At 59.7% G+C, this 55,321-nt stretch carries 54 protein-coding genes and 3 pseudogenes (1 of these 57 cut by a window edge); 13 read left to right on the forward strand and 44 right to left on the reverse strand.

Annotation, left to right across the window (positions count from 1 at the left end; genetic code table 11):
* Positions 1 to 153 precede the first annotated feature (153 nt).
* Complete coding sequence (locus ACPF7Z_RS10780) at positions 154 to 1,521, forward strand: hypothetical protein (protein ID WP_425193251.1); 1,368 nt, start codon at positions 154 to 156, stop codon at positions 1,519 to 1,521.
* 637 nt (positions 1,522 to 2,158) lie between these two features.
* Here ACPF7Z_RS10780 and ACPF7Z_RS10785 read toward each other — a convergent pair.
* The 6 genes and pseudogenes from ACPF7Z_RS10785 to ACPF7Z_RS10810 all read right to left on the reverse strand — a co-directional run.
* Positions 2,159 to 3,073, reverse strand: coding sequence for a nucleotidyl transferase AbiEii/AbiGii toxin family protein (locus tag ACPF7Z_RS10785; protein WP_425193252.1), 915 nt, complete (start codon positions 3,071 to 3,073; stop codon positions 2,159 to 2,161).
* Positions 3,063 to 3,884, reverse strand: coding sequence for a type IV toxin-antitoxin system AbiEi family antitoxin domain-containing protein (locus tag ACPF7Z_RS10790; RefSeq protein WP_425193253.1), 822 nt, complete (start codon positions 3,882 to 3,884; stop codon positions 3,063 to 3,065). Before ACPF7Z_RS10790 ends, ACPF7Z_RS10785 begins: the two co-directional genes overlap by 11 nt.
* 302 nt (positions 3,885 to 4,186) lie before the next feature.
* Positions 4,187 to 5,023 carry an alpha/beta hydrolase gene (locus tag ACPF7Z_RS10795; protein ID WP_425193254.1) on the reverse strand — a complete coding sequence of 279 codons (837 nt, stop codon included), beginning with the start codon at positions 5,021 to 5,023 and terminating at the stop codon, positions 4,187 to 4,189.
* A 290-nt stretch (positions 5,024 to 5,313) separates the two neighbouring features.
* A pseudogene (locus tag ACPF7Z_RS10800) lies at positions 5,314 to 5,469 on the reverse strand (nucleotidyl transferase AbiEii/AbiGii toxin family protein); the annotation flags it as partial.
* Positions 5,459 to 5,776, reverse strand: a pseudogene (locus ACPF7Z_RS10805) (type IV toxin-antitoxin system AbiEi family antitoxin domain-containing protein); the annotation flags it as partial. The pseudogenes ACPF7Z_RS10800 and ACPF7Z_RS10805, both read right to left, overlap by 11 nt.
* Before the next feature lie 238 nt (positions 5,777 to 6,014).
* Positions 6,015 to 6,116: pseudogene (locus ACPF7Z_RS10810) on the reverse strand (IS3 family transposase); the annotation flags it as partial.
* Positions 6,117 to 6,472: 356 nt separating this feature from the next.
* Between ACPF7Z_RS10810 and ACPF7Z_RS10815 the strand changes: the two are divergent.
* On the forward strand, positions 6,473 to 7,756 hold the full coding sequence (locus ACPF7Z_RS10815) for a CynX/NimT family MFS transporter (RefSeq protein WP_425193255.1): 1,284 nt from the start codon (positions 6,473 to 6,475) through the stop codon (positions 7,754 to 7,756).
* 112 nt (positions 7,757 to 7,868) lie between these two features.
* On the opposite strand, the gene ACPF7Z_RS10820 is transcribed toward ACPF7Z_RS10815, so the two are convergent.
* The 4 genes from ACPF7Z_RS10820 to ACPF7Z_RS10835 all read right to left on the reverse strand — a co-directional run bounded on the left by ACPF7Z_RS10820 (position 7,869) and on the right by ACPF7Z_RS10835 (position 12,213).
* Positions 7,869 to 9,608, reverse strand: coding sequence for an isocitrate/isopropylmalate family dehydrogenase (locus ACPF7Z_RS10820; protein ID WP_425193256.1), 1,740 nt, complete (start codon positions 9,606 to 9,608; stop codon positions 7,869 to 7,871).
* Between the two features lie 51 nt (positions 9,609 to 9,659).
* Positions 9,660 to 10,244 (reverse strand): gamma-glutamylcyclotransferase, encoded by a 585-nt coding sequence (locus tag ACPF7Z_RS10825; protein ID WP_425193257.1) that lies wholly within the window; start codon positions 10,242 to 10,244, stop codon positions 9,660 to 9,662.
* Positions 10,245 to 10,315: 71 nt separating this feature from the next.
* Entirely contained in the window at positions 10,316 to 10,717 is a 402-nt protein-coding gene (locus ACPF7Z_RS10830) for an ectoine synthase (RefSeq protein ID WP_425193258.1), read from the reverse strand.
* A gap of 80 nt (positions 10,718 to 10,797) precedes the next feature.
* A complete protein-coding gene (locus ACPF7Z_RS10835; protein WP_425193259.1) occupies positions 10,798 to 12,213 on the reverse strand; it encodes an amidase in 1,416 nt (471 codons plus the stop codon).
* Positions 12,214 to 12,403: 190 nt separating this feature from the next.
* Here ACPF7Z_RS10835 and ACPF7Z_RS10840 point away from each other — a divergent pair, with 190 nt between their 5' ends.
* Both ACPF7Z_RS10840 and ACPF7Z_RS10845 read left to right on the forward strand, forming a co-directional pair.
* Positions 12,404 to 12,658 (forward strand): type II toxin-antitoxin system prevent-host-death family antitoxin, encoded by a 255-nt coding sequence (locus ACPF7Z_RS10840; RefSeq protein WP_425193260.1) that lies wholly within the window; start codon positions 12,404 to 12,406, stop codon positions 12,656 to 12,658.
* A complete protein-coding gene (locus ACPF7Z_RS10845; RefSeq protein WP_425193261.1) occupies positions 12,658 to 13,092 on the forward strand; it encodes a type II toxin-antitoxin system VapC family toxin in 435 nt (144 codons plus the stop codon). Before ACPF7Z_RS10840 ends, ACPF7Z_RS10845 begins: the two co-directional genes overlap by 1 nt.
* Before the next feature lie 44 nt (positions 13,093 to 13,136).
* Here ACPF7Z_RS10845 and arfA read toward each other — a convergent pair whose 3' ends face one another.
* The gene (arfA, locus tag ACPF7Z_RS10850) at positions 13,137 to 13,289 is read right to left on the reverse strand and encodes an alternative ribosome rescue factor ArfA (protein WP_298377575.1); all 153 of its coding nucleotides are present in this window, start codon (positions 13,287 to 13,289) and stop codon (positions 13,137 to 13,139) included.
* Between the two features lie 86 nt (positions 13,290 to 13,375).
* Complete coding sequence (locus ACPF7Z_RS10855) at positions 13,376 to 14,599, reverse strand: TraB/GumN family protein (RefSeq protein ID WP_425193262.1); 1,224 nt, start codon at positions 14,597 to 14,599, stop codon at positions 13,376 to 13,378.
* Positions 14,600 to 14,722: 123 nt separating this feature from the next.
* On the opposite strand from ACPF7Z_RS10855, the gene ACPF7Z_RS10860 reads away from it, so the two are divergent.
* Positions 14,723 to 15,103, forward strand: a complete 381-nt coding sequence (locus tag ACPF7Z_RS10860; RefSeq protein ID WP_425193263.1) for a DUF2784 domain-containing protein — start codon at positions 14,723 to 14,725, stop codon at positions 15,101 to 15,103.
* On the opposite strand, the gene ACPF7Z_RS10865 is transcribed toward ACPF7Z_RS10860, so the two are convergent.
* The 6 genes from ACPF7Z_RS10865 to def form a co-directional block, all read right to left on the reverse strand.
* Positions 15,078 to 16,526 (reverse strand): TrkH family potassium uptake protein, encoded by a 1,449-nt coding sequence (locus tag ACPF7Z_RS10865; protein ID WP_425193264.1) that lies wholly within the window; start codon positions 16,524 to 16,526, stop codon positions 15,078 to 15,080. The genes ACPF7Z_RS10860 and ACPF7Z_RS10865 overlap by 26 nt on opposite strands.
* Before the next feature lie 48 nt (positions 16,527 to 16,574).
* Positions 16,575 to 17,948 carry a Trk system potassium transporter TrkA gene (gene trkA / locus ACPF7Z_RS10870; protein WP_425193265.1) on the reverse strand — a complete coding sequence of 458 codons (1,374 nt, stop codon included), beginning with the start codon at positions 17,946 to 17,948 and terminating at the stop codon, positions 16,575 to 16,577.
* A gap of 106 nt (positions 17,949 to 18,054) precedes the next feature.
* A complete protein-coding gene (locus ACPF7Z_RS10875; RefSeq protein ID WP_425193266.1) occupies positions 18,055 to 18,261 on the reverse strand; it encodes a dodecin in 207 nt (68 codons plus the stop codon).
* Positions 18,262 to 18,354: 93 nt separating this feature from the next.
* Positions 18,355 to 19,671, reverse strand: a complete 1,317-nt coding sequence (gene rsmB, locus ACPF7Z_RS10880; protein ID WP_425193267.1) for a 16S rRNA (cytosine(967)-C(5))-methyltransferase RsmB — start codon at positions 19,669 to 19,671, stop codon at positions 18,355 to 18,357.
* Positions 19,668 to 20,681 carry a methionyl-tRNA formyltransferase gene (gene fmt / locus ACPF7Z_RS10885; protein WP_425193268.1) on the reverse strand — a complete coding sequence of 338 codons (1,014 nt, stop codon included), beginning with the start codon at positions 20,679 to 20,681 and terminating at the stop codon, positions 19,668 to 19,670. Before fmt ends, rsmB begins: the two co-directional genes overlap by 4 nt.
* 122 nt (positions 20,682 to 20,803) lie before the next feature.
* Positions 20,804 to 21,316, reverse strand: a complete 513-nt coding sequence (def, locus tag ACPF7Z_RS10890; protein ID WP_425193269.1) for a peptide deformylase — start codon at positions 21,314 to 21,316, stop codon at positions 20,804 to 20,806.
* Between the two features lie 240 nt (positions 21,317 to 21,556).
* Here def and ACPF7Z_RS10895 point away from each other — a divergent pair, with 240 nt between their 5' ends.
* The 5 genes from ACPF7Z_RS10895 (at position 21,557) to aroE (ending at position 26,237) form a co-directional block, all read left to right on the forward strand.
* Complete coding sequence (locus tag ACPF7Z_RS10895; RefSeq protein ID WP_425193270.1) at positions 21,557 to 22,636, forward strand: LysM peptidoglycan-binding domain-containing protein; 1,080 nt, start codon at positions 21,557 to 21,559, stop codon at positions 22,634 to 22,636.
* 4 nt (positions 22,637 to 22,640) lie between these two features.
* Positions 22,641 to 23,729 (forward strand): DNA-processing protein DprA, encoded by a 1,089-nt coding sequence (gene dprA / locus ACPF7Z_RS10900; protein ID WP_425193271.1) that lies wholly within the window; start codon positions 22,641 to 22,643, stop codon positions 23,727 to 23,729.
* 130 nt (positions 23,730 to 23,859) lie between these two features.
* Positions 23,860 to 24,426 (forward strand): L-threonylcarbamoyladenylate synthase, encoded by a 567-nt coding sequence (locus ACPF7Z_RS10905; protein ID WP_425193272.1) that lies wholly within the window; start codon positions 23,860 to 23,862, stop codon positions 24,424 to 24,426.
* 33 nt (positions 24,427 to 24,459) lie between these two features.
* The gene (gene hemF / locus ACPF7Z_RS10910; protein ID WP_425193273.1) at positions 24,460 to 25,392 is read left to right on the forward strand and encodes an oxygen-dependent coproporphyrinogen oxidase; all 933 of its coding nucleotides are present in this window, start codon (positions 24,460 to 24,462) and stop codon (positions 25,390 to 25,392) included.
* Between the two features lie 29 nt (positions 25,393 to 25,421).
* The gene (gene aroE / locus ACPF7Z_RS10915; protein ID WP_425193274.1) at positions 25,422 to 26,237 is read left to right on the forward strand and encodes a shikimate dehydrogenase; all 816 of its coding nucleotides are present in this window, start codon (positions 25,422 to 25,424) and stop codon (positions 26,235 to 26,237) included.
* Here aroE and ACPF7Z_RS10920 read toward each other — a convergent pair.
* Both ACPF7Z_RS10920 and ACPF7Z_RS10925 read right to left on the reverse strand, forming a co-directional pair.
* Positions 26,234 to 26,491, reverse strand: a complete 258-nt coding sequence (locus ACPF7Z_RS10920) for a hypothetical protein (protein ID WP_425193275.1) — start codon at positions 26,489 to 26,491, stop codon at positions 26,234 to 26,236. The genes aroE and ACPF7Z_RS10920 overlap by 4 nt on opposite strands.
* Complete coding sequence (locus tag ACPF7Z_RS10925; RefSeq protein WP_425193276.1) at positions 26,491 to 27,285, reverse strand: M48 family metallopeptidase; 795 nt, start codon at positions 27,283 to 27,285, stop codon at positions 26,491 to 26,493. The genes ACPF7Z_RS10920 and ACPF7Z_RS10925 overlap by 1 nt, the downstream gene beginning before the upstream one ends.
* A 109-nt stretch (positions 27,286 to 27,394) precedes the next feature.
* On the opposite strand from ACPF7Z_RS10925, the gene ACPF7Z_RS10930 reads away from it, so the two are divergent.
* The gene (locus tag ACPF7Z_RS10930; protein ID WP_425193277.1) at positions 27,395 to 28,255 is read left to right on the forward strand and encodes an ATP-binding protein; all 861 of its coding nucleotides are present in this window, start codon (positions 27,395 to 27,397) and stop codon (positions 28,253 to 28,255) included.
* On the opposite strand, the gene der is transcribed toward ACPF7Z_RS10930, so the two are convergent.
* The 14 genes from der to ACPF7Z_RS11000 all read right to left on the reverse strand — a co-directional run bounded on the left by der (position 28,252) and on the right by ACPF7Z_RS11000 (position 41,979).
* The gene (gene der / locus ACPF7Z_RS10935; RefSeq protein WP_425193278.1) at positions 28,252 to 29,655 is read right to left on the reverse strand and encodes a ribosome biogenesis GTPase Der; all 1,404 of its coding nucleotides are present in this window, start codon (positions 29,653 to 29,655) and stop codon (positions 28,252 to 28,254) included. The genes ACPF7Z_RS10930 and der overlap by 4 nt on opposite strands.
* A gap of 11 nt (positions 29,656 to 29,666) precedes the next feature.
* A complete protein-coding gene (gene bamB, locus ACPF7Z_RS10940) occupies positions 29,667 to 30,824 on the reverse strand; it encodes an outer membrane protein assembly factor BamB (RefSeq protein ID WP_425193279.1) in 1,158 nt (385 codons plus the stop codon).
* Entirely contained in the window at positions 30,821 to 31,480 is a 660-nt protein-coding gene (locus ACPF7Z_RS10945; RefSeq protein WP_425193280.1) for a YfgM family protein, read from the reverse strand. Before ACPF7Z_RS10945 ends, bamB begins: the two co-directional genes overlap by 4 nt.
* Positions 31,481 to 31,565: 85 nt before the next feature.
* Positions 31,566 to 32,846 carry a histidine--tRNA ligase gene (gene hisS / locus ACPF7Z_RS10950; RefSeq protein ID WP_425193281.1) on the reverse strand — a complete coding sequence of 427 codons (1,281 nt, stop codon included), beginning with the start codon at positions 32,844 to 32,846 and terminating at the stop codon, positions 31,566 to 31,568.
* Between the two features lie 68 nt (positions 32,847 to 32,914).
* A complete protein-coding gene (gene ispG / locus ACPF7Z_RS10955; protein ID WP_425193282.1) occupies positions 32,915 to 34,030 on the reverse strand; it encodes a flavodoxin-dependent (E)-4-hydroxy-3-methylbut-2-enyl-diphosphate synthase in 1,116 nt (371 codons plus the stop codon).
* 9 nt (positions 34,031 to 34,039) lie between these two features.
* Positions 34,040 to 35,107, reverse strand: coding sequence for a RodZ domain-containing protein (locus ACPF7Z_RS10960; protein ID WP_425193283.1), 1,068 nt, complete (start codon positions 35,105 to 35,107; stop codon positions 34,040 to 34,042).
* A 27-nt stretch (positions 35,108 to 35,134) separates the two neighbouring features.
* Positions 35,135 to 35,884: a type IV pilus biogenesis/stability protein PilW gene (pilW, locus tag ACPF7Z_RS10965; RefSeq protein WP_425193284.1), complete on the reverse strand. Its 750-nt coding sequence runs from the start codon at positions 35,882 to 35,884 to the stop codon at positions 35,135 to 35,137.
* 123 nt (positions 35,885 to 36,007) lie between these two features.
* On the reverse strand, positions 36,008 to 37,147 hold the full coding sequence (rlmN, locus tag ACPF7Z_RS10970) for a 23S rRNA (adenine(2503)-C(2))-methyltransferase RlmN (protein WP_425193285.1): 1,140 nt from the start codon (positions 37,145 to 37,147) through the stop codon (positions 36,008 to 36,010).
* Between the two features lie 69 nt (positions 37,148 to 37,216).
* A complete protein-coding gene (ndk, locus tag ACPF7Z_RS10975) occupies positions 37,217 to 37,645 on the reverse strand; it encodes a nucleoside-diphosphate kinase (RefSeq protein ID WP_425193286.1) in 429 nt (142 codons plus the stop codon).
* 176 nt (positions 37,646 to 37,821) lie between these two features.
* Entirely contained in the window at positions 37,822 to 38,148 is a 327-nt protein-coding gene (locus tag ACPF7Z_RS10980; RefSeq protein WP_425193287.1) for a HesB/IscA family protein, read from the reverse strand.
* A 10-nt stretch (positions 38,149 to 38,158) separates the two neighbouring features.
* Entirely contained in the window at positions 38,159 to 39,310 is a 1,152-nt protein-coding gene (locus ACPF7Z_RS10985; protein WP_425193288.1) for an aminotransferase class V-fold PLP-dependent enzyme, read from the reverse strand.
* 63 nt (positions 39,311 to 39,373) lie between these two features.
* A complete protein-coding gene (gene iscR / locus ACPF7Z_RS10990) occupies positions 39,374 to 39,844 on the reverse strand; it encodes a Fe-S cluster assembly transcriptional regulator IscR (protein ID WP_425193289.1) in 471 nt (156 codons plus the stop codon).
* A 150-nt stretch (positions 39,845 to 39,994) separates the two neighbouring features.
* Positions 39,995 to 40,921 (reverse strand): serine O-acetyltransferase, encoded by a 927-nt coding sequence (gene cysE / locus ACPF7Z_RS10995; RefSeq protein WP_425193290.1) that lies wholly within the window; start codon positions 40,919 to 40,921, stop codon positions 39,995 to 39,997.
* A 260-nt stretch (positions 40,922 to 41,181) separates the two neighbouring features.
* Positions 41,182 to 41,979, reverse strand: coding sequence for an RNA methyltransferase (locus ACPF7Z_RS11000; RefSeq protein ID WP_425193291.1), 798 nt, complete (start codon positions 41,977 to 41,979; stop codon positions 41,182 to 41,184).
* A 160-nt stretch (positions 41,980 to 42,139) separates the two neighbouring features.
* On the opposite strand from ACPF7Z_RS11000, the gene ACPF7Z_RS11005 reads away from it, so the two are divergent.
* Positions 42,140 to 42,934, forward strand: a complete 795-nt coding sequence (locus tag ACPF7Z_RS11005; RefSeq protein WP_425193292.1) for an inositol monophosphatase family protein — start codon at positions 42,140 to 42,142, stop codon at positions 42,932 to 42,934.
* A 112-nt stretch (positions 42,935 to 43,046) separates the two neighbouring features.
* On the opposite strand, the gene ACPF7Z_RS11010 is transcribed toward ACPF7Z_RS11005, so the two are convergent.
* The 5 genes from ACPF7Z_RS11010 to speB all read right to left on the reverse strand — a co-directional run bounded on the left by ACPF7Z_RS11010 (position 43,047) and on the right by speB (position 48,429).
* Positions 43,047 to 43,775, reverse strand: coding sequence for an MBL fold metallo-hydrolase (locus tag ACPF7Z_RS11010; RefSeq protein ID WP_425193293.1), 729 nt, complete (start codon positions 43,773 to 43,775; stop codon positions 43,047 to 43,049).
* Positions 43,753 to 44,574 carry a carbon-nitrogen hydrolase family protein gene (locus tag ACPF7Z_RS11015; protein ID WP_425193294.1) on the reverse strand — a complete coding sequence of 274 codons (822 nt, stop codon included), beginning with the start codon at positions 44,572 to 44,574 and terminating at the stop codon, positions 43,753 to 43,755. Before ACPF7Z_RS11015 ends, ACPF7Z_RS11010 begins: the two co-directional genes overlap by 23 nt.
* Positions 44,571 to 45,905: a purine-cytosine permease family protein gene (locus ACPF7Z_RS11020; RefSeq protein WP_425193295.1), complete on the reverse strand. Its 1,335-nt coding sequence runs from the start codon at positions 45,903 to 45,905 to the stop codon at positions 44,571 to 44,573. Before ACPF7Z_RS11020 ends, ACPF7Z_RS11015 begins: the two co-directional genes overlap by 4 nt.
* 133 nt (positions 45,906 to 46,038) lie before the next feature.
* Positions 46,039 to 47,427 carry a YjiH family protein gene (locus tag ACPF7Z_RS11025; RefSeq protein ID WP_425193296.1) on the reverse strand — a complete coding sequence of 463 codons (1,389 nt, stop codon included), beginning with the start codon at positions 47,425 to 47,427 and terminating at the stop codon, positions 46,039 to 46,041.
* Positions 47,428 to 47,472: 45 nt separating this feature from the next.
* Complete coding sequence (gene speB, locus ACPF7Z_RS11030) at positions 47,473 to 48,429, reverse strand: agmatinase (protein ID WP_425193297.1); 957 nt, start codon at positions 48,427 to 48,429, stop codon at positions 47,473 to 47,475.
* A 202-nt stretch (positions 48,430 to 48,631) separates the two neighbouring features.
* Here speB and ACPF7Z_RS11035 point away from each other — a divergent pair, with 202 nt between their 5' ends.
* The gene (locus tag ACPF7Z_RS11035) at positions 48,632 to 50,059 is read left to right on the forward strand and encodes a sigma-54 interaction domain-containing protein (protein ID WP_425193298.1); all 1,428 of its coding nucleotides are present in this window, start codon (positions 48,632 to 48,634) and stop codon (positions 50,057 to 50,059) included.
* Positions 50,060 to 50,124: 65 nt separating this feature from the next.
* On the opposite strand, the gene secF is transcribed toward ACPF7Z_RS11035, so the two are convergent.
* From secF to queA, 5 genes are all read right to left on the reverse strand, one after another.
* The gene (gene secF, locus ACPF7Z_RS11040) at positions 50,125 to 51,033 is read right to left on the reverse strand and encodes a protein translocase subunit SecF (protein ID WP_425193299.1); all 909 of its coding nucleotides are present in this window, start codon (positions 51,031 to 51,033) and stop codon (positions 50,125 to 50,127) included.
* A gap of 12 nt (positions 51,034 to 51,045) precedes the next feature.
* On the reverse strand, positions 51,046 to 52,896 hold the full coding sequence (gene secD, locus ACPF7Z_RS11045) for a protein translocase subunit SecD (RefSeq protein WP_425193300.1): 1,851 nt from the start codon (positions 52,894 to 52,896) through the stop codon (positions 51,046 to 51,048).
* Between the two features lie 69 nt (positions 52,897 to 52,965).
* On the reverse strand, positions 52,966 to 53,295 hold the full coding sequence (yajC, locus tag ACPF7Z_RS11050; protein ID WP_299240626.1) for a preprotein translocase subunit YajC: 330 nt from the start codon (positions 53,293 to 53,295) through the stop codon (positions 52,966 to 52,968).
* A 144-nt stretch (positions 53,296 to 53,439) separates the two neighbouring features.
* Positions 53,440 to 54,576, reverse strand: a complete 1,137-nt coding sequence (gene tgt / locus ACPF7Z_RS11055; RefSeq protein WP_425193301.1) for a tRNA guanosine(34) transglycosylase Tgt — start codon at positions 54,574 to 54,576, stop codon at positions 53,440 to 53,442.
* 14 nt (positions 54,577 to 54,590) lie between these two features.
* Positions 54,591 to 55,321 carry the 3' portion of a tRNA preQ1(34) S-adenosylmethionine ribosyltransferase-isomerase QueA gene (gene queA / locus ACPF7Z_RS11060; protein WP_425193349.1) on the reverse strand. The gene runs 316 nt beyond the window's last position, so 731 of the gene's 1,047 nt are visible here — the last part of the coding sequence; its start codon lies off the right edge, out of view — the gene reads right to left on this strand; its stop codon occupies positions 54,591 to 54,593.

Here is a 55,321-nt window from a genome sequence, read left to right on the forward strand (position 1 = left end):
CGGCCTCGCCAGACGCTGGACTGGCGAACCCCACTGGAAGTCTACGCCGAGGTGCTAAAGAAATCCGTCGGCGGACCGAGCACCCTTCAATAGCGTTGCGCTTGGAACTTGAGACCGCCGTCTTCAGTAAGTGGTTTGTATGGCCATCTGCCGATGCCCATCATACTCTCGAATAGCGCAAAGTTTAAATTATGGCAACAAAAGCTTGAGGGGGTTGAGCCTTTTAGGGTGACAACTATGAGGCATTGTGAGTCGGCATATAGAGTATTGCATGGTGAGGTGGTCGATGGTGAGTGGGCAGTATTTAATGGGGCTTTTGGAGAGGAGACGCAATTTATAGCTGGGACACTTCCAAAAATAGAAGATGTCTGGGCTGTATGTATCCAAGGTTCGGTATTCGATTCAATAGCTTATATGTATGGCGTATGCGCTTTTAATGATTTGTGGCAAGAGATAAGGGAATGTTGGTACTTGTCTCAGCCGGAAGATGCGGATGCAATATATTGTGATCATCAGTTTTTTTCCAGAAACCCGCAGGCATTTGCTTCTTGGATTAGTGACCACGTTATACAAATGGATCGAACGATTTACGAAAGACACGATTTTAAAGTGCATGTGGCTGCGGCTTGCACAGTGCTAATTGGTGACATGCTAAATGCAGGCGTGTCACCCTCGTTTATTTTTGGCACTATAGCTAAAGCAGAAGAGTTAGAGCGATTTATTAGTCTTCTTAACAATAAAAAAGATATCCTGCTCCGAGAGTCTGTAAGGGCTGCATTTTGCTGGGATTATTCTGAAGCGAAGAGCATTAGGTCAAAGGTTGATGATTTTTTGGATTCTGAGTTATTGAGGTGTAAAAAATATATCGCAGATAGTCTTAAGCGATGTATTCCCAACATTTCTATTCATTCTGCTGATAGAGATTTTAATAGAGGGGACAGAGAGCTTGTTTACGATGCATGGAACCAAACAAACCAGAATTTTTGGACGTACTTTTCTGTGTCGCCTGGGGTTAAAGTAAGTTTCTCAAGAAGTGTTTTTCCGGATGTGGTTCAGGTAGGATTTAAAGCGCATGAATCATACTTCTTGTCCGTGAGAAGCGGGAAGAGACTGCATGGGCTTGACTTTGCTGGTATTGAAGTTGCACGTCAACTGATTAACCAAATTGCTCAGAAGCTAAAAGCTACGGCTGGGTGTCTAGTTTCTGATATAGGAAAAGATTGTACGTGGTTCATTTCTGAAGAGGATTGGAATGTGCAAGGCTGGGATCGCCTTAAAACCAGATATGGCTTCGATAACCATTCAGATTGTACCGTGAGGGTGGGTGGGAAACAGAGCTTTGTTGTAGAAAAAGATGCAGCTGAGTTGATGCTGCATGCATGGGAATTCATGCCATGGTCTGGAGGAGAGTATCCTGTAGCTGTATATGGTTTTACGGAATTTTCTGAATTTACTACTGGTGTGTCTTCAGTTTATTATAAACTTAATGTTCTCAATCCTTCTGGCATTCATCTCCTGTAGTTTGACGCTAACATAGTCTGGAGTGGTTCTGTGATCAGGGCGCTTCGAAAATAGAAACAGGCAAATATATGGATTATTCGCTAGTTACAGTAAGAAAACAGTGGAAGAAGCGAGCGTTTGATTGCAACATTATATCGATAGGTACTAAAAATCAGAGTTTGATAGTAAGCGATCAGCATGCCTTTGAGATAAGCAGCCTTGCTTCCGTCAATGGCATGCTACTCGAGAGGGTGAACGAATCCCCAAACAGTACAGCAGCGGTACACACACCAGCTTCGTGTGCTATCCTCAACCTTCGCTAAGCTACTGATTCCAAAGAACTGTACCTTTCGCTCGATTACGGTCCCTTTCCCTTGGGTATCAGTAACTTATTGTTTTAAAAGAGAACTCATAATCCCTTGGTCGCAGGTTCGAGTCCTGCTGGGACCACCAACCAGATCCATCATTTCTCCGCTTCGGTATATTTTCCTTCTAGACCTGGTGTCCGTAGTGTCAAAGTAAAAAGTCTCCCTCCATTGATCTTCGCAAGGCCATTATGAATACTGTTACTGCCAGATCACGCCTCGAGCATTCAGGGGCCTGCAACTACCAAAGCGTTAACCATTACTTATGACTTTGGCGCTGTTGCCTAGTGAGGTCAGAACAGCGCTTCCAGTTCTTTACGCTGGGCTATGTGTTTTTCCGCATTCTGCCCGATCAGCTTGTTCAGGTTGATAAGTTTCCAGCGTACCGCGGGGAGATTGGCAGCTTGCGGGCGCTCAATGGCTGAAAAATCCGGTTGGCCGTCATGCAGGGTCAGCAGGAAGCGTTTGGTGTCATCATCGAGACGGGACCGGATATCCGCAATCAACTGCGCGCGAATTTCCAGCAGCTCATCGAGGCGGACCGTGAGCTTCGTCATGCCTTCGAATTCCTGCGCATAGGGCTGGTCAATGTCGATGAAATTCGGGTTCAGCAGTTCATGCACGGGGCGCGGTGAACTGGCGATATAGATCAGGAAGGTGCGGAACAGATCGTCGGTCAGGCCTTCATGTTCATAGAGCAGCTTCACGTCATAGAGATCACGCGGATGCTGGCGGTCAACAGCCGCATGCAATTTGCCACCAAACAGGTCTTCAAACGAGACGATCTGGATTTCCGCATAGCCGAATTCATCTTCGACAGCTTCCGACACCGAACGGGTTTGAGGATCGTGTACAACGCCGCGTGTGACCGGTGAGGTTTCGATCTTGATTTCCGCACCGTTGAGTCGTGCCAGCACGCGGGTGGCGCCGCCACCGCCGCCTTTGATGCGCTGTGTCTGCGCGCCCCTGACGCCGCGCTCGATGGCAGTGGCAATTCGGTCCATCGCTTCATTGATCTCGGCAAGGCTTTCGGCACGGTCTTTGACCGGCAAATAGGTCAAGTCGATATCAACCGAAAGACGTGGGAGGTCGCGGTAGAAGAGGTTGATGGCCGTGCCGCCTTTTAGGGCGAAGATGCCTTCTTCGGCGACATAGGGGAGGACGCGTATGAGCAGGGCGACCTGTGTCTCGTAAACTTCACGCGCCATCGGTTGTCTCCGTTATCGCAAATTCTTCCGGCACCATGATGCGATAGCGCGGGTGTATCCTGCCGCCTTTGACCAGAGCCCGGTCGCCGCTGCCGAGGTTGAATTCCTGCGGATCGAGGCGCTTGCGCCACGGGTGGTTATGGCGGTCGGCAAAGACGAAGAACAGCCGCGTAACCTTGATCTTCCTGCAACTGTGCAACAACGCTGACAGGGTGCGCGGGCGCAGGGTCGTCAGGCTTTCAAACACCATATCGAGATTGTGGAAGCTCTCATGGCCGGGCAGTTCGTCCATGACTTCCAGGAGGGCCCGTTCGGGTGATGACATCCTCAGTTGCCAGTCCCAAGGCAGGGTGCTTGCGGCGTTGGAGCCGTCCTTGGCAAGGCCGAGGGCCGGATCGGAGAAGAGGGTCGTGGTACGTGTTTCCAGAGGTGCGTTCAGCGGTAGCCTGACCAGCCAGTTTGGTGTGCCTTCGCCATAGACCCAAACCGGCGCGTTCCCGCCCAGCGGCAAATAATGGCTGTAGCCTTGCAGCGCGAGCGCCGTCATGCCACCGATGTGAACATCGTAGCCCATGATGTGCTGCATAGAGAGCAAGCAGGTCTTCCAGTCGATGGTGTCGGATTTTCCTGCGCCCGGCGCCGGGCGCAGGAAAACGCCGCGGGTCACGCGCTTCAGCCAGCCGCGATCAACATATTTGCGCGCGAGGAAGCGGCTGACTTCATGGCGTTTCAGCCAGTCAGAATCAACCATGAAGCCGGGAGGGACAGCTTCGAGAGTATTCTTTAGTTTGTCTGCTTTATGTGCACTCATAGGTAACACATTATAATAATTTCAAAGAAATTGCCGCACGGCTATTTAACAAAAAAGATTTTAGTGTACTTTAGGTGCACAAAAATTAAAGATAAAAAAGGATTGAGGGCTCCGCCAGCTAGAAAAGCAGGGTGGGCGAGCGTGCTGGCACAGGATGATACAAAGGCTGGGACTGCCCTGCAGGAGTTTTGTGGGTACGGGCCCCGCATAGTTATGCATTGTGCTGCGGGGTAACGCCACGGACGTCCCGTAAGCTATTGAATACACGTTGTCTTGGTGAGCCTGGCAATCCCAAGTGGCGTTCAGCGCAGCCGTGGCAATCCCGCCCACTCACTCAAAAATGCATCGATCCCCTCCAGATAAATCGACTCGCTCTCCAGGAACCCAGTGTTGTGGCTGCCGCCGATGACCAGTATGCGCTTGGGTTCAGGGGCCGCCGCATGAACGGCTTCGCCCTCGGCGAACGAAATGATGTCGTCGTCACGGCTGTGGATCACCAGTACCTGTGTCTCGATCTCCTTGACGTAGGCAATGACGTCATATTCGAAGCACGTCAGCCAGCGAGCCGGCAGGAAAGGATAGAGCCGCTGGGCTAACCCCGGCACCGAGGTGAAAGGCGACTCCAGAATCAGTGCCGCGGGCCTGGCTTCCCGCTTCAGCTCCCGGGCCAACTCGGCGGCTACTGCCGCTCCTAGCGAGCGGCCGAAAATCACGATCTTTCCCGGCTCGATGCCACGCGTCTCGCGCAGCCAACGCCAAGCGGCGCGGGCATCAAGGGCCGTACCCGACTCGGAGGGACGTCCTTCGCTCTTGCCGTAGCCGCGATAGTCGACGATCAATACCGAAAGCCCGAGCCGGTGGAAGTGCTCGATCGACGCCAAGCGATGCGAGATGTTGCCGGCATTGCCGTGGAAAAACAGCAGGTTGCCACGTGGTGCCTCGGCTGGCACCCACCAGGCATCCAGCGTCACTTCATTGTCGGTGCGCAGCTTGACCGATTCCCAGGTCAGGCCGATGTCCGCCGGCGTGGCCACATGCTCACGCGTCTGGGGCAGATACAGCAGCCGATCCTGAAAGGCACAGGCCGCCACTACCAGCATTGCATAACCTAGTAGCAGCCACAGCAATACACGTAACATGGGTTTGCGCCGTTGACTGGCTTGGGTTTGGCCGGAGCGTTACTCCGGTCTCGTTTACTCGACGTGCAGTCGTTTTACCTTCTCAAGTTCAAGACTAGCATTAGCGACGAGCGGCCAGGCAGAACCTCCTTCGGCATGGTGGGTAAGTTCACTCTTCATCGATACCGGCTTTCGGCGTTTGGATCGTCCGGGCACGGCGATCTTCACGGCTACGCCACGCCCCTCAGGCATCTTTTGAGCAAGCTGGGTTACACCGAACGAGACGGCGTCTGGCAACACCCGGAGCGCCGATAAGTCAGGTCGATATCGACCGACAAGCGGGGCAGGTTACGGTAGAACAGGTTGATGGCCGTGCCGCCTTTCAGGGCGAAGGTGTCTTCTTCGACGACATGGGAGAGGACGCGCACCAGCAGGGCGACCTGTGCTTCGTAATCTTTACGCGCTATCGCCTGCCTCCGTTCTCGCAAATTCTTCCGGCACCATGATGCGGTAGCGCGGGTGTATCCTGCCGCCTTTGACCAGAGCCCGGTCGCTGCTGCCGAGGTTGAATTTCTGCGGGTCGAGGCGGTTGCGCCACGGGTGGTTGTGGCGGTCGGCGAAGACGAAGAACAGCCGTGTAACCTTGATTTTCCTGCAACTGTGCAACAACACTGAAAGGGTGCGCGGGCGCAGGGTCGTCAGGCTTTCAAACACCATGTCGAGATTGTGGAAGCTCTTTTGGCCGGGCAGTTCGTCCATGACTTCGAGGATCGCCCGTTCGGGTGATTACATCCTCAAATATCATTCTCTCAAGGAAATTATCAGAGGATTCTTTGATGGACAGCATCTTTGTGTACTTTTGGGGCACAAAAACTATGAAAAATAAAGGACTAAAAGCCACCGGACAGCAAGGCAGTGTGGGCGTGTGTGCCGGCGTCAGGGTGCCGCGATGGCCGATATTGCGGGCCGCTGTGAAGTGGAATGCCTCAAGAAGGTTGGACGCCGCCAAACCTCACAATGAAGCCTGCTCAAAGGCCTCCGGGCTGACGCCGCCAAGGTGGCTGTGACGACGCTGTCGATCGTAAAACACTTCGATGTAATCGAAGACATCGGCGCCTTTCGGGAAATACTGCCGAATCAGCCCATTGACGTTCTCATTGCTGCCTCGCTGACTACGGCCGGTCTCGAGGTGAGTACATGTCTGCTATCGTTATTTCTGGGCCGTCTATCGGTCTCTCATACCCTGCGCTATGTTGGTCGGTGAGCCGAGGAGGGGCCGGCGCTGGTTTCCCCGTCTTTACCTGCTGCTCCAGAGTGCTGCAGTGTTTCTATGAATCCAGCATGGGAGGAATACATGGTGATCAACGCAAATGACGATATCGAGCAGCGACGAGCGGTCATCGCGCGGCGGGGGGTGTGCCTGGAATCGGAACGGGTCGGAATCCTCGATGCGTACATGGTGGAGGCAGTATGAGGCCTATTTCGAGCACAGGGTTTGCGCTCCTGGGGGCGGGGCTGATCGCGATCAGCTACGGCATCGCGCGTTTCGCCTTCGGCCTGTTCGTGCCGCCCATTCGCGACGAGCTGGGCCTCACGCCGTCCGTGATCGGCATCATCGGTGCGCTGCCGCTGATCAGCTTCCTGTTGGCCACGCTGGTCGCGCCGCTCGCCACCCACTATCTCGGTGCCCGCAACGCGGCGGTGCTCTCCGGTGCCTTCGGCGTCGGCGGTCTGGCGCTGATCAGCCAGGCCACCGGCGCGCTATCGCTCGGTGCCGGGGTATTCGCCTGTGGCATCTGCACCGGTCTGATGATGCCGGCACTCACGGCCGCCATGCAGGCGCTGGTGAAACGCACACTGCACGGGCGAGTCAGTTCGGTCATGAACGCGGGAACCAGCATCGGCGTGGTCGTGGCCGTGCCGACGGTGCTGTTCCTGGCCGGTGCCTGGCGTCTCGCGTACGTGTCTTTCGCCGTCCTGGCGGGTATCGGCGTGATCGCCGCGTGGTTCTTCCTGCCCTCGGTATCGCGGATCACGCCGTCGAACGCCGCGCCTCCGCCGCCGGTCAGCGAGCTGCCGTGGTCACGTCTCGTCAGGCTCTCGCTGTTTGCCTTCATAATGGGCTTCGTCTCCGCCGCCTACTGGATCTTCGCGCCCGATCTGGTGGTCACCCTCGGCGGCCTGCCACCCGGCGCCACCGGGTGGTTATGGCTCGCGGTAGGCATCGCCGGCCTTGGCGGTGCCGTGGTGGCCGACCTGGCCGACCGCAACAACCCGCCCATCACGCATGCGCTGATGCTGATGATGCTGGCAGCGAGCCTGGCATTGCTCGCTGCCAGCCCCGATCAGTCGGTGCTGGCGGCCTTTTCCGCCATGGTCTTCGGTCTGGCCTACATGAGTCTGACGGGGCTCTATCTGATGACCGGTATCCGTCTGCTACCGGGCCGGCTGTCGACGGGGCCGGTGCTACCCTTCATGGCGGTCTCGCTTGGACAGGCGACCGGCTCGCCTGTCGTCGGCTTTCTGGTAAACAAGTTTGGCTACGCCGATGCGTTCGCCATGTTCTCCGCGCTTGGTATCCTGGTGGCCATCCTGTCGCCATTCTACCCGGGCCACATTGCCCAGGATGATGAGGAGGTTGAGGAAGAAACCGGCCTCCAGGCGGCGTACGATCACCAGCTCCAGAACGAGGAGGGCGAGCCACTGGAAGAGCCCGTCGAGGATGACGCTGAAAAGCCTGCGGTCAGCTCATAAGGGCCGGATATTCCATAGGAACATTTGAGCCGCATGGGCCAGGAAGAGTTCTTGTTGGCGATATAGAGTGAGTAGCCCATGGCGCTCTCCCGTGCTGTCAGGCCAGGAACAATCAGGCCGGTAAACGCTGTTCCACCGCGTCGAGGAAGCCCTGCATGTCTACTACCTGCTCCTTGGCGGGATCGGCGGTCTTGCCCTTCAAATCGCCGGTGATGATGCCGGCATCGACGGTATCGATCAGCGCTTCTTTCAGTTGCGTGGCGTAGCCGACAAGGGCATCGTTGCCCTCGCGCTCACCCAGGGTTTCCAGCGCATTGCCCACGGCGAACAGCAGCGCCGAGGAGTTGAAGTGCGCCTCTTTGCCGTCGCTCTCCAGGTATTTCAGATAGAGGTCGTGGGCGGTACCGTGGGGCGCCTCGAACAGCATGGTGCCGTTCTTGCTTTCGATGATGGAGCTTGCCGTGGCAAGGCTCCCGCCCAAGGCAGCGGAGATATCCGAGAAGATGTCGCCATCCAGGTTCTGAGCCGGATAGAGGGCGTTGCGGGGCGGGTCGGTGATCATCTTGATCAGCTGGCTGGAGGGCCGCATGATCATGAACGAGGGCGGCGGAGTGCCGGCCTTGGCCAGTTCGTAGCGCACATCGGTAATGACGGTGCTGAACACTTCGTCGTAGTTCATGTATTCGCGCTTGAGGCCGAAGTAGACTTCCTTTTTCTTGCGCGACGCATCGCGGAACACCTGCAGCACCCAGTCCTTGATGGCCTGGGCATCGTTGGACATCAGCAGAATCGGGTCGCCTTCCTTTACCCGCCGGGCATGCTTCTCTTCGCCATCGACGATCACCTTCAGGATGCCGTCTTCTGCGGCGGGCATGTTGTAGCTGCCGTATTGGTCACCGCCGCCGGCGCTCATGCGGGACAGCGACACCTGGGCCTCGCGCTTGGGGATGCCGTGGCGCTTGAGTTGCTCGACGAGCTTGTAGAGCTTGCGGCCGGTGGTGTTGTCCGGCACGCCCCACAGCGCCCGCTCGGGCGGGTTGGCGACGATGCGTGCGGCCTGGGCGTCGATCAGCTCGTAGTGGTAGGCAAGCCCCAGGGATTCGACCTGCTGCTGGTACTCCTGCTGGTAAATTTCTTCGATGACCGTGCGCATGGCGCCGTCGTAGCCAGCGATCACGGTGTCCTTGAGGCCGAGATAGATGTCGCGCTTCTCGTCGATGGCGCGCTGAAAGAAATGATGCGCCCAAGCCTTGATATCGTCGATATCGTTGGTGGCCAGCAGCCAGGGATCGCCCTTGTTGACCTCGCGGCGGTGCAGCTCGATCGGGTCGCCGCTGGCACCGACGAACATCAGCTTGACGACGCCGGTGGCGCTCGAGAGCTCGTTGTAACTCTCCTTGATGCCGCCGCTGGTCATGGTGTCGACGTCGATATCGCGACCGATCCACTCGGGCTTGTCGAACTCCAGATTGCGAAACTGGATGTCCTCACGAGTGATGTTGCCGCCAATACCCTTGCGGATAGCCCCGTTGGGCGATTTGGTGGCCAGCGGATGCAGGGCGTTCTTGTCGATATCTGGATGCTTTTCCAGAAGGTCCGACAGCTGATCCCGATTGACGGTCATGCCGGCGTTCTTGATGCCCACGCCGTGCTGCTTGAGCGCTTCGATGGCGTCCATGACGGCCTGACCATTGGTTGCCAGGCGATTTTCCGCGGACAGGTCGATGTTTACCAGTTCCATATTCAGGCGCGAGGTGACGAAAGTCTCGAGAATTCTCTCGAAGGCGACCTGGGCCATTTCGTCGCCATGTAGAATGACCAAGGGAGACGCCACGTTGATCTTACTGCTCATCATCTTTCTCGTATTGCTGTGGTAATGGAAAAGGGTTGATATTGATTCAGTCTACTCTTTTATCGATTCCGATGGGGTGAGCAGTCGTTCCAACTCGAATACGTGCGGGTCATCGACGCCCAGTTCACGCAGTGCTGTGGCCAGGTTCAGCAGGTAGTCGCGATTGGGGCCGCTTGGCCCCTGAGCACCTGCGATCTGCTGGGCGATGCGATGGTAGGGGGCGTCACCGAGGAAGGCGGCGTTGTCCTCGGTGGCGATATACACCAAGCCCTCGGCCTGCTCGCCGTCACGGTCGTTGCAAAAGTGCAGTTCGGTAATCAAGCGCAGGTAGCCGTTTTTCTCGCGAACGTCGAGCGGGCCCAGAGTCTCGGGGGTGATTCGGTACGCCATGCCGTGGCAGATGGCGCCCGGTTTGCGAATCAGGGTGGCGACGCGGCCAGGGGCATCCGGCGTGCCGCGATGATCGTGAGAGCCTTGCCAGAAACGCCGCACCCAGCCATGAATGTAGGCCGGGCGCCGCTCCAGATAGGGAAAGCCTGCCTTCCAGATCAACGAGCCGTAGCCGAACAGCCAGATCGCATCAAAGCCGTCGAAGTGGGTCATGCCTTGATTGATCGCTGTCGTGTCGATCGTCATGCCGTCGCACCACTAATTGAAGGTGAGTTAGTGACAGCGTTGATCCGTCCGCTGGAAGTCCCGGGTGTCGCTTAACGCTGCAGCACCGTGCCGTCGTCATCAAAAAGCGGATAGCTGCCCTGTTCGTCGTGGTCCTCGGGGCCGACCAGCGAGGGTGTGAACACGCAAAGCACGGTCATGCCTTTCTCGCTGCTCAGGATATGCTGCTGGTGCTTGTCCAGGGCGTAGAGCACGCCGGGTTTCAAGTCCCACTTGCCGCCTTCGGTCAGATCCTCGATCTGGCCCTCGCCCTCGGTGCAGATCACGGTTTCCTTGTGGTTCTTGTACCACATGTGCAGTTCCTGGCCGGGCTTGATATAGGTCTCGTGTACCGAATGGCCCATGCCATCCGCCCGCAGCGTGTAGCGGCGGCTGATGAACTTCTCTTCATCGACGGCGTTGTTTTCCGCGTCCTTGTGGGTACGAACGATCATTGAGTTTCCTCCCGGGTTCGCTATGAATGGTTCAATATTGAATAGTTCAATGTAATGATTCGCTGTGCTGTCTTGGTGAGTCAGCCATATTGTGCCGGGTCGGGCACCGTGGGAAAGCGCGGCGGATGGGCTTCCATGAAGGCATGACAAGCCCGCAATACGCGGATGTCATCGAACTTGCCGCCGGCAAGCTGGAAGCCGACCGGCAGGCCCTTGTCGGTGAAGCCGCAGGGCACCGAGGCCGCCGGCTGCTGGCTCAGGTTGAACGGGTAAGAGAACGGCGCCCACTCCTCCCAGTCGCGCATGCCGCTGCCCGGTGGCACCTCGTGGTTGACCTCGAAGGGCTCGAGGGGCACCGAGGGCGTCATCAGCAGGTGGTACTCCTGGTTGAAGTGCTCCAGTTGCTGAGTCAGGCGGGCTCTGTCGGCGAGCGCCCGGAACAGATCGACGGCGCGCCAGTTTTCCGCATGGCGCGCATTGGCCACCAGGCCGGGGTCGAGCCTCTGGCGCTGTTCTTCGCTGCACTGCGACCACAGCTCAAGCGAGGCGGTGAACCACAGGGTCTGGAAAATCTTGATGGGCGACTCGAATCCCGGGTCGATCTCGACGATCTCGGCACCTAGCGCTTCCAGCTTTTGCGCGGCTTCCCGCACGCGTTCGGCGATCTGAGGGTCGACCTTCGCATAGCCCAGGTCGGGGGAGTAGGCGATGCGCAGGCCGCGCAGGTCGTTGTCGAGATCCACGCCCCAATCCTCGGGCTGGCCGCGGGTGGCGTAGGGGTCGCGGTAGTCGTAGCGCCCGATCACGTTGAGCATCCGGGCGGCATCGCGCACGTTGCGGGTCAGCGGGCCGATATGCGAGAGGGTTGGCTCCTTGGCCGGGGGCCATTGGGGCGTCCAGCCGAAGGTCGGCTTGAAGCCGAAGACGCCGGTGAAGGCGGCGGGGATGCGAATCGAGCCGCCGGAGTCGCCGCCCTGGTGCAGCACGCCCATATTGAGTGCCGCCGCGGCGGCGGCACCCCCGGAAGAGCCGCCCGGGGTCAGGCGCGTATCCCAGGGATTGCAGGTCGCGCCAAAGACCCGGTTGTCGGTCACCGCCTTCCAGCCGAATTCCGGGGTATTGGTCTTGCCCAGCAGCACGGCGCCGGCCTCGCGTAACATGCGCGCGGGCGGCGCATCCTCCTCGCAGCGCGCGTTCGAGGTCAGCAGCGACCCTTCCCGGGCTGGCATGCCGGCGACATTGGTCAAGTCCTTGAGCGAGACCGGCACGCCATCGATCGAGCTCAGCGGCTTGCCCTGACCCCAGCGCCGTGCAGAAGCCTTGGCGGCGGCTTCAGCACCTTCACGATCCACGTAGGTGTATGCGTTGACCTTGTCATTGAAGCGTTCGATGCGTTCCAGGGCAGCACGGGTGGCCTCCAGGGGGGACGCATCCCCGGACTCGAAGAGTTCCGCCAGCCGGCCCGCATCCATCAATCCCAGATCGGAATCACTCACATCAGCCTCCTTGCGTCGTCTAGTTGGACCTTCCTGATCACCGTGTAACAGGTTAGGACAAATAATGGGGCGGATGCAAAATGGTGCCGGTTGGTGCATGCGAGTGGCGTCGATAGCGGAGTCGATAGACTAGACCCTTGATCATCTCTGAATATAATGTACCTACATACCTACTTTTAAGAGGTGCATCATGAGCATCACCACGTTGACCAGTCGAGAATTCAATCACGATGCCAGCAAAGCCAAGCGAGCGGCCCGAGGCGGCCCGGTAATCATCACCGAACGAGGCAAGCCATCCCATGTGCTGATCACTATCGAGGAGTACGAGAAACTCTCACAAAGGGGCAAGAGTATCGTGGAGCAGCTGGCTTGCGACGAGGCGACTGATATCGAGTTTGATCTTCCTCGGCTGGGTTCGCTGGCTCGCGAGGCGGATCTGAACTGATGTATCTGTGCGATACCAACGTCGTTTCGGAGCTGCGCAAATCTCGCAGCGATCGAGCCAATGCCAATGTGGTGGCTTGGGCTTGGGAGGTGCCCGCCGATCAGTTGTATCTGTCGGTCATTTCGGTACTCGAGCTGGAGATGGGGGTGTTTCGCGTCGAGCGGCGGGATCTCGAGCAGGGCAAGGTTCTCAGACGCTGGCTCTCTAGCCAAGTCATGGTGGCGTTCGCGAGCAGAATCCTGCCGGTGACGGTGGATATCGCTCGTCGATGCGCGGCCTTGCATGTGCCTGATCCCCGTGCAGATCGGGATGCTCTGATTGCGGCAACTGCGCTTTCTCATGGCCTGATTGTAGTGACACGCAATACTCGAGACTTCGAAGCTGCGGGCGTCGAGCTACTCAACCCTTGGCAGGACAGGTTCAAAAAGCCATGAGAATGTAAAACGAAAAAGCGCAGCCCTATTGCGAAACAGCCTGATCAGGCCGCTTGGCAATAGGGCTGGTGGCAGGGCCGCCGACCCTTGCGAGAGTAGCTGCCCTTGCCCTTCTTGGGTGTTTGCTGCTGCATGCGAAACATTGGCGTGCGTAACGACGCCTTTAGCGCGTTATCGCGAATTCTGGATTTCTTCACTTTCTTTCTCCATTCGTTTTAAAAGGCGAAAACCGAATCGGGTGGGCTCGGTTCCGCCCTTTAGGACAGCCCGCTTGGGCAATGATTCAACCGAACAACTGACCAGCGATTCTCAGCCCTGCGATCCAGGTGCCAGCGGCGGAGCCGATAGTGGCAAGCAGAAACACCAGGAGGGTGCGGGAGACGCGATTACGCCACCAGCCTCTGGGCGAGGCCACGTCGTGACGTAACTGGGCGAAGTCCCGCACCTTGGGCTTGCGCAGTGCCAGTTCGACCCCCGCGGCCACGAAACCGGCGCCGATGGTGGGGTTGAGCGAGGTCAGCGGGGCGGCGAAGAAGGTCGCCACCACGGTGAGCGGGTGAGCCAAGGCGATCGCGGCACCGAGGCCGGAAAGCACGCCATTGATCAAGAACCACTCGCCGATCAGCTGCCAGCCAAGCTCGCTGTCCCGCGAGAAGCCGATGGCGAACCCCGCCAGCACGAGTGCCGTGATCAACCAGGGAATGGCCTTCCACCAGCGTGCGCGCTGCGGGGTCGCTTCAAGCTGTTCGCGCTCGATGGCGGGCGTTTGCGGCAATGCGTGTCCGAGATGTCCGGCTAGCCCCTTGAGATGCCCGGCGCCAATCACGACCAGCACATTGCGATAGCGATCTTTCGGGTTCTCCTCCGCCAGGCGCAGTGCCATATAGTGATCCCGTTCGGCGATCAGGGGCGTGAAGAGCGCTTCGGATTGCTCGGCGAACTCGCTGAAGGTGGATTCCAGCACATCCCCTTGTTTGAGCCGTTCGATGTCTTCGCTGGAGACTTGTTGACGCGACAGCAGGCTGCCGAACAGGCCGGTAATGAGGCCCATGCGCTGCCACCAGGGCACGTTGGAATAGACCCGCTTGAGGGTGGTGCCCACTTCCCGGTCGATGAGTAGAAGGGGCAAATCCGCATCACGGCATTCCTTCACGGCGACACGCATCTCGGCGCCGGGTTCGATGCCGGACTGCTCGGCCACACGCTGTTGAAAAGCCCCGAGAGCAAGGCTGGCGGCCACCATGCCGGCCTTGCCTTGGCGGAAGACCTGAAATAGATCCTGGTCGGCCAGGGCATTGGGGTTGGTCAGGCTCTGATACCGCGACTGGCACAGTTCGATCGCCACGGCATCGAACTCGCCGGAGCGGATCAAGGCGCGGACTTCCTCGGCGCTGGCCCGGGAGACATGGGCGGTTCCCAGCAAGGTGTAGCGGGTGTCACCGCTTACGACGACGCGGCGAGGGCCGCTGATGGCGTCCTCGGTGGTGATATCCTGTGTGTCGGTCATGAACGCTCGCTTGCAACGGAACCAGGCTGCCGATTATCCATGAAGGAAAGAGGGCAGTCCAAGCGTAGTATCATTCCGGGGGCTCTCGCCTTGAGTGCCATGCATCGATGTGTGGAGGAGCCAATGGGCTATCGCATTGCCGCCGATGCCGTCCTGATACTTCATCTGGCCTTCATTCTGTTCGTGGTGCTAGGGAGTCTTGCCGTGCTGCGCTGGCCGCGGCTGGCGTGGTTGCATCTGCCGGCGGCGGCCTGGGGGGCGGCGTTGGAGCTCAATGGTTGGATCTGTCCGTTGACTCCGCTGGAGAATTCACTGCTGCGCGCCGCCGGGGAATCCGGTTATACCGGCGGCTTCATCGAACACTACCTGATCGCCTTGATTTACCCCGCGGGGCTGACGCCGACAATCCAGCTCTGGCTGGGAGCCGGCGTGCTGGCCATCAATCTGCCAATCTATGCGTATCTTCTCCTACGCCAACTTAGCGTCGCCAGAAAGCAGGAGTGAACAGCACCAGCACGGTAAAGATTTCCAGACGCCCCAATACCATGGCGATCACCAGAATCCACTTGGCCGCAGCGGGAATGTTGCCATAGTGATTGGAAACCTCGCCGAGTCCTGGCCCCAGATTGTTGAGCGCAGAGCCCACTGCGGACCAGGCGGTGATCTGATCGAGCCCGGTGGCCAGCATGCCCACCAGCATGAGGAAAAACAGCATCACGTAGACCGAGAAGAAGCCCCAGACCGCCTGGGAAACGCTGTCGGTCACGCTCATCTTGCCGACCTTGATCGAAATCACGGCATTGGGATGGATCAGGCGCAGCACTTCGCGCATGCCCTGCTTCAGGATCAGCAGGATGCGAATCACCTTCATGCCGCCTCCGGCGGAGCCGGAACAGGCGCCGACGAAGGCGGCGACAAACAGCATGAAGGGCAGGGCGCCGGGCCAGATCGAGAAGTCGGCGACCCCGAAGCCGGAGGTGCTGGCGATGGAGATGGCCTCGAACAAGCCATGACGTACCCCGGTCAGGTCGTGATAAGTACGGCTGACCAGCAGGGTCACGATGGTGATAGTGCTAAGTAGCGTCAGAAAAAGGATGAAGAAGCGAAATTCCGGATCGACCAGATACTGACTCAGGCGCTTTTCACGCCAGGCAGCGAAGTGCAGGCCGAAACTCAAGGAGGACAATATCATGAAGACGACGCAGATCAGCTCGATGGTGGCACTATCGAAGTAGCCGATGCTGGCGTCGTAGGTGGAAAAACCGCCGATCGCTACCGTCGAGAAACTATGGCCGAGAGCGTCGAACCAGTTCATCCCTGCCAGCCAATAGGCTAAAAAGCAGGTCAGGGTCAGTGCCGCGTAGATGTACCACAATGCCTTGGCGGTTTCGGTGATGCGCGGGGTCAGCTTGGAGTCCTTGAGCGGGCCGGGGATCTCGGTGCGATAAAGCTGCATGCCCCCGATACCCAGGGTCGGGAGAATGGCCACCGCCAGCACCACGATCCCCATGCCCCCCAGCCATTGTAATTGCTGGCGATAGTAGCGGATCGAATCGGGCAGCAGATCGATGCCGGTGATCACCGTCGCGCCAGTAGTCGTCAGTCCGGAAAAGGACTCGAAGATGGCATCGGTCCAGGACAGTGCCGGATCGCTGGCAAGCATCAGCGGCAGCGAGCCGAACAGTCCCAGCACACTCCAGAACAGTACGGTGATCAAGAAGCCGTCCCGGGTGCGCAACTCCTTGCGCGCGCGGTGATTGGGCAGATAGACCACGGCCCCGGTAGCGAAGGTGATCGCCATGGCGATGACGAAGGCATCCCAGACCGTATCGTGAAACAGGAGTGAAATCAGGGTCGGGGGAACCAGAGTCAAGCTGAACACCATCAGCAGGACTCCCAGGATGCGCAGTGTGACGCGCAGGCTCATGGCGCGACATTCCTCACGTTATAAGGCATTTGTCTTCATTTCTGGTTCTTAGAAGAAGGTCAGGCCGACCTGGAACAAGCGTTCCACGTCGCGGATACGGCGCTTGTCGATCACGAACAGGATGACGTGATCGCCGGACTCGATCACCACGTCGTCATGGGCGATCAGTACTTCCTTGCCGCGCACCACGGCGCCAATGGTCGTACCTGCCGGTAAGTCGATCTCATCGATGGTACGCCCGATGACCTTCGAGGAGCGCGAATCGCCATGCGCAATGGCCTCGATCGCCTCGGCGGCGCCACGACGCAGTGAATGGACGTTGACGATGTCGCCACGCCGCACGTGGGTCAAGAGCCCGCCGATGGTCGACTGCTGTGGCGAAATGGCGATGTCGATCTCGCCGCCCTGCACCAGGTCCACGTAGGCGGCGTTGTTGATCAGGGTCAGCACCTTCTTGGCCCCCAGTCGCTTGGCCAGCATCGACGACATGATGTTGACCTCGTCGTCGTTGGTCAGGGCGCAGAAGATATCGCAGTCCTCGATGTTCTCCTCGATCAGCAGACGCTTGCTGGTGGCGCTGCCATGCAGCACCACGGTGCGGTCGAGACGTTCGGAAAGAGTGCCGCAGCGTTCCAGGTCCCGCTCGATGATCTTGATCTGATGGCTGTGTTCAAGCTGCTCGGCCAGACGCTGGCCGATGTTGCCGCCGCCGGCGATGAGAATGCGGCGGAAATCCCGTTCGACCTTGCGCAGCTCACTCATGACCGCGCGGATGTCGCGACGAGCAGCAATGAAGAACACCTCGTCATCCGCCTCGATGACAGTGTCGCCGCGCGGAATGATCGGGCGATTCTGGCGGTAGATGGCGGCAACGCGGGTATCGACGTTGGGCATGTGGCGGCGTAAGAAGCCCAGTTCCTGGCCGACCAGCGGGCCGCCATAGTAAGCCTTGACCGCCACCAGCTGGGCCTGGCCACCGGCGAACTCGAGCACCTGCAGCGCCCCGGGATAGACGATCAGGCGGCGGATATGGTCGGTGACGACCTGCTCCGGGCTGATCAGCACATCCACCGGCACCGCTTCGTTGGAAAACAGGCCCTTTCGGGTCAGGTAGGCAGCGGCTCGCACCCGGGCGATCTTGGTCGGTGTGCGAAACAGCGTATGCGCCACCTGACAGGCGATCATGTTGACTTCGTCGGAGTTGGTCACGGCGATCAGCATGTCCGCGTCTTCGCCTCCCGCCTGGCGCAGCACCAGCGGATACGAAGCCGACCCGGCGACGGTGCGAATATCCAGGCGGTTATGCAACTCGCGCAGGCGATTCGTGTCCGTGTCGACCACGGTGATGTCGTTTTCTTCATGGGCCAGGTGCTCGGCCAGCGTGCCGCCAACCTGACCAGCACCCAGGATGATGATCTTCATCGATGGTGAATCCGCCTGCGGGTAGTCCGTCGTGGGACGCTAGCATAAACCAGCGAGGCAGGTGAGGGACAGAGGTCGGGCCCGGCGTCCGAACCCGTAAGCAAGATCAGTCCAGCGTAATACCGACCTTGACGGTAACCTGCCAGTGAGCGATGCGTCCGTGCTCGATGTGGCCCCGGGTCTCGGTGACCTCGAACCAGCGCATGTCGTGCAGGGACTCATTGGCCTTGGCCAGCGCCTGCTCGACAGCATCTTCGATGCCCTTGGGAGATGAGCCGGTCAGTTCGAGTTTCTTGTAAATGTGGCTGGGCATGAATAACTCCTATACCGAAGAATAAGGTGTACAGGGTGTGAGGTTAGCCGTGTGGCCTCCTTGACGCCAGTACGAGCGTTTCCGGTCATCTCGTCATGACGTCTTGCGCAGGCGCGCATAGAAGAAACCGTCATGACCACCGGGAGAGGGCAGTAGTTGGCGTCCCCCGCCGGCCGGCCTACCCCAGCTCACGTCGCCTGGTGTCGTCACCTCGGCATCGTCGGTACGCTCGAGAAAGGCGCCAATGGCGTCAGCATTCTCTTCCGGAAGCACCGAGCAGGTGGCATACACAAGCGTGCCGCCCGGCGCCAAGGTTTGCCAGAGCGAATCCAGCATGCGTCCTTGCAGGTTCGCCAGTTCGCGAATATCACTGAGCCGGCGTAGACGCTTGATATCCGGATGACGACGAATCACGCCACTGCCGGAACAAGGGGCGTCGAGCAGGATGGCATCGAAAGGGGTGCCATCCCACCAATCCAGGGTGCTGGCATCGGCGTGCTTGAGCCGGGCCCTGATATTCAAGCGCTTGAGGGTGGTATTGACCCGCGCCAGTCGCACCGCATCGTTGTCGAGAGCGGTAAGGTTGATATCGAAGGATTCGAGCAGATGGGCGGTCTTGCCGCCGGGGGCACAGCAGGCATCGAGTACCTTGGCGTCGGGACAGTCGCTTAGTGCAGGGGCCATGAGGTCGGCGGCAAGTTGCGCAGCCTCGTCCTGTACGCTCACTTCTCCGTCGGAAAACCCCGGCAACTCGTTGATATCGCAAGGATCGGCGAGTGTCACCCCCATGGATGCATGGTGACAGGAGGTGGCAACCTTGCCGGCGGCTTCCAGACGTTTTAGGTATTCGTCCCGGTTGACGCGACGACGATTGATCCGCAGCGTCATCGGGCCCGGGTGATTGTTGGCTTCGGCGATCGCCTGCCAGTCCTCGGGCCAGGCCTGGCGCAACGTCTTGAGCAGCCAGCTGGGATGCAGCCAGGCAATGCTCGGATCGTGATCGACTTGAGCCTGCAGATCATCCGATTCGCGCTGCAGACGACGCAGACAGCCATTGAGGACTCGAGTGGCCCACTCCTTGTGCAGCAGACGTGCAGCACCCGCTGTTTCGCCGACTGCCGCATGGGGGGGGACGCGCAGATAAAGCAATTGGTAGATGCCCAGCAACAGAAGCGCCTGGATATCGACATCCCGTGCCTTGAAGGGATTGCGTAGAAGCTCGCCGGCCAGGGCTTCGAGCCGGGGCAGGGTGCGGCACACCCCATAGCATAAGGCACGCAGGAAGGCGCGGTCGCGAGGGGGGACTTCGCCATCGTCAAGGCTTGCCAGTGATCCCTTGCCGGTGAGTACCGGCACCAGGGCACGCGCCGCAACGGCGCGAACACCCTGGCCACTGGGTGCATCATTCATTCAGGTGTCTCCTCAGCGGAATGGCGAAGTAACGTACCGGCGGCGAAGCGTTCGGCTCTGGCATTGAGCAGCTCGCGGGCGGTTAGCGGTTTGCCACCGGGTAATTGAGCGCGCGTTACCCGAAGCACCTGTGTTCCTTGAGGGCCACAGGCGATACGCAGCGCATCGGGGGCGGGCGTCAACAGAGTGCCCGGCTGGAGCGTGGAGTCCGGCGGGGTTGTCTGATGAGAGGCTTCGGGGTTCTCGGCTTCCGGTTCCGCCGACCATAGTCGCAATGGTTGGCCGTCCAGGATCGTCCAGGCGACCGGCCACGGATTGAAAGCCCGGATGCGTCGTGCCAGCTCATCCGCGAAGCAAGTGAAGTCGAGCTGCGCTTCCGCCTTGGATAGTTTATGAGCATAAGTCACCCCATCGGCAGGTTGTGGCGTTGCCGTGAGCGTGTCTGTTGCCAGTGCATTCAGGGCGGCGACGATAGCCTCTCCCCCCAGTTGCGCCAAACGATCATGCAGGTCGCCTCCGACGGTCGTGGTGTCGATCGGCACAGTACGAGTCAACAGCATGTCACCGGTATCGAGCCCGGCGTCCATCTGCATGATGGTGATGCCGGTTTCGCTGTCGCCGGCTTCGATGGCGCGCTGAATCGGGGCGGCTCCGCGCCAGCGTGGCAAGAGCGAGGCATGCACATTGAGGCATCCAAGGCGCGGCGTATCGAGTACTGCCTGGGGCAAGATCAGGCCGTAGGCAGCCACCACCATCACATCGGCGTCGAGGGCGTCGAGCGCCTGCCGGGTGGAGGTGTCTTTCATGGACTGGGGCTGATGCACCGGGATGCCGTGTTCGAGGGCCAGCGCCTTGACCGGGCTTGGAATCAGCTTGCGCCCACGACCGGCAGGACGGTCGGGCTGGGTATAAACGGCCACAAGCTCATGGGAACTGGCCAATAATGCCCGAAGGCTCTCGGCAGCAAACTCGGGAGTGCCGGCGAAGATTACTCGCAGGGAACGCGACATCAGAATCGTCCGTGACGAAGAAGCAGATGCCTAATGATAACGGAGCAGCGTCAGGACTAAAACGGCAAAGGCCGGATCAACCGGCCCTTTGCGTCTAAAGAAGGAGGCGAGGAAAAAGAGAATCAAGCGTCCTGCATCTGACGATGACGCTTTTGCATCTTCTTCATCACGCGCTCGCGCTTGAGCGGGGACAGATAATCGACGAACAGCACACCCTCCAGGTGATCCTGTTCGTGTTGTATGCAGTGCGCAAGCAAGCCGTCGGCCTCCAGCTCATAGGGCTTGCCATCGCGCCCCAACGCCTTGAGATGAACACGCAGCGCGCGTGGCACATCGGCATAGTACTCAGGAATCGACAGGCAGCCTTCTTGCATGGGCTCGCGTTCGTCGCCAAGCGCCCTGTACTCGGGGTTGATCAGCACCAGCGGTTGGGAGCGATCTTCACTGACGTCCATGACGATCACGCGCCGGTGAACGTCGACCTGGGTTGCCGCCAGGCCGATGCCCTTGGCGGCATACATGGTCTCGAGCATGTCGTCGACCAGGGTCAGCACTTCAGTATCGACGACATCTACCGGCGCGGCCTTGGTGCGCAGGCGCTCATCGGGAAATTCGAGGATCTCTAATGTGGCCATGATGTAGAAATTTCCATTATCCAAAAGTGCAGAATCGATCTCTATTGTAAGACGGTTTATCGGGCGGCAGAACCGTTGAGACATTCATGAATACGATAGTACCAAACTATCGGGGAACTTGGCCGATATGTCTTACATGTGCTGTTCGGTTCAAGGAGGCGTCATGTTCTTGCACCGCACAAAAACCAAAAGTTCTTAAACACGGAACACTTCAGCAGAGCGCAGGATATGCAAAAGACAATGAACAGGGTCAAGTGGCGTCGGTGCCTGATGGGCTGGTCGCTGGGAGCGATCTGGGCGGTATTATCGACTGCGACCGTGGCCTTTGATGAAGATCTGCAGGATGACGCCCCGGAGCGTTACGAAGTCGTCAAGGGTGATACCTTATGGGATATCTCAGGTCGCTTTCTCAAGCATCCGTGGCAATGGCCCGAGCTGTGGCAGGTGAATACACAGATCGCCGATCCTCACCTGATTTACCCGGGCGATATCGTTTATCTTTATTATCGCAATGGGCGGCCCTACCTCGGTCTCGAGCGGGACCAGGATAATGTTGCGCGGCTCTCGCCCCGGGTACGTCGATCTTCTCGCGAGGCCATTGCCCCATTGCCTTGGGATATAGTGCATAGTTTCCTGGAAGGCAATCGGGTCGTCAGCCCTGGCGAGATCGACAATGTGCCTTATGTCGTGGCCGGAGATGATCGTCGTATCTTGAGTGGTGCCGGTGATCGCCTCTATGTACGCGGTGAATTGCCGGTCGGACGATTCTATGGGCTCTATCGTCCTGGGCAGCGCTACGTCGATCCCGATACGGGCGAATTCCTCGGGTTGGAAATGGAAACCCTCGGCGAGACGCGCTTCCTGCGTCAGGAAAATGGCATCACGCTGCTCGAGGTGATCGCATCGCGTCAGGAAATCCGTCCGGGTGACAAGGTGTTGCCGCTTGAGACGCTGTCGGTGACAGCGGAATTTCAACCCAGCGCAGCACCGCCGATGAGTGAGGGGCATATCCTCGCGGTGCCCGGTGGGGTGCGCTTCATCGGGCGTCTGGATGTGGTGGCCCTTGACCTGGGCCGTCGCGATGGGCTCGAACCCGGTCACATACTGGCCGTCGAGCAGCTCGGTGAGAAAGTGACCGATCCGGTCACCGGACAGACATTGCGCTTACCAGGTGAAGATGCCGGACTGCTGATGGTGTTTCACACCTACAAACGACTCAGCTATGCCCTGGTAATGCAGGCAAGCCGCAGCTTGGCGGTAGGAGATCGGGTTCACGCCCCGGATGATGGTGCATTGCCAATGACACTGGGACAGCGTTGAGCGCATGACGACGTCGGATTGGTTGGCGCTATCCCTATTGCCCGGCATGGGTCCACGACGCCTGGCGCTACTGCGCGAACGCCAGCCGCCATGGCCCCAGGGCTGGTTGGCGCTATTACCCGCTTCTGCGCGTGACGCGCTGCGACTGTGGCTCGATCATCCTGCTCGGAGTCCGCTACAGCCCAAAGTGAAGCGGGCCCTGGCCTGGGAGGCGATGCACCCTGCGCATCACCTGCTGACACCGGCCCATGCCGCCTGGCCCGAGTTGCTCGATGAGTTGCCCGATCCGCCGCCGGTGCTCTGGGCGAAAGGCGATCTAACGTCTCTGGCGTCACCGGGCATCGCCATCGTGGGCACACGTCGCCCCACTCGGGAAGGGCTGGGCAATACAGTGCGCTTTGCCACTGATCTGGTGGGGCGCGGTTTTTGCGTGGTCAGTGGCATGGCGTTGGGCGTCGACGGTCGCGCTCATCACGCCGCGTTGCAGGCGGGTGGACCCAGTATCGGGGTGCTCGGTTGTGGCATCGATGTCATCTATCCTGTGCGCCATGGTGAACTTTTCCGCCGTATGCTCGATCAGGGTGGCTTGCTACTCAGCGAGCATGCTCCGAATGTGCGCGCGAATCCGGCGTTCTTTCCCCGGCGCAACCGCATCGTCACCGGGTTGTCTCTCGGTGTATTAGTGGTCGAAGCGGCGGAAAAAAGCGGCTCGCTGATCAGTGCCCGCCTGGCCATGGAGCAGAATCGCGAGGTGTTCACGCTGCCAGGCTCGATCCACAACCCCCAGGCCCGTGGCTGTCTTGCCTTGCTGCGCCAAGGCGCGACCCTGGTAACCTGCGTGGACGATATCCTGGCTGAGCTGGGGCACTGGGGAATAACCGCGCCCGCAGCGCCCGTTGAGAAGCAGGGTGCGGCGCCTCTTGGAAACGACGACCCGCTGCTGGCACTGCTCAGCGATTCTCCAACGCCTCTCGATAGTCTGATCGACCTGAGCGGACGGGATTTTTCCTACTGCCAGCAGCGCTTGCTGGAGCTCGAACTCGAGGGTTGGGCGACTCAGGCGCCGGGTGGGTGGGTGCGCCTGCCTCGTTAGGCTTTGCCCGAAAAGTACCTGCGCTCGCCACCTTTTCAAGCAAAGCCTTATGTCTTGCCGGTCGGCGGCTGCTGTGCGGTGGCGGTCATGTTAGAATTCGCCCTCCATTTGCCGAGTCGAAACCTTCCCGATGCCCGATCGTTCCATGCTGGGACCTGTCCTGAACTCCGCCATTGCCAGGTTGCGCGAAGGCGGGGTCATTGCCTATCCCACCGAGGCGGTATGGGGGCTGGGGTGCGATCCGGATAATGCTGCAGCGTTGCAGACGCTGATCGATCTCAAGCAGCGCGATCCGGCCAAGGGCCTGATTCTGATCGCCGGTGACATCCACCAACTCGATCCCTGGTTGAAGGGCCTGGACGCAGTCGATCGTCAACGCCTGGCGGCCAGTTGGCCAGGGCATGTCACCTGGTTGGTGCCGGACAATGGACGTTCTCAGCCGTTATTGCGCGGTGAACATGCCAGTGTGGCGCTCCGGGTCAGCGATCATCCCTTGGTTGCCGAACTCTGCGCCGCTTTCGGCGGTCCTGTCGTCTCGACGTCTGCCAATCACGCACAACAGCCACCGGCCCTCGATAGCGCCACCGTTCATGCGTATTTTGGCAGTGCCGTTCAGGTGGTCGAGGGCGCGCTGGGTGGCTATGCTCGACCCAGCACCATTCGTGATCTGCGCAGTGGGGAGATACTGCGCAGCTAATTGTTTGGATGCAACGAATTCAAGGAGTTATCTGTGGCTCACGCCAATCTCGAGGACGTCAAGCGCTATCTATTGGACCTGCAGGACCGGCTCTGCCAGGCCTTGGCCGAGGAAGACGCCGGTGCAGATTTCCGTGAGGATTCTTGGGACCGCCCGGAGGGCGGCGGCGGTCGTTCGCGGGTCATCGAGAAGGGTGCCGTATTCGAGAAGGGAGGCGTCAATTTCTCCCATGTCTTCGGCGCGACGCTACCCCCTTCGGCGACGGCGGCGCGTCCCGAATTGGCCGGGCGCAGCTTTCACGCGGTCGGGGTTTCCTGGGTGCTGCATCCGCATAATCCCCAGGTGCCCACCAGCCACGGCAACGTGCGCTTCTTCATCGCCGAGAAGGAAGGCGAGTCGCCGGTGTGGTGGTTCGGGGGCGGGTACGACTTGACGCCTTTCTATCCGGTCGAAGAGGACGTGGTGCATTGGCACCAAGTGGCCTTCGATGCCTGCGCCCCCTTCGGCGATGATGTTTATCCGCGCTACAAGCGCTGGTGCGACGAGTACTTTTATCTCAAGCATCGCGACGAGACCCGCGGCGTAGGCGGGCTGTTCTTCGACGATCTCAATGAATGGGGATTCGAGCGCTGCTTCGCCTTCCAGCGCGCCGTGGGGGATAGCTTCCTCGAGGCCTATCTGCCGATCCTGCAGCGCCGGCGGGATGAGGCCTACGGCGAGCGTGAGCGTGCCTTTCAGCTTTATCGCCGCGGACGTTATGTCGAGTTCAACCTGGTCTGGGATCGCGGCACGCTGTTCGGCCTGCAAAGCGGTGGCCGCACCGAGTCGATCCTCATGTCCATGCCCCCGGTGGCGGAATGGCATTATGGTTGGACACCGGAGCCGGGGAGTCGCGAAGAAGTACTGTACCGCGATTATCTAAAGCCGCGAGACTGGTTGGGCAAGGAGCCCCAAAGCGCTCACTGAGTCATCGAATATTTACACTGGAGAATTCCATGAGCGATCGCTATTGCGTATTGGGTCATCCGATTGGCCACTCCCGGTCACCGCAGATCCATGCGGCCTTTGCCGAACAGACCGGTGAGCGCATGACCTATGACGCCATCGAGGCGCCACTGGAGGATTTCGCCGATGCCTGGCGTGACTTTGTCGCTGCCGGTGGCCGCGGTGCCAACGTGACCGTGCCCTTCAAGGAAGAGGCCTATCGGCTATGTGAAGCGCTCAGTCCGCGAGCGCGACTCGCCGGTGCGGTGAACACTTTGATGCTGGATCGCGATGGCGAGACTTATGGTGACAATACCGATGGCATCGGGCTGGTACGCGATCTTCAAGCCCAGGCGGCGCCTCTGGAGAAGGCTCGTATCCTGGTGCTGGGAGCAGGGGGTGCGGTACGTGGCATCCTCGCGCCGCTGCTGGAGGTACGACCGGCGACCCTCATGATCGCCAATCGCACCGCCGACAAGGCGCGTCAATTGGCCAAGGAGTTTTTCGAATGGGGGGAAACCACCGGCGGTGGCTTTGATGAAGTGGTGGGTACCTTCGACTTGGTCATCAATGGGACCAGCGCCAGTCTGGATGGCGAACGCCCGCTGCTACCGGAGGATGTGTTCGCCGACGACGCCTTGGCTTATGACATGATGTACGCCAATGAACCCACGGCGTTCTTGCGTTGGGCCGCTGAACACGATGCCCGCACCGCGGACGGTCTGGGCATGCTCGTCGAACAGGCAGCGGAATCCTTCTTTTTGTGGCGCAATGTGCGCCCGGATACCGCTGCCGTGCGCAAGCTGCTTCGTCCGGGCAACGCCTAACGGCGTTTGATATAAAGTCCCAGAAAGCACATCACGAGCCCCACCACCGAGAGCAGCATGCCACCGTTCACCAGCAACGAGTGACGCTCGATGAAGGGCGTGAAGGGCTGCGGCTGCTCGCGGCAGGTCGTCGCCAGATAATCCCAGTGCCCCCCGGAGAGCTGGCATTCACGTATATCGCCGAGCTCCCAGAAATACACGCTCATCAGCATGATGAGCGGCAGAATCAGCACTAATGCCCCCCATCGCGTCATCAGCCCGGTCTCTGACAGTTGGGGGTCTTGCCTGAGGACTGGGCCTGCTGATAAAGACGCAGGGCTTCATCCATCTGCGCCTGCAGAATATCGATGCGCTGGCCGTGGCTAGGGTGAGTCGACATCCATACCGGCGGCTGGCCCTGATTGTTGGCAGACATGTTCTGCCACAGTTCGATACTGGTACGCGGATCGAAGCCGGCCTGGGCCATCAAATTCAGCCCCAGTGCATCCGCTTCGCTTTCCTGCTTGCGCGAGAAGGGCATCAGGATGCCGTACTGGGCGCCCATTCCGAGTAACCCCATCAATTGCTGGCCACCGGCGCTGTCGAGCCCTGCGGCGGCCTGTACCACCGATAGACCGGTCTGGGTGGCGGCCTGCTGCGAGACTCGCTCGTTGGCATGGCTTGCCAGCACGTGAGCGACCTCGTGACCAATCACGGTGGCAAGCTGATTTTGATCCTTCGCCACATTGAGCAAGCCGGTATTGACGCCAATATGACCACCGGGCAGCGCAAAGGCGTTGGCCGAGTCATCCTTGAACACCTTGACCTCCCATTGACCGCCGGACTCCAACTCCCCGGTAATGGCCTTGGCGACACACTGCACATAGGTATTGGTCTGTCCCTGGACTACCGGTAGTTCCTTCTCGTACTGAGCGAAGCTCTGCTGACCCATCTCGCTGAGTTGTTCATCGGAGAACAGTGTCAACTGAGAACGCCCGGTGGGCGACTGGCTACAGGCCACGAGTGAGATGAGCAATGCTCCTAACGCGCTACGGTTGATCCATTTCATGCGCTTTTTCTGTCTCCTGAACGTTGTCTGTCTGGACCGTGGTGGTGTTGAGCTTCAAGATACCCGGATGTCTTCCAGCGTCAACCATTGTCGACAAGGAGTTGCGTTTATGGATGCCGAACTCAGCCAACGGCTAGGTCTGTTACTCGATCGAGTCGAGGCCTGGTTGCCGCCCCAGCCGCCGCGACTGGATTGGTCGCGAGATATCGCCGCCTTGTGGCAACGTCATCCGCTTGGGGGACATTTATTGCCGGTGACACCGCGGGACGACGTGCGTCTGGAGGATCTGATCGGCATCGAGCGCCAGAAGCGCGCACTGCTCACCAATACACGCGCCTTTCTGCAAGGATTGCCGGCCAATCATGCACTGCTGTGGGGCGCCCGGGGCAGCGGCAAGTCGTCGTTGGTAAGGGCACTGCTCAATAGTCTGGCACCAGAAAGTCTACGACTCATCCAGGTCGATCGCCACGATCTGGTAGGCTTGCCTACCTTGGTTCACCATCTACGCGATACATCGCAACGCTTCATCGTCTATTGTGACGATCTCTCTTTCGAAGGCAGTGACGATGGCTACAAGGCGCTCAAGAGCGTGCTCGATGGCACCTTGACCGGCCCTCCGGAGAATGTGCTGCTGTATGCCACGTCCAACCGCCGCCATCTACTTCCCGAGTCGATCGATGACAATGCCCAAACGCACCTGGTCGGTGATGAGCTTCATCACGGCGACGCCGTGGAGGAACGGATCTCGCTTTCGGATCGTTTCGGTCTGTGGCTGGCCTTTCATTCCTTCGATCAGGAAACCTATCTGCAGGCGTGTCGCCACTGGGTCGCTTATCTGGCGCGGGATGAGCATTGGAGCGACGAGGCCCGAGAGGAAGCGCTGCGCTATGCCACCTTGCGCGGTGTGAGAAGCGGTCGCGCGGCCTGGCAGTTTGCCTGTCAGTGGGTGGGCAGTCAGGCAGGCGTCTAGCGACGACTCTTGCGTGCTTCCTTGGTTCTCGCCAACTCCCGCTTCTTGGCTTTTTCGCGGTCGCTGGCGCCGGCGTTGCTGTCGAAGGGGTTGTCGCCGGAGCGAAATTCGAAGCGCATCGGAGTGCCGCGTATCTTGAGCACCTTACGGAAGGTGTTGATCAAATAGCGCTTGTAGGCTTCCGGCAGGGAAGCGGTCTGGTTACCGTGCACGACGATGATCGGCGGATTGCTGCCCCCCTGGTGGGCCATGCGCAACTTGATGCGTCGACCATGGACCAACGGCGGTTGATGCTCGCTTACCGCGTCCTGAAGGAGGGTGGTCAGGCGGTTGGTGGACCAGTGCGCGGTGGCGGCCTTGAAGGCACGCTCGATTGAGGGGTACAGATCGCCCACCGCTGTGCCGTGCAGCGCCGAGATGAAGTGCAGATCGGCATAGTCGGCGAAGCCCAGACGCCGCTTGACATCTGCACGCATCTTGTCGCGCTGTTCGCTTTCCAGGCCATCCCACTTGTTGACGGCCAGCACCAGGGCGCGTCCCGAGGTCAGCACGTAGTCGAGCAGATGCAGATCCTGTTCGACCAGGCCGCTACGGGCATCGAGCACCACGATCGCCACATGGCATTCCTTGATCGCTTCCAGGGTCTTGATGATCGAGAACTTCTCGGCGATCTGGCTGACGTTCTTGCGCCGCCGCACCCCGGCGGTATCCACCAGTACGTAGGGCCGGCCGCGCCGTTCGAAGGGGATCTCGATGGCGTCCCGGGTGGTGCCGGCCTCATCGAATACCACTACGCGCTCTTCACCGAGCAGGCGATTGACCAGGGTCGACTTGCCGACATTGGGACGCCCGATCACGCCGATGCGAATACCCTTGTCGGTCGCTGGGGTGGCGTAGCCTTCACCGCGTTCGGGGAACGGTGCCAGCACTTCGTCGATCAGCGCCGTGACATTGCGTCCATGAGCGGCGGCAATGGGGTAAGGATCGCCGATGCCTAGCGTCCAGAAATCCGCCATGGCCGAGTGCTCTTCCAGACCATCGGTCTTGTTGACAACCAGCCAGGTCTTCTTCTGATTGACGCGCAGATGATTGGCGATAGCCTCATCGGCGACATTCAGCCCGGTCCGGCCATCGACCATGAACAGCACGATATCCGCCTCGTCGATGGCCACCAGCGACTGCTCGGCCATGGCGGCATCGATGCCTTCCTCGTCACCGCTGATGCCGCCGGTATCGATGACCGTATAGGACTTGTCGCCAAGCTGGCCGTTGCCGTACTTGCGATCCCGGGTGAGGCCGGGAAAGTCGGCCACCAGCGCATCACGGGTGCGGGTCAGGCGGTTGAAGAGGGTGGACTTGCCGACGTTGGGGCGGCCCACCAGGGCGATCACGGGGCTCATGGAGTGTGCATTCAATCCTGGGTCGATTCGATGTCGAAGGCGCTCAGTTCGCCATCGTTGGATAATACGAAGACGCGTCCATCCTCGGTCAGTACGGGGAGACTGATGCCGTCCCCGCCGATGTCCCGACGCCCGGCGATCTCGCCGTTACCCGCCTCGAGCAGATGAACATAGCCTTCATAATCGCCTAAGGCGAGATAGCCATCGATAAAGGCCGGCGACGTCAACCAGCGGCCTTCCAGCGCATCGGATTCCCACAGCAAACGACCGGATAGGGCATCCAGGGCCAGGACATGGCTGGCGTCATTGACCGTGTACAGGGTGTCGTCGACCAATAGCGGCGTGAGATAGCTCGATTCCTCCCGGGACCACAGGATTTCACCGCTGGTCGCTTCGAGAGCCAGTAGGCGCCCATTATAGCTGGTGACGTAAAGGCGACCGTCTCGGGTAAGGATCGGCTGACCGTCGAGATCCACCAGACGTTTCACCTCGCTGCGTCCCTGGGGGACGGCGACCCGCAGATCCCACAGCGATTGGCCGCTGCGGTTATCCAAGGTTACCAGACGACCATTGGCAAAACCGGCGAAGGTCACTTGCTCGATCACGCGCGGGGTGCCGGTGCCGCGTAGCGTCAGCGCCGGCTGGTTGGTGGTATACACCCAACGCTCTTCGCCACTGTTGCGATCCAGCGCCGTCACCGCCCCGTCGACACTTTGCACTACCAGTAGGCTACGGTTGGGCTGAGGCGCGGCAAGTACCTCGCTGGATACCCGAGAGCGCCAGAGTTCCGAGCCATCTTCCTGATCCAGTGCAAGCACCTGGCCGTTGCGGGTACCCAGATACACCTGATCGGCCACCGCTGTCAGACCACTGGAAACCGGCGTATCCAGTTCGATCTGCCACAGGGTTTCACCACTCTCGGCGTCGATGGCGCGTACCTGGCCGGATTGGTCCGCTGCGAACAGGCGACCGTCGTCCAGCGATGGCGTGATCGGGTAGCGCGCGATACCCAGGCCGTCTCCGATATCCTGATCCCACACGCCATTCAGTTCGACCTGAGGGGTGAAGGACTCGAGTTCCTTGGGGGGGTATTCCGGCTCGACCTTGCCGGCACAGCCGGCCACCAGAGTGATCAGCAGGGTGGGTACGAGCAAATGGGTAAGTTTCATAGCGTGAGGTCCTTCGCTCCCAGGTCGTCGAGTTTGAGCTGTACACCATAGACCGGCTGACCGGCTTCTTGGGAGAGTTTCAGCGCTTGTTGATAAGCGTCGCGGGCCTGGTCATCGCGACCCAATGCGACGAGGATATCGCCTCGGGTATCGGCGCGTTGAGCATTCAAGGCGTCGGGGACACCGGCCTCCAGCGTCGCGAGTGCCGTCTCGGCCTCGTCTTGGGCAAGTTGCAACCGTGCCAGACGCAGCCGTGCCAAGCCCTTGAGATAATCGCGATCGGTAGAGGCAATCAGCGCTTCGAGTGTCGTAATGGCAGATTCGTAGTCGTTGTCAGAGATCGCCAGGCGTGCTCGGATCAGCACGGCGAGATCCGCATAGAGGGTACCGTCATGATCATCGAGGAGCTCGCCGACCAACTGCTGGGCCCGGTCTTGAGCGCCGTCGTCCAGATTGTCCTGTCCGGCGAGGGACAACAGCTCCTGATAACGCAGCGATGCTGCTTCGGCCTGGCCTTCCTGGTAGTCCTGCCAGGCATTCCAGCCCAGCACGCCGGCGACGGCGATGACCACGCCCGCGATCAGCGAGGTGCCATTTTCCTTCCACCAGCGCTTGAGGGCCTCAAGCTGCTCTTCTTCGGTTCTTAGCTCCGCCACGGGCGGTCTCCTTTAAGTTCTTTCTGATGATTGGCCGCACACGCCGAGTTTTCAGACTGGATCTCAATGAATGGGCAGCGCTCATTCAGCACAGCAATTCTCTCAAGCGTTCGATCATCGCCGCTCGAGGCAGGGTTTCCTGATCGCGCTCTTCACGCAGAAACTTGAGCCCCAGGGTGCCCTGGTCGAGCTCGTCTTCGCCGAGGATCAGGGCCAGGCGCGCGCCGCTCCTGTCAGCTTTCTTGATCTGGCTCTTGAAACCGCCGCCACCGCAGTGTACCTGCAACGTCAAATAGGGCAGGGCGTCGCGCAGCTCTTCGCCCAGCAACAGAGCGTCGCGTTCGGCACGCTCGCCCATGGCCAACAGATAGGCATCCGGGCCACGTTGGCTTTCCGCGGGCACCAGATCCAGAGTTTCAAGCAGTAGAATCAGGCGTTCGACCCCCATGGCAAAACCCACTGCCGGGGTCGGTTTGCCGCCCAGTTGTTCGACCAGGCCATCGTATCGCCCACCGGCACAGACCGTACCTTGGCTGCCCAACGCCGTGGTCGTCCACTCGAACACGGTGCGCGAATAGTAGTCGAGCCCGCGCACCAGGCGAGGATTGATGACATAGGCGATGCCTGCGGCATCGAGCAACTCGGTGAGCTTGGTGAAATGGACCCGCGATTCGTCGTCGAGGTGTTCGAGCAACTGCGGCGCCCCGGCCAGCATCTCCGCCATATCAGGATTCTTGGAGTCGAGGATGCGCAGGGGGTTAGTCGACAGACGTCGCCGTGAATCTTCGTCGAGCAGATCAAGATGTGATTCGAAATAGTCGGTCAGTGTCTCACGATAAGCACGCCGAGCGTCGAGCGACCCCAGAGAGTTGAGCTCCAGAGTAACGTGTTCAAACAGGCCCAGTGCCTTCCATAGTCGCGCCGAGAGCAGGATGATCTCGGCATCGATATCCGGGCCGTCCAGACCGAAGGTCTCGACACCGACCTGATGGAACTGACGATAGCGTCCTTTCTGTGGACGTTCGTGACGGAACATCGGCCCTTGGTACCACAGACGTTGGGTCTGATTGTGCAGCAGACCGTTTTCCATGGCGGCGCGCACACAGCTGGCGGTACCTTCCGGGCGTAGAGTCAGGCTATCGCCGTTACGATCGTCAAAGGTGTACATCTCCTTTTCGACAATATCGGTGACTTCGCCGATGGAGCGCGCAAATAGCGCGGTTTGCTCGAGAATGGGGGTGCGAATCTCGAGATAACCATAGCGGCGCATCAACGACCTGATCTGTGCCTCGAAGTACTGCCAGAGAGGCGTTTGTTCGGGCAACAGGTCGTTCATGCCACGAATGGCTTGAATCTTCTTGCTCAAGGGGAAGCTCCTGACATACCGATCGACGGGCTATCTTACCCGCTACAGCGCGCCGCTGAAACGGTGCGTCAACCCTGGCGGACGATCATGTCCTCTTCCGCAGCCTGTTTTTCGCGCACCTTGTCGCGGATCAGACGTTCGAGATCGTCGACCAGGTGATCGTTGCGCAGCTTGGAAGCGGGCTTGCCGTCGATGTAGACCAGATTGGCCGGGTTGCCACCGGTCAGGCCGATATCGGTCTCCTTGGCTTCGCCGGGGCCGTTGACGACACAGCCGATGACCGACACGTCCAGCGGCGTCATGACATCTTCGAGGCGCGCCTCGAGTTCATTCATGGTGCCGATGACGTCGAAGTTCTGACGCGAGCAACTGGGGCAGGCGATGAAGTTGATGCCCTTGGAGCGCAGTCTGAGGCTCTTGAGCATATCGTAGCCAACCTTGATCTCCTCGACCGGGTCCGCGGCGAGCGACACGCGGATGGTATCGCCGATGCCGTCCATCAGCAGCATACCCAAGCCAATCGACGACTTGACGGTGCCGGAGCGCAGGCCACCGGCTTCGGTGATGCCCAGGTGCAGCGGCTGTTCGATCTTCGTGGCCAGTTCGCGATAGGCGGCCACCGCCATGAACACGTCGGATGCCTTGACGCTGACCTTGAAGTCGGGAAAGTCGAGGCGCTCGAGATGATCGATATGGCGCAGGGCGGATTCGACCAGCGCTGCCGGTGTCGGCTCGCCGTATTTCTTCTGCAGGTCCTTTTCCAGGGAGCCGGCATTGACACCGATACGAATCGGGATGCCGTTGTCCCGAGCTGCACCTACTACCGCGCGTACGCGATCTTCGCGTCCTATATTGCCGGGGTTGATGCGTAGACAATCTACGCCCAGCTCGGCGACCCGCAGGGCAATCTTGTAGTCGAAGTGGATATCCGCCACCAGCGGTACACTGACCCGGCGCTTGATACGGCCGAAGGCTTCAGCGGCGTCCATGTCCGGCACCGAGACACGCACGATATCGGCACCGGCAGCTTCGAGACGCTCGATCTGTGCCACCGTGGCATCGACATCGAGGGTATCGGTATTGGTCATGCTCTGTACCGAGATGGGGGCATCACCCCCTACCGCTACAGAACCAACATGAATCTGGCGCGACTTGCGCCGTTGTATCGGAGATTGAGCGTGCATAGGGCTGGTTCATTCTCCCAGATTGAAACGGGCGACATTGGTACCGGCGGCTCGGGTGTTGAGATCAACTTCCTCTCCACGATACCGCAGTTCGACGCCATCGGCATTGCCGATGGTCAGACGGAAGGGAGGTTCGCCTTCCGCGGTGGCCTCGGTGCCCGCTGCTTGCAGGCCGACCAGGATACGCTCCCCGCTGGCGTCGAAGACCTCGGTCCAGGACTCTTCATTGAAAACGAATGCCAGGCGCCGGCTATCCGGCGAGGCTGCAGCCGGCGCTGCCTCATCGTCTTCAGTGGTAGCAGCCTGTTCTTCAGACTGCGCCTCGGCCGACTCGTTCGCGGCGTCATTGGCATTATTGGACATATCCGGTGCAGTGTCCGGCTCGATCATGCTAGCGGCATCGTCGTCGCCAGTGGCCTCGTCGTTACCGGCTGACTCTGCATCATTGGCGGCTTCGTCGTTGGCGGCATCGTCTTCGACCAATCCCAGCTCTTCGTCTTTCGACGGTAGCGGCGGCAAGTCGCTATCCTCCTCGACAGCCGTGGAAGCGTTGTCGGTCGCGGTGCCACTGGCGTCATCGCTCATTGGCGCTTCATCGAGACTTTCCATCTCGGTGGTTTCGCTGAGTCCCAGACCATCAAAAATATCGTTGCCATCACGGCTTTGCCACCACAACAGGGTCAAGGCGATCAGGCCGAGAATCACCAGCACCGTGACCAGCTTGAAAATCCAGGGGCCGACGCGGGAGGGAGGCTTGGCGGTATGCACCGGCGTGACCTTGCGCTCGACTTCACCACGGCCATGCCGGCTGTTGTAGGCATCGACGACTTCGCGTTCGTCGATACCCATTAGACGGGCGTAGGCACGTAGATAACCGCGACGATAGGCGGAAATGGGTACTTCGTCGTACTGATCCCCCTCCAGCCCTGCCACCACTGCGGGGCGTAGATTGAGTTGTATGGCCACCTCTTCGAGGCTGAGTCCCTGACGCTCGCGCTCGTCTTTCAGCAGCTTGCCGGGTGATCCCGAATGCATGGGTTCAAAATCGGGTTGCTGTCGTTCTTGTATGTCGCTCATGGATGAGCCGTCCTCTTTGATTCGGGGTCAAGGTGCGTTTTGGGCATCGAGCTGGCGTGAATAAAAAGCGGCGGAGTCGTTGTCGCCTCGGGCTTGGGCAAGTTGCTCCGCCAACTGAAGGCTCTCGGAGGTGGCGCCGGCCAGACGGATGTAGGATTGCAACTGTTCCCAGGCCTGGGAATAGTTCCCTTGGGCATGATCGATGCGTGCCATCACCAGATAGCTGCGTGGGCTGCGTGGGTCGATGGTCTGGGCGCGGGTCAGGCTGGCACGCGCCGCCGGAATAGCGCCGAGTTCCCACTGACATAGTCCCAGATTGGTGAGTAGCTGGGCACGGTTGTTGTATTTGACATCCTGGGAGGCGCGCTCGAGTTGGTCGCAGGACTCTTCGACGCGGCCCTGGGAATACAGAAAGGCCGCGTAATTGTTGCGACCTTGCGTAAATGTCGGGTCCATGGCCAGTGCCTGGCGAAAGAAACGATCCGCCATGGCGCTTTCGCCCTGGCGTTGATAGAGCAGCGCCTGGACCTGCAACGCCTTTGGAGCGTCGGGATTTATCTCAAGGGCCCGGTCGAGTTTGGTCTGGGCGCGGGGTAAATTACCCTGCTCCATGTATTCGATGGCCATGGTGATGTTGAGCTTGAGGGCCTGGTCGATATCCTTTTCCGCGCTGTTCGAGCCGGATCCTGCATCGATGGCGCAGCCTGAAAGCAATGCTACGACGAGCAGCACGACCCATGGCTTGACAGGCATCGGTGAATAGCGAAATAGGCTCATGGAACCCTCTAGCGAGACCGCGCCAAGTATTAGGGAACGATCGAATTGATCAACCTTGGTATTAGATAAAACGTACTTATCAAAGCGTTGTAAACGATCGAAGTCAAGATCGCTCTATTATGGTTAATCGGCATCGATCTGAATTGATTGAATATAGCGCTCATGACGCCGGGTTTTATCCTTGACTCGCCCGACAAGTTGACCACAGGCGGCATCGATATCGTCGCCTCGGGTCATGCGAATCGGCGCCGTGTAGCCCAATTCGTACAACCACTGCTGAAAGCGCATGGCTTGATTACGTGAGGGCTTCTCGTAGCCCGAGTGCGGGAAGGGATTGAAGGGAATCAGATTGATCTTGCAGGGTAGTTCCTTGAGCAGTGCCGCAAGCTGTTCGGCGTGCTCCCGCTGATCGTTGACTTCCTTGATCAGGGTGTACTCGATGGTCACCATGCGTCGATCGGCGCATTTCGTCAAATAGCGCTGGCAGGCATCGAGCAGGGTGCGAATATTGTACTTTCGGTTGAGCGGCACCAGCTCATTGCGCAGTTCATCATTGGCAGCATGCAGCGAAATGGCCAGGCTGACGTCCAGTTCGTCACCGAGCTTGTCGATCATCGGCACGACACCGGACGTCGACAGCGTGACGCGACGCTTGGACAGGCCGTAGGCCATGTCATCGAGCATCAGCTTCATCGCCGGCACGACGTTGTCGTAATTGAGCAGCGGCTCGCCCATGCCCATCATCACCACGTTGGTCACGGGTCGGCTGAGGCTGTCGTGACGCGGGCCGGCGCTGCGGCACGCCACCCACACCTGGCCGATGATCTCCGCAGCGGTCAGATTACGTTGAAAGCCCTGCTTGCCGGTAGAACAGAAGCTGCAGTCCAGTGAGCAACCTACCTGGGACGACACGCACAGCGTACGTCGGCTACCGTTCTCGGAAGGAATCAGTACCGTCTCCACATAGCTGCCGTCCTCGACTTCCAGCACCCATTTGCGCGTGCCATCCTTCGAGGCTCCTTCGTAGACCACCCCCGGTCCGCGAATCTCTGCTACCTCGGCCAGGCGCGTTCGCAGTGTCTTGGATAGATTGGTCATGGCCTCGAAGTCGTCGCAGCCTTCGTGGTGAATCCATTTCATCACCTGGGTGGCGCGAAACTTCTTCTCGCCGATGGAGACGAAGAAAGCTTCCATCTGCTCCCGGGAGAGGCCGAGCAGGTTGGTGCGAGTAGCGTTCGAAGCGGTAGGAGCGGGTGCGGTCATGGGTATCGATACGTCGTGAACGGCATCTTGGAGCAGGGAGCGGGGGCGGCTTGCCCCCGCGGCGTCGGATCAACCGCGCGGGCAGATCTCGTCATTGCCGAAGAAGTAGGCCACTTCACGCTCGGCGGACTCCGGTGAATCGGAGCCATGCACGGCATTGGCGTCGATGGACTGGGCGAAATCGGCGCGAATGGTGCCGGGCGCGGCGTCCTTGGGATTGGTGGCTCCCATTAGATCGCGATTCTTGGCGATGGCATCATCACCCTCGAGCACTTGAACCATCACCGGCCCAGAGGTCATGAAACCGACCAGCTCGCCGAAGAAACCACGCTCCTTGTGCTCGGCGTAGAAACCTTCCGCCTGCTCCTTGGAAAGGTGCTGCATCTTGGCGGCAACGATCTTGAGTCCGGCCTTCTCGAAGCGGCTGTAGATTTCGCCGATCACGTTTTTCGCAACGGCATCGGGCTTGATGATGGACAGGGTGCGCTGATTGGCCATGCAGGATATCTCCATAAATGATTGAGGGATGAGACGGCAGCGCGCCGCAGGAGCGGCGCGGGGGAGTATGCTTCAATGAAATATCAAACAGCCATCATTGAAAATCGCGCCATTATAACGACTCGGTGCGGATAACGCATCCAGACATCGAGCAGGGTGCTCGTCTGCGATGATTCTCATACGCTGAAGCTTTCGCCACAACCACACTGATCCTTGACGTTGGGGTTGTTGAAGCGAAAGAAGCGGTTGAGCCCTTCCGACACATAGTCCACTTCGCTGCCGTCGAGCATGGTCAATGCCTCCGGCGCGACGAATACCTTGGCACCATGTTCTTCGAAGGTGACATCATTACTCGCCTCCTGGTCGGCGAAGTCGAGAACGTAGCTGTATCCGGAGCAACCGCTGGGCTTGACGGTCACCCGCAGACCCAGGCCATGGCCGCGTTCATCGAGTGCCAGGCGAATCTGCTGGGCGGCGGCGGGTGTAATCGAAAATTGTGTCATGAAAACCTCCTTAATGATGGAGCAGTGCGCTCAGCGCGTGCCTCAGTTCGGCCACCGCCGCATCGATATCCGCGTCGGTGGTGAAGCGGCCGAAGCTAAAGCGCAGCGACGTCAGTGCCCGCGCGCGCGGAACACCGATGCCTTTCAATACATAGGATGGCTCGACGCTAGCGGAGTTGCATGCCGAGCCGGTGGAAACCGCGATACCTCGCAGGGCCATCAACAACGACTCGCCGTCGACACCGTCGAAGGCGAGATTGACGATATTGGGCACGGAGGCATCGATATCGGTATTGCGGTGAACGCCACCGATGTCTTCAAGTCCATCGAGAAAACGCTGGGCGAGGGCGGCAATGCGAGTCTGGTCGGCGGCGCCTTCGGCTTGCGCCAGGGCAAAGGCCTCGCCCATGCCGGCGATCTGATGGGTCGGCAGGGTGCCGGAGCGCATGCCGCGCTCGTGGCCACCGCCATGGATCAGCGCCTCGACGCGAATGTCCGGGCTGCGACGCACGTAAAGTGCACCGATCCCCTTGGGACCATAGGCCTTGTGACCTGACAGCGACATCAGATCGATGCCCTGGCGGGTGACGTCCAGTTCGATGCGTCCCACCGCCTGAGCAGCGTCCACGTGCAAGGCCGAGCCGTGGGCGTGAGCTACTTCGGCAAGGGCGGCCAGATCGTTGATCGTACCGAGTTCATTATTGACCGCCATCAGCGACACCAGCACGGTATCGTCCCGCATGGCCTCGTCAAGCCGCGCAGGCGAAATGCGTCCGTCTTTTTCCGGTGTCAGCCAGGTGACGTCGAACCCCTCGGCTTCCAGCGCGCGTGCGGTATCGATGACGGCCTTGTGCTCGATGCTCGAGGTCACCAGATGTCGGCCGCGGGCCCGGTTGGCGCGCAGGAACCCCGTCAATGCCAGATTATCCGCCTCGGTGGCCCCGGAGGTCCAGACGATCTCCCTCGGATCGGCACCGATCAGATCGGCCACCTGACGACGCGCTCCTTCCACGACCTGTTCGGCTTGCCAGCCAGGCATATGGCTGCGCGACGCCGGGTTGGCGAAGACGCCCTCCAGGGTCAGATGCTGGCTCATGACCTCGGCGACCCTGGGGTCGACCGGCGTGGTCGCAGCATAGTCAAGATAGATGGGGGCGTTCATGGCCATGATCGTGTTCGTTGTCCTGCCCAGTAAAGTGACTCGATAGCGACAGTAACTCGAAAGCTAAAGTGACTCGATGGCGATCGTATCGCCGGTGTGCTGTTGCCGTTGACGAGCGGCAATGCTGCGTACTTCATGACGGTCGATCAGATCGCCTAGCGACACGCCATCGAGAAAGCCGTGAATCTCTTCGGAGAGTTCGCACCACAGATGATGCGTCAGGCAGGTATGACCCGCCTGACAATCCGCCAAACCCTGACAACGAGTCGCATCCACCGACTCGTCGACGGCATCGATGACCCGGGCGACGGACACCTGTGCCGGTGCCTTAGCCAGACGATAGCCGCCGCCGGGACCGCGCACGCTGGTGACCAGTTCACTGCGACGCAGCCGAGCAAACAGCTGCTCGAGATAGGAAAGAGAAATATCCTGGCGCCTGGAAATATCCGCCAGGCTGACCGGGCGTTGGTCGGCGTGCAAAGCCAAATCGAGCATGGCGGTGACGGCGTAGCGTCCTTTCGTGGTCAGGCGCATAGAGTATCAAACGCAAGAGTCGGTCGAATGATTAACAGTGAGTGGCCAACAAATATCGCCAAACGGACGAGAACCATCGCTATTCTGGCGTGACCTGGCCCTCATTATGAGAAAACCGAGTAGAACGGTCAACAATTCCCGGTGTGTCGTTCAGCGACCACCGTCTACCTGATGTGAAACGGCGGGCGACTGTTCGGTGGTCGCCGACGAGTCTTGCGAGTCAGACGGGCGATTCTCGTCAGAAGAGGATGGTTCTTGCCTTTGAGGATTTTTCTCGATGGGCGAGCAGGCGCTGTCGACATCCTCGAGAACGCCGGCAAAATCCTCGTCGCGCAGCTCAGGTAGCTGTCCTGAGCGGTAACTGGCGTCGAGCTTGCGCAGCGTGGCGCACATCACCTCGATGCGCTGATCCACCGCGTGCATATGATCGAGCATGGCTTGCATGGAATGGGCCACGGGGTCGGGCATGTCCTGACTCACGCCGTAGGCATCGAAGCCAAACTTCTGGCGCATCGCTTCACGGCGTTCCGGATCGAAGGCGGGTTCTTCTTCGACATCCGGTTCGGCTCGCTTGACGATCTTGCCGGGGATGCCGACCACCGTCGCGCCAGCGGGCACCGCCTTGGTGACCACCGCGTTGGAACCTATCTTGGCGCCCGCGCCGACGATAAAGGGGCCCAAGATCTTGGCGCCGGCACCAACGATGACACCATCCTCCAAAGTAGGATGACGCTTGCCTTTGTTCCAACTAGTGCCACCCAGGGTGACGCCCTGATAGAGCGTCACATCGTTGCCGACCTCGGCGGTTTCGCCGATGACCACCCCCAGGCCGTGGTCGATGAAGAAGCGCCGGCCGATCGTCGCCCCGGGATGAATCTCGATGCCGGTCAGCCAGCGGAACAGCGTCGACAGCGTTCGCGCCAGCCACTTCAGGTTTTTCTGCCACAGCCAGTGGCTCAAACGATGGGCGAGCAGCGCATGCAGCCCGGGGTAGTTGGTCAGCACTTCGAATACATTGCGGGCTGCCGGGTCACGCGCGAACACGCTATTGATGTCTTCTCGCAGACGGCTGAACATGAGCAATCCTTGTATGGGCCTGGTCGGCATTTTCGGTTGCCGCAACACTTGAATCTTTCATTATTGGGGTGCCTAGACAGCCCTGCAAGGTGTGGCCGGCACTGAAGCGGCGGCATTAGGAAAGCACTGAATAAATGCCTGCGCGACTCAATCACTGCGTTACGCGGTGCGCGGAATCCTCACATATACCCCATATGCTCCGGTTCCTGTGCTCCGGGTGCCTTGTCTTGCCTTCGTTCGCCTGTTTTGTAAACACCCTCTTAGCGAGCATTTTTGGCCTTTTTTTCCATGGCGGTCAGGATGCCGCGCAGGATGCTGATTTCCATTTGATCTGGCCGCGCGCGCAGATAAAGACGGCGTAGCCGAGCCATCAACTGACGAGGCTTGGCCGGGTCGTGAAACTCGACGGCGATCAAGGCACGTTCCAGATGGGTGAAGAAACGCTCTAGATCGTCATGGCTGGCCAGGGGGCTATCCCACTCGAGCCCGAATGTAGCAGGCTCCTTGTCGATCCTCGGGTTTTTATTAACCCCCGGCGGGGAGTCCTGCAGCCAGGCCTGGCGACATTCATAAGCCAACACCTGGACCGCCGCTGCCAGATTCAGTGAGCTGAAGTCCGGGTTGGCTGGAATGCATACGTGGCGATGGCAGCGTTGCAATTCGTCGTTGGTCAGGCCGCTATCCTCACGCCCAAACACCAGCGCTACCCGAGCCTCACGGCTAGTCAACTCGTCTGCCAGCGCATCGCTCAACTGACGTGGTGTGAACATCGGCCAGGGCAGAGTGCGCGAACGAGCGCTGGCACCGACGACCAGGGTGGCATCTGCCACCGCGTCGTCGAGAGAGGCATGAATGGGTGCGGCGGCGACCAGCGCATCCGCCCCCGAAGCCCGGGAAATGGCCTCACTGGTGCGTACCTCGCAGCGTGGCGCGACCAGCGCTAGGTCTGCAAGCCCCATGTTCTTCATGGCCCGGGCAACACCGCCGATATTGCCGGGGTGACTGGTGCCGACAAGCACGATGCGCAGTTGGGCGAGGGAGAAGGGACGATCAAGCATGCAAGGTGGTCATCCAAATATCGAAACGGGTTCCGCGCAGTCTATCACGGCGACGACAGGTGGCGATGGCGGCGGATTCTCGTGGCCCGAAATACGACTTTTTGCTAGGATGCCAGGCCCTAGCGTTCTTTAACAGTCATCGACTCCTCAAGGCCCGATCATGCATCCGATGGTCCAATTCGCGCTACGTGCGGCACGTAGCGCCGCCGAACAATTTCTTCGTGTTCGCGAGCGTATCGAAAACGCTCACGAAGATCACAATCTTCAAGGTTTGCTGGACGATAGTGCGCGCAATGCCGAGACATTGATCGTGCGCCAGCTTGCCCGCGGCTATCCGCAACATGGCGTTGTGGGTCGCTTTACACCTCATCGCGATGGCGAGGGTGAAGGCCGCGAGATTCTATGGAAGATCGAACCCTACCACGGCTATTCCAATCTCGGTGTGGCCGGCGACAGCTTTGCGTTGTCTCTGGTGTGTCTGGTCAAGGGTCGGCCTGAACACGCGGTGGTCATCTGCCCGTTCAGTGATGACGAGTACCTGGCCAGTCGGGGGCGAGGCGCCCAACACAACGGTAAACGCATCCGTGTGACCAAGGCGACTCACGTTGACGGCACACGCATTGCCATGGGCCTTCCGGAGAGCTGGCTACGTGCCCGTCATCTGCCGACGTACCTGCATCTAGTACAGCGCCTTGGCCCGCAGATCGATACCCTGACCGCGACGGGCTGCCCGCTGCTGGATATCGCCGAGATGGCCGCCGGGCGCGCCGACGCCGTCCTGGTGCTCGGGCTCGAGGAACAGGATAGTCTGGTGGGGTCGTTATTGCTCAAGGAAGCTGGTGCGCTGATGGGTGGCCCGGATGGCACCCCCAGCGTGAGTGTCGAAGGCAACCTGATGGCCGCCGGACCACGGCTCTACAAGGCGCTGGTGCAGGTGCTCAAGGCGTCGGCCTGAGAAGCATCTAAGCGAGAAAGCTTGTAACGCAAACCCCCGTTCGGTCGTGAGCGGGGGTGCGCTTATGATGCCTGTGATTGTTGCGTCTGTAGCTCGAGATATCGCCACGTTTTCAAAGATTGTGGGTACGCAACCAGTCGTCGATCATGGCGTGCAAGTGTGACCCCGAGAAGCTGGGGAAATGCCCGCCATGCACGGTGCGAGCCGGCAATTTCCGCAATCGTCGCAGGCTGGCGGCATAGTCGCTTAAGTTGCTGTGCCAGGTGTCTTCGATCAGGGGGCCATCGTAGATCAGATCGCCGGAGATCAAGATAGCGGTGGCGGCTTCCCACAGGGCGATGCCGCCGGGAGAATGCCCCGGTGTATGAATGACCTCGAAGCGCCTGTTACCCAGATCGAGAATATCACCATCCTCGAGAATCTCGATCCGTCGTGGCGGTTCAATCCGGTAGTGATGGTATTCAAAAGGGGATGGTGGCAGGGCCTCGAACATCTCATCGCCGAGGAAGGCCTTCGCCAGAGTACGCTCGCGATCCGGCGAGGCGAGAATATTTGCCTCGTCGGCATGCACATGGCAGCGATCAAACTCGCTGACGGCACCGATATGATCGAAGTGGGTATGGCTGGCGACGGCGATCAGATCGCGCTCACTGAGCAAAGGTACCTGTTGGCGCAGCGGTACTGCTCCCAAGCCGAAGTCGACCAGCAAGTCCCGCTCGCGACCGCGCACATGCCACAAATTGCAGCGGAAGAAGGGGCGAATCCAGGGTTCATCGATCAGCGTGATGCCGTCGCCTAAGGCCTGCGTGCGATACCATTTATCGGAGGCTATGCGGATCATTGTCAGTCTTTTCCTCCCTCATAGGCATGCACTCGCAGGATCGTAAATCCTTCAGGTAATTTTGGGCCCGTTGGCTGGTTTCGATAGCAGAAAAATCCAGTGGGGTAACCAGTACACCGGAAGGCTCGCCAAGTTGGCCTAGTACTTCTCCATCCGGATCAGCAATCAGGCTATTACCACAATAGTGCAGCGCCTCTTCCTGGCCTGCACGATTCGCGCAGGCGACGAAGCACTGATTATCCATGGCTCTGGCACGAATCTGTAGCCGTTGACGAGACGCGTTCGGATGCATGTTGGCGGTCGGCGAAACGATCAGCTGTGCTCCTTGACGCGCAAGGGCTCTGGCAATTTCAGGAAACTCGTTGTCGTAGCAGATCATGAGGCCAATGCGTCCGAGACGTGTATCGAGAACGCAATGGGCATCACCGGGACGAAAGTGCTGGTGTTCGCGACCCCATAACTGACGTTTGCGATAAGCGCCAAGCTGGGCGCCCGTGTCGTCCAGCAGAATCGCCGTGTTATACAGGATGCCATGCGGATCGCGTTCAGCCAGGCCAAAAATGATATGCAAGCCGTAGCGCTGGGCATAATCAGCGACTGCTCGACACAAAGGGCCGTCGAGTGGCTCCGCAAGCGTCGTGAGTTGGTCGAAGATGTTATAGCCCGTCATGGCCAGTTCCGGCAGAACCAATAACTCGGCTTCGCTGTCGACCGCTTGTTGGCATAGCCTCTTGAGAGTCGCAAGATTGGCCTTTACATCGAAACGTGCCGGCGCCGTCTGGGCGAGCATCATTTTCATCGTGTGGCCTCCAGTGAGTCATCACGGCCCTTACCGACGAACAGCCTTACCCCGGCCCAGTAAAGTGCGCCGGTAATCACGAACACCGGCAGGGAGGCACCGAAGGCCAGCGGCGCCATCAGCGACCAGTAGGCGGCAAGTGCAGCCCCGATGAGGTAGGCGCCGATGGCGAACGGCGCTGTGGCAAGGCCAACCTGGGTTCTGGATTCGAGCAGCTCCGCGTCATAGCCCTGGCGGCTGACGAGGTAGTAGTCGACGATCATCACCGAGAAGGCGGGAATGAACAGCGCCCCGATCAACAGCAGAAAGTTCTGGAATTGATCGAGAATGCCCGGAATCAATGCGCCGAAGACGGTCACGACGCCGATGACCAGCGCCGGCTTCCAGAAGCGCATGCCCGGTTTGACGTTCATGCAGGAAAGCGTCGCACTGTAGACCGCCATCACATTGGTAGTCATGACGGATAGAAAGATGACCAGTGCGGCGGGTAAGCCAAAACCGAATCCGCTCAGCAGCCTGGTGGGATCGTAGGTCTGCTCCATGCCGTTGAGGACCGAAATGCCGGAAACCGCTGCACCGAGACCCATGGCGATTACCGCCGCCAAAAGATAACCGGTATAGGTTCCCCAGATTGCGACGGCGCTATTCTTGCAATTGCGATTGTAGTCCGCGGAAGAGGATATCCATGAGAAGGCGGTGGCGATCACGATGTCGAAGGCGATACCCAGAGTGATGCCATTACGCGATTCTGGGGCCATGGTGAGCAGATTGCCGATATCGTAATGACGGTTGAGCTGATAAAGCACCGCTGCGGCGAGTATCACCATGAGACTGGCGGCCCAGCGCTCCACGCGCTCGATGCCCAAATGGCCTCGCAGCACGATCAGCACGACCACTGCCTCGCAGATCACCGTCATCAGCGCTAGATTGCTGTAGCCGGTCGTGCTGGAGATTGCATAATCAAGGCTCATGCCCGCCAATAGCGCTTGAATCCAGCTCCAGGCGATCAGTACGCTCATGTTGACGAATGAGATCAGTCGGCTGCCTAGCGGCCCATAAGCGCGGCGGGTGAGTACCATCGAAGGTAGCCCTGTATGCTGGCCCATCAGTCCCACGAGTAACAAGGGCACGGCCCCGATGAGTGACCCGATCAACACGGTCGTCATCGCGGTGGTAAAGCGCAGGTCGGGAACCAGCAGCATCCCCGTGAGGATTGTCGTTACCACGACATTGGCGCCTAGCCACAACGCCATGGTGCCGAAAAAACTCAGACTACGTGTCTGATGCTCATCCAGTGTGTCCTGGCCTAACAGTTTGTCGAACGAGAACATGGTGTTTGGCTCCACCTTACTATTGTTGTTGGGCTTTTACCGTCTGCGTGACTGTTGTCTTGGGGCTTTTTTTAGTCCGCAATGGCGCTTCGCAATCTACAGCGTTGGGCAAATGATGCGCGGGTACTTTTTCTCAAAACACGAAGACATGGGCGATCACCGCAATGATGGGCAGTGTGATGGCGGTGCGTAGCAGGAAAACCACGACCAGCTCCCAAAGCTTGATCGGGATCTTCGACTTGAGCAGCAGGGCGCCGATCTCCGACATGTAGATCAGCTGGGTCAGGGACAGGCAGGCGATCACGAAGCGGGTCAGTTCGCTCTCGATGTTGGAGGCCAGCACCGCCGGCAGAAACATGTCGGCGAAGCCTACCAATGTCGCGGGCGCCGCGGCCTGGGCCTCGGGAATTTGCAGCCATTCGAGTACCGGCACCATCGGGTACGACAGCCAGGTAAACAGCGGCGTGAATTCCGCCAGCACCAAGGCCACGGTGCCGATGGCCACCACCAGCGGCAGCAGTCCGAAGAAGATATCGGCAACGTTGAACAGGGCAACCCGCACCAGTTGACCGGGCCCCGGCGCGGTTTCGGCCCGAGCCACTGCTTGACCCAGGCTGAAACGCAGGATACCAATGCCGCCGGTGCTCTCCTCGGCGATCCGACAGCCAGCCGGTTCGTAATAGCTGTTCGACTTGCGCGATAGTGGCGGCAATCGCGGCACGATCACGGCGGCAATCAGCCCCGCGACCAGCACCGTGAGATAAAACTCGATGAAGAGATGGTTGATCTTGATGAAGGAGGCGACCAGCAAAGCGAAGGCAATGGAGACGATGGAGAAATTGGTGGCGATCGCCGCGGCTTCGCGCTGATTGTAATATCCCTGTTCGTATTGCTGGGTGGTAATCAGCACGCCCACGGTCCCTGAGCCCATCCAGGAGGCGGTCGCATCGATGGCACTGCGCCCGGGCAGGCCGAAGATGATTCGGAATGGCTTGCGCACCAGGCTGCCGATAAACTCCATGAAGCCGAAATCCACCAGAAACGGCAGTAGCAGCGCGGCGAAGAAGAAGAACGTCAGTAGCACCGGCGCCAGATCGTTGAGCATGACTCCGCCGGTGGTCGAGGCGGTGATGAAGGTCGGGCCGATCTGGAACAGCGTCATGAGCGCGAAGAGGGCGCCCAGCACCCGCAGGGCGAGCCACAGCCACTCGACGTCGAACAACTCCTTGAGCGGCCCTCGATCGAGCCATGTTGGCTGGGTCAGCTTGACGAGCACCGTCAGCCCTGCAGACAAACACAGGATCACCGTCGCCAACGGTGGCAACGCACTACCCAGTAGCGCCTTCAAGCCATCGGCCAGAAAGCCCATGCCGATATTGATGCTTTCGCCAGAGGTGAACGGCACCAGAAACATGCCGATACCAATCAACGAAGGAATCAGGAACTTGAGCAGCCCGCGACGGCTGAATTTGCCGCCGTTGGTGTGGTAGGGGCCGGTGGTCGTTTCCAGTGATGAGGGCATGTCAAAATATCCCGTTGTTTTTTGTGAGGTTGTCGCTAGAAACGTTTAGCGCCGTTGAACACCGGGCAGCACACACAGCATTTCATAGAGCAGGGTCGCCCCCATCAGCGCAGTGTTGCCGCTCTGGTCATAGGGCGGGGAGACCTCCACCAGATCGCCGCCGACCACGTTCAGTCCCCAGGCGCCGCGCACGATCTCGAGCCCCTGTTGAGCGGTGAGGCCGCCCATTTCGACGGTGCCGGTACCGGGTGCCACGGAAGGGTCAAGGCTATCGATATCAAATGAGATATATACCGGGCCGTCGCCCATCTGTTCACGCACCTCTGCCATCAAGGGCGCCAGCGACTTGTACCAGCATTCCTCGGCCTGAACCACGCGAAAGCCCTGATCGCGGCACCAGTCGAAATCGTCCGCGGCATAGCCGGTGCCGCGCAGGCCGATCTGCACCACGCGCTGGCTGTCCAGCAGGCCTTCTTCCTGAGCGCGGCGGAACGGGCAGCCGTGGGCGATTTTCTCACCGAACATGTGCTCGTTGACATCGGCATGGGCATCCACATGGATCAGCCCGACCGGGCCATGCTTCTTGGCGATGGCGCGCAGCAGCGGCCAGGTCAGGGTGTGATCGCCGCCCAAGGTCAACGGCGTGCAGTCATGAGCGAGCACCTCGTTGTAGAAGTCGGTGATGATGTCGAGATTCTTGGGCAGGTTGAAGGTGTTGATCGGCACGTCGCCGATGTCCGCCACCTGCAGGCTGTCGAAGGGGGCGGCCTTGGTCGCCATGTTATAGGGGCGCAGCATGCGGGACTCGTCGCGGATCTGGCGCGGCCCCAGCCGGGTACCAGGACGATTCGAGGTGCCGATGTCCATGGGAATGCCGATGAATGCCGCATCCAGACCGGCGGCGCTTTCCTGAGTCGGTAGGCGCATCATGGTGGCCGGACCGCCGAAGCGGGGCATATCGTTGCCGCCGAGCGGCTGATTGAAGGTCGGCTTGTCGTTCATGTCGATCGTTTCCTTGCAAGTGATTCGCTCTGGCCATATCGATGGGCATTTCTTACTTGCTTGCAGGGAATGTGCCAACGTTCAAGTGTCTGTTTTCTGGCACTATGAGTGCTATTTGATTCAATAATGGATCATTTGAGGTCGTGATCGATTCATTTATGTATTATTCGATTCATAAATGAATCGATGCAGGAAGCAGCTCATGACCGATATCGGCAGTGCAGTGCTCAAGACCATCATCAATACAGCTCATGACCACTTCTTCATCGTCGAGGCCAGTGGCCGAATTCTCGATGTCAGTCCGGGAAGTGCGGCGGTCTATGGCCTGAGCCGTGAGGAGCTTTGCACCAGCACCGTGCAGGAGCTGGTCGAGCGCGGTGTGCTTTCACCCTCGGTGACCATGGAGGTGATCCGTACCCAGCAGCCGGCGCAGGTGTTGCAGCATACCGGCACCGGGCGGCGAGTGATCGCTGAGGCGCATCCGGTCTTCGTCGACGGCAAGCTCGCGCGTATCGTCTCCCGCTCCATGGATCTCACCGATCTGCAGCTGCTTCAGGACGAGTACAAGCTGCTCCAGCAGCGCTTCAGTGAGCACCTCATGCGCGGCGGTTCGGCTTCGTTGGAAGATGACCTGGGGCTTGATGAGTTGGAGGTGCGCAGTGGCGTGATGCGCGAGGTGGCGCTGCTGATCAAGCGGGTCGCACCCAGTGACGCCACCGTGTTAATGCTGGGTGAGTCCGGGGTCGGCAAGACCGCCTTCGCGCGTCAGTTGCATCGTTGGAGCGCACGTCATTCCGGCCCCTTCATCGATGTCAATTGTGCCGCCATACCCGAATCCTTGTTCGAGTCGGAAATGTTCGGTTATCAGCCCGGCGCCTTCAGCGGTGCGGCCCGTCAGGGCAAGGCGGGGATGCTGGAAATGGCCGAGGGCGGCACGCTGTTTCTCGATGAGATCGGTGAGCTTCCGCTGGCCATGCAGAGTAAGCTGCTCAAGGTGATTCAGGATGGCCAGATCACTCGGCTCGGCGATACGCGGGCGCGGCGCGTGGATTTCCGTCTGGTGGTGGCCTCGAATCAGGATATTGCCGCCCGGGTCGAAAGCGGCGCCTTTCGCCTCGATCTGTATTACCGGCTCAATGTCATCCCGCTGACGTTACCGCCTCTGCGCGAACGCCGTGAGGACATACCCGGATTGGCGGAATTGCAATTGGAGCGTCTCAATCATCGTTATGGTCGTACCAAGGTGCTGCACCCCAGCGTGTGGCCTGAACTCATGGGGCGCGACTGGCCCGGCAATGTGCGGGAGCTGGAGAACTGGATGGAGCGCGCCTGGCTCGCAGCGCCGGAGGAGGTGATCGGTGCCATTGGCGACCATGTTTTATCATCGAGCCTGGAGCGGCGCGCCCCAGCGGTAGAAACGCAAGCTGCTTCGAGCCTGCCATCGGAGGGGCAAACGCTCAAACAGGCACTCGATGCCTATGAGGGAGAGATTCTGGGATCGCTCTGCCATCAGGTAGCCAGCACCTACGCCTTGGCCGAGCGACTTGGCATCAGCCAACCCAGCGTGGTGCGTAAACTGAGAAAGCATGGCCTGCGCATCGGTTCGGGAAAAGCGAATTTCTCGCCGTAAACGACGACACCCCGCCGGAGCGGGGTGTCGAGCCTTGCATGAGGTTATTCGATACGGATGCCCGATCAAGGCAACTCCTCTTCTTCGGCATTCTCCTTCTTTGCCGGGATCAGATCCTCCCGCTCCAGCTTGATCACGATCAGCAGCGCCGAGGCGACGTACACCGAGGAGAAGGTACCGATACCCACCCCGACGATCAGCGCCAGGGCGAAGTTATGGATCATATCGCCCCCCAGTACCAGCAGCGCCAACAGCACCAGCAGGGTGGTGCCGGAGGTCGCCAGGGTACGGGCCAGGGTCTGGTTGATCGACTCGTTGAAGATCATCGCCATATCGTCGATGCGCGATTTGCGGATGTTCTCGCGAATTCGGTCGTAGACGATGATGGTGTCGTTGAGCGAATAACCGATGACGGCGAGTATTGCCGCCAGTACCGTCAGGTCGAACTCGAGCTGAAACAGCGAAAACACGCCGAGCACGATGATGACATCGTGAATGAGCGCCAACAGCGCACCCAGCGCGAACTTGTACTGAAAGCGAAAAGCCACATAGAGCATCACCACGCCCAGAGCCACCAGCATGCCCAGGCCGCTCTGATCGCGAAGCTGGCCACCGACCTGAGCACCGACAAATTCTGCGCGCACCAGGTTCACGCTTTCACCGCTCTGGCGCAGAATGTCCGTGACCCGATTGCCGACATCCGGATCGAAGGCCTGCTGCAGACGCACCAGAATCTCGTTGGCGGTACCGAAGGTCTGTACCGACACATCCCGGAACCCGGCGCTTTCGAGCAGTTGGCGAATCGCATCCAGGGCCGGCGCGCTGGCGTAACGCACCTCGACCAGGGTGCCTCCGGTGAAGTCCAGTCCCAGATTGAGTTGCTGGAATAGAAGAGTCAGCACCGATAGCAGCAGCAACACGCCGGAAGCGATGAAGGCGTAGCGGCGCTTGCCCATGAAATCGAACTGTCGCATCGCGTAAGCCCCTTAAATCCAGAGTTTCTTGACGGGTTTGCCGCCAAGCGTCAGATTGACCATCGCCCGGGAGACCAGGATGCCGGTGAACATCGAGGTCAGAATGCCCAGAGAGAGGGTGACGGCGAAGCCCTTCACCGGCCCGGTGCCGATCGAGAACAGGATCACCGCGACCAGCAGGGTCGTCAGGTTGCCATCGATGATCGAAGTGAAGGCGCGCTCATAGCCGGCATGGATCGCCTGTTGTATCGGCATCTTGGCGCGCAGCTCTTCGCGTATGCGCTCGAAGATCAACACGTTGGCATCCACCGCCATCCCCAGAGTCAGCACGATACCGGCGATGCCCGGCAGGGTCAGAGTGGCACCCAGCATCGACAGGGCGGCGATCAACAGCACCAGGTTGGTCGCCAGGGCCAGGTTGGCGACTACGCCAAAAGCCTTGTAGCGGATCAGCATGAACAGCACGACCAGCAGCAGACCGAGTTCGACGGAGAGAACGCCTTGCTCGATATTGGCCTTGCCCAGGCTCGGGCCGATGGTGCGCTCGGCGACGAAGTAGATCGGTGCGGCCAGGGAACCGGAGCGCAGCAGCAACGCCAGTTCCTCGGCTTCGGTGGGGGAGTCCAGTCCGGTGATACGAAAGCTGTTGCCCAGCGCGCTCTGGATGGTGGCCAGACTGATGATGCCCCGCTCGGTATAGGGCACGCGCTCCTCGACCTGTTCGCCATCCTTCATCACCATGCGCGTGCGTGTCTGGTTGTCGATATAGACGACCGCCATGGCGCGCCCGATGTTCGAGCGAGTGGCACGGTTCATCAGCGTGCCGCCGGTGCCGTCCAGGTTGATGTTGACCTGGGGACGTCCGTTTTCATCGAAGCTACGGCTGGCGCTGGAAACGCTGTCACCGGTGATGATGACGTCGCGCATCAGCTCGGCGGTGCGCTGCTCATTGTTGCGAAAGGCGATGGTCTCGGTCTCGTTCTCCGGCGTGTCCGGACGAGCCTCGAGACGAAATTCCAGATTGGCGGTCGCGCCGACGATACGCTTGGCGGCAGCGGTGTCCTGTACCCCGGGTAACTCGACGACGATGCGACTCGGACCCTGACGCTGCACCAGTGGCTCCGCCACCCCCAGTTCATTGACGCGGTTGCGCAGCGTGGTGAGGTTCTGGTTGATGGCGTAGTCCTGAATCTCGGTGACCTGCTGTTCCGTCAGTGTCATGGCCAGCATCGCGCCACGACCCGCCTCGCGGTCCTCGTACTGGAAATCGGGGAATTCCCGGCTGATGATACGGCGGGCCTGGCTACGAGCGTCCTCGTCGATAAAGGTCAGTGTCAGCGTGCGATCCTCGATCTGGGTATCCCGGTAGCGAATGCGCTCATCCCGCAGGCTCTCGCGGATGGCGCTGGCGTTGACTTCCAGGCGCTGGGTGAGGGCGGCTTCCATATCGACTTCCAGAGCGAAGTGCACGCCGCCGCGCAGATCGAGCCCCAGATTCATGGGCGATGCCCCCAGGCTCTCGAGCCAGGCCGGCGTCGATTCCGCCAGGTTGAGCGCCACGGTGAAATCGTCGCCGAGGGTTTCGTTGACGATGTTGCGCGCCTTGAGCTGGTCGTCCGCGTCTGCCAGGCGGATCAATGCGCCGTTGGCTTCATCGTCGATACGTTTGACGGCGATGTCGGCCTCATCGAGGGCGCTTCGCAGACGCTCGAGCTGACGCTCGTCGAGGGTGACATTGGCTCGAGAGCTGCTGATCTGAACTGCCGGGTCCTCGGGATAGAGGTTAGGCAGGGCATAGATCAGACCCACGATGAGCACGACAAGTATCAGCAGATACTTCCACATTGGATAGCGGTTGAGCATGGAAGCCCGGTCCTTGTTGCTACACGATGAAGACGCTGCCGATGGAATGTCGGCAGCGAGAGGGCGGAATCAGATGGACTTCAGGGTGCCCTTGGGCAACACGGCGGCGACGGCGTTCTTCTGCACGCTAACCTCGGTGCCTTCGGCAATTTCCATGGCGATGAAGTCATCGGTGACCTTGGTGATGCGACCGATCAAGCCACCGCCGATCACGATCTCGTCACCCTTGGAAAGGTTGCTGATCAGCTGCTTGTGCTGCTTGGCGCGCTTGGATTGCGGGCGCCACAGCAGGAAATAGAAGATCAGCACGAAGCCGACCAGCATCACGATCTGGGCGATACCGCCGCCTGCTGCCGCGCCGCCTTCGGCGTGGGCCTGGGAGATGAAGAAATCCAGCATGTGTCAGTGTCTCCTGGACAATTTATATGAAGTTGCGAATAGAGAGCCGAATACTCCGAATTCAGCCAAAAACGATCTTCCCTGAGGGTTCTACAAGGATGCTGCTCGGTCGTGTGCGATTCTTGCTCAGTTCTCGCCAAGAGCTCAATCCGGCGCATCGGGTACCGGTAATCCACGCTGCGTATAGAACATTTCCACGAAGTTCGCCAATGTACCCGCTTCGATAGCACCGCGCAAACCGGTCATGACCCGTTGGTAATAGCGCAGATTGTGGATGGTATTGAGCATGGCGCCAAGCATCTCGCCACAGCGGTCCAGATGGTGCAGATAGCCCCGGGAGAAGTGCCGGCAGGTATAACAATCGCACGCTTCCTCGAGCGGGCGGATGTCGTGGCGATGCTTGGCGTTTCGAATCTTGATCGTGCCCTCGGCGGTAAACAGGTGCCCGTTGCGGGCGTTGCGGGTCGGCATCACGCAATCGAACATGTCGATGCCGCGACGCACGCCCTCGACCAGGTCCTCGGGCTTGCCGACGCCCATCAAGTAGCGTGGCTTGTTGTCCGGCATCCAGCTCGGCAGATAATCGAGCACCTCGATCATTTCTTCCTTGGGCTCGCCCACCGACAGCCCGCCGATGGCCAGGCCGTCGAAGCCGATGGCCTCGAGCCCCTCAAGAGAGCGCTTGCGCAGCTCCGGGTACATGCCGCCCTGAATGATGCCAAACAGCGCCGCGGGCGAATCGCCGTGGGCGTCTCGGGAACGCTGGGCCCAGCGCAGGGAAAGCTCCATCGAGCGTTGCGCTTCTTCCTGGGTGGCCGGATAGGGTGTGCATTCGTCGAAGATCATCACGACGTCGGAGCCCAGCGCGCGCTGTACCGCCATGGACTCTTCCGGTCCCATGAACACCTTGGCGCCATCCACCGGTGAGCGAAAATGCACGCCCTGTTCGGTGATCTTGCGCATCGCGCCCAGAGAGAAAACCTGGAAACCGCCGGAGTCGGTCAGGATCGGCCCCTGCCACTGGGAGAAATCATGCAGATCGCCATGGGCTTCGATCACCTCGACGCCGGGGCGCAGCCACAAGTGGAACGTGTTGCCGAGGATGATCTCGGCCCCGATCTCCCCGACGCTCTGTGGCGTCATGCCCTTGACCGTGCCGTAAGTGCCCACCGGCATGAAGGTGGGGGTTTCCACCGTGCCTCGGGGAAAGGTCAATCTGCCGCGACGGGCACGCCCGTCACTGGCTAGACGCTTGAAACTCATGAAGCATTCGTTGCGCATGGGATTCTCGAAAATCAGGAAATCGTTGGCGCGCGGGTCAAAAACATCGCATCGCCATAACTAAAGAATGAATAACGATGGACGACCGCTTCCTGATAAGCCCGCATCACGGGGTTGAATCCCGCAAACGCCGAGACCAGCATCAGCAGCGTCGATTCCGGCAGATGAAAGTTGGTCACCAGGGCATCGACGCAACGCCATTCATAGCCTGGATAGATGAAGATATCGGTCTCGCCTCGAAAGGGCGCTATCTCGCCATTCGGGCTGTTCGCGCACGCACTTTCCAGGCAGCGCACACTGGTGGTGCCGACCGCGACGACTCTATTGCCGCGAGCACGGGCGGCGCGCACCTGTTCGCAGACCGCCTCATCCACCTCGAGCCATTCGCTGTGCATATGATGCTCGCGGATATCCTCGACCCGTACCGGCTGAAAGGTGCCCGCACCCACGTGCAGGGTGACGAAAGCGTGTTCGATGCCGCGTTCGCGCAAGGCATCCATCAGCGGCTGATCGAAATGCAATCCCGCGGTGGGCGCAGCCACGGCACCCTCGCGTCGCGCGTAGATCGTCTGGTAGCGCTCCCGATCGGCGAGTTCATCTTCTCGCGTGATATAGGGCGGCAAGGGCATGTGCCCGTGGCGTTCGAGCAATTCGATCAGGGGCCTATCGCCGTAAAAGCGCAGTTCGAACAGTGCTTCTTGGCGACCTTCGACCACGGCGCGGATATCGCCTTCAAAGACGAGTT

Source organism: Halomonas sp. GXIMD04776, assembly GCF_049808615.1.
In the GTDB taxonomy this organism is placed as follows: domain Bacteria; phylum Pseudomonadota; class Gammaproteobacteria; order Pseudomonadales; family Halomonadaceae; genus Modicisalibacter.

Excerpts from the sequence above, each read along its gene's own strand:
- ACPF7Z_RS10780 (WP_425193251.1), top strand. The coding sequence starts at position 154 with ATGCCCATCATACTCTCGAATAGCGCAAAGTTTAAATTATGGCAACAA.
- ACPF7Z_RS10785 (WP_425193252.1), bottom strand. The coding sequence starts at position 3,073 with ATGGCGCGTGAAGTTTACGAGACACAGGTCGCCCTGCTCATACGCGTC.
- ACPF7Z_RS10790 (WP_425193253.1), bottom strand. The coding sequence starts at position 3,884 with ATGAGTGCACATAAAGCAGACAAACTAAAGAATACTCTCGAAGCTGTC.
- ACPF7Z_RS10795 (WP_425193254.1), bottom strand. The coding sequence starts at position 5,023 with ATGTTACGTGTATTGCTGTGGCTGCTACTAGGTTATGCAATGCTGGTA.
- ACPF7Z_RS10815 (WP_425193255.1), top strand. The coding sequence starts at position 6,473 with ATGAGGCCTATTTCGAGCACAGGGTTTGCGCTCCTGGGGGCGGGGCTG.
- ACPF7Z_RS10820 (WP_425193256.1), bottom strand. The coding sequence starts at position 9,608 with ATGAGCAGTAAGATCAACGTGGCGTCTCCCTTGGTCATTCTACATGGC.
- ACPF7Z_RS10825 (WP_425193257.1), bottom strand. The coding sequence starts at position 10,244 with ATGACGATCGACACGACAGCGATCAATCAAGGCATGACCCACTTCGAC.
- ACPF7Z_RS10830 (WP_425193258.1), bottom strand. The coding sequence starts at position 10,717 with ATGATCGTTCGTACCCACAAGGACGCGGAAAACAACGCCGTCGATGAA.
- ACPF7Z_RS10840 (WP_425193260.1), top strand. The coding sequence starts at position 12,404 with ATGAGCATCACCACGTTGACCAGTCGAGAATTCAATCACGATGCCAGC.
- ACPF7Z_RS10845 (WP_425193261.1), top strand. The coding sequence starts at position 12,658 with ATGTATCTGTGCGATACCAACGTCGTTTCGGAGCTGCGCAAATCTCGC.
- ACPF7Z_RS10855 (WP_425193262.1), bottom strand. The coding sequence starts at position 14,599 with ATGACCGACACACAGGATATCACCACCGAGGACGCCATCAGCGGCCCT.
- ACPF7Z_RS10860 (WP_425193263.1), top strand. The coding sequence starts at position 14,723 with ATGGGCTATCGCATTGCCGCCGATGCCGTCCTGATACTTCATCTGGCC.
- ACPF7Z_RS10865 (WP_425193264.1), bottom strand. The coding sequence starts at position 16,526 with ATGAGCCTGCGCGTCACACTGCGCATCCTGGGAGTCCTGCTGATGGTG.
- trkA (WP_425193265.1), bottom strand. The coding sequence starts at position 17,948 with ATGAAGATCATCATCCTGGGTGCTGGTCAGGTTGGCGGCACGCTGGCC.
- ACPF7Z_RS10875 (WP_425193266.1), bottom strand. The coding sequence starts at position 18,261 with ATGCCCAGCCACATTTACAAGAAACTCGAACTGACCGGCTCATCTCCC.
- rsmB (WP_425193267.1), bottom strand. The coding sequence starts at position 19,671 with ATGAATGATGCACCCAGTGGCCAGGGTGTTCGCGCCGTTGCGGCGCGT.
- fmt (WP_425193268.1), bottom strand. The coding sequence starts at position 20,681 with ATGTCGCGTTCCCTGCGAGTAATCTTCGCCGGCACTCCCGAGTTTGCT.
- def (WP_425193269.1), bottom strand. The coding sequence starts at position 21,316 with ATGGCCACATTAGAGATCCTCGAATTTCCCGATGAGCGCCTGCGCACC.
- ACPF7Z_RS10895 (WP_425193270.1), top strand. The coding sequence starts at position 21,557 with ATGAACAGGGTCAAGTGGCGTCGGTGCCTGATGGGCTGGTCGCTGGGA.
- dprA (WP_425193271.1), top strand. The coding sequence starts at position 22,641 with ATGACGACGTCGGATTGGTTGGCGCTATCCCTATTGCCCGGCATGGGT.
- ACPF7Z_RS10905 (WP_425193272.1), top strand. The coding sequence starts at position 23,860 with ATGCCCGATCGTTCCATGCTGGGACCTGTCCTGAACTCCGCCATTGCC.
- aroE (WP_425193274.1), top strand. The coding sequence starts at position 25,422 with ATGAGCGATCGCTATTGCGTATTGGGTCATCCGATTGGCCACTCCCGG.
- ACPF7Z_RS10920 (WP_425193275.1), bottom strand. The coding sequence starts at position 26,491 with ATGACGCGATGGGGGGCATTAGTGCTGATTCTGCCGCTCATCATGCTG.
- ACPF7Z_RS10925 (WP_425193276.1), bottom strand. The coding sequence starts at position 27,285 with ATGAAATGGATCAACCGTAGCGCGTTAGGAGCATTGCTCATCTCACTC.
- ACPF7Z_RS10930 (WP_425193277.1), top strand. The coding sequence starts at position 27,395 with ATGGATGCCGAACTCAGCCAACGGCTAGGTCTGTTACTCGATCGAGTC.
- der (WP_425193278.1), bottom strand. The coding sequence starts at position 29,655 with ATGAGCCCCGTGATCGCCCTGGTGGGCCGCCCCAACGTCGGCAAGTCC.
- bamB (WP_425193279.1), bottom strand. The coding sequence starts at position 30,824 with ATGAAACTTACCCATTTGCTCGTACCCACCCTGCTGATCACTCTGGTG.
- ispG (WP_425193282.1), bottom strand. The coding sequence starts at position 34,030 with ATGCACGCTCAATCTCCGATACAACGGCGCAAGTCGCGCCAGATTCAT.
- ACPF7Z_RS10960 (WP_425193283.1), bottom strand. The coding sequence starts at position 35,107 with ATGAGCGACATACAAGAACGACAGCAACCCGATTTTGAACCCATGCAT.
- pilW (WP_425193284.1), bottom strand. The coding sequence starts at position 35,884 with ATGAGCCTATTTCGCTATTCACCGATGCCTGTCAAGCCATGGGTCGTG.
- rlmN (WP_425193285.1), bottom strand. The coding sequence starts at position 37,147 with ATGACCGCACCCGCTCCTACCGCTTCGAACGCTACTCGCACCAACCTG.
- ndk (WP_425193286.1), bottom strand. The coding sequence starts at position 37,645 with ATGGCCAATCAGCGCACCCTGTCCATCATCAAGCCCGATGCCGTTGCG.
- ACPF7Z_RS10980 (WP_425193287.1), bottom strand. The coding sequence starts at position 38,148 with ATGACACAATTTTCGATTACACCCGCCGCCGCCCAGCAGATTCGCCTG.
- ACPF7Z_RS10985 (WP_425193288.1), bottom strand. The coding sequence starts at position 39,310 with ATGAACGCCCCCATCTATCTTGACTATGCTGCGACCACGCCGGTCGAC.
- iscR (WP_425193289.1), bottom strand. The coding sequence starts at position 39,844 with ATGCGCCTGACCACGAAAGGACGCTACGCCGTCACCGCCATGCTCGAT.
- cysE (WP_425193290.1), bottom strand. The coding sequence starts at position 40,921 with ATGTTCAGCCGTCTGCGAGAAGACATCAATAGCGTGTTCGCGCGTGAC.
- ACPF7Z_RS11000 (WP_425193291.1), bottom strand. The coding sequence starts at position 41,979 with ATGCTTGATCGTCCCTTCTCCCTCGCCCAACTGCGCATCGTGCTTGTC.
- ACPF7Z_RS11005 (WP_425193292.1), top strand. The coding sequence starts at position 42,140 with ATGCATCCGATGGTCCAATTCGCGCTACGTGCGGCACGTAGCGCCGCC.
- ACPF7Z_RS11010 (WP_425193293.1), bottom strand. The coding sequence starts at position 43,775 with ATGATCCGCATAGCCTCCGATAAATGGTATCGCACGCAGGCCTTAGGC.
- ACPF7Z_RS11015 (WP_425193294.1), bottom strand. The coding sequence starts at position 44,574 with ATGAAAATGATGCTCGCCCAGACGGCGCCGGCACGTTTCGATGTAAAG.
- ACPF7Z_RS11020 (WP_425193295.1), bottom strand. The coding sequence starts at position 45,905 with ATGTTCTCGTTCGACAAACTGTTAGGCCAGGACACACTGGATGAGCAT.
- ACPF7Z_RS11025 (WP_425193296.1), bottom strand. The coding sequence starts at position 47,427 with ATGCCCTCATCACTGGAAACGACCACCGGCCCCTACCACACCAACGGC.
- speB (WP_425193297.1), bottom strand. The coding sequence starts at position 48,429 with ATGAACGACAAGCCGACCTTCAATCAGCCGCTCGGCGGCAACGATATG.
- ACPF7Z_RS11035 (WP_425193298.1), top strand. The coding sequence starts at position 48,632 with ATGACCGATATCGGCAGTGCAGTGCTCAAGACCATCATCAATACAGCT.
- secF (WP_425193299.1), bottom strand. The coding sequence starts at position 51,033 with ATGCGACAGTTCGATTTCATGGGCAAGCGCCGCTACGCCTTCATCGCT.
- secD (WP_425193300.1), bottom strand. The coding sequence starts at position 52,896 with ATGCTCAACCGCTATCCAATGTGGAAGTATCTGCTGATACTTGTCGTG.
- yajC (WP_299240626.1), bottom strand. The coding sequence starts at position 53,295 with ATGCTGGATTTCTTCATCTCCCAGGCCCACGCCGAAGGCGGCGCGGCA.
- tgt (WP_425193301.1), bottom strand. The coding sequence starts at position 54,576 with ATGCGCAACGAATGCTTCATGAGTTTCAAGCGTCTAGCCAGTGACGGG.